The sequence below is a fragment of the Stenotrophomonas sp. PS02300 genome (genome assembly GCF_029959395.1).
In the GTDB taxonomy this organism is placed as follows: domain Bacteria; phylum Pseudomonadota; class Gammaproteobacteria; order Xanthomonadales; family Xanthomonadaceae; genus Stenotrophomonas; species Stenotrophomonas maltophilia_AD.
In genome coordinates this window covers 1-57160 of the sequence record NZ_JASCOP010000008.1, presented here as the reverse complement: position 1 = coordinate 57160, position 57160 = coordinate 1, and the positions used below count along the sequence as shown (strand labels likewise).

Annotated in this window: 54 protein-coding genes (1 of these 54 cut by a window edge); 31 read left to right on the top strand and 23 right to left on the bottom strand. The window is 65.4% G+C overall.

Annotation, left to right across the window (positions count from 1 at the left end):
- The 3 genes from QMX79_RS03495 to QMX79_RS03485 form a co-directional block, all read left to right on the top strand.
- A protein-coding gene (locus QMX79_RS03495; RefSeq protein ID WP_282244427.1) for a winged helix-turn-helix domain-containing protein crosses the window boundary here: on the top strand, positions 1-2202 show its 3' portion. The gene continues 123 nt to the left of window position 1, outside the view; only the last 2202 of its 2325 coding nucleotides appear in the window; its start codon lies off the left edge, out of view; its stop codon occupies positions 2200-2202.
- 71 nt (positions 2203-2273) lie between these two features.
- Positions 2274-2441, top strand: coding sequence for a hypothetical protein (locus tag QMX79_RS03490; protein WP_282244425.1), 168 nt, complete (start codon positions 2274-2276; stop codon positions 2439-2441).
- A gap of 98 nt (positions 2442-2539) precedes the next feature.
- On the top strand, positions 2540-2872 hold the full coding sequence (locus QMX79_RS03485) for a hypothetical protein (RefSeq protein WP_282244423.1): 333 nt from the start codon (positions 2540-2542) through the stop codon (positions 2870-2872).
- Here the strand turns inward: QMX79_RS03485 and QMX79_RS03480 are convergent.
- Positions 2787-3914: a hypothetical protein gene (locus tag QMX79_RS03480; protein WP_282244421.1), complete on the bottom strand. Its 1128-nt coding sequence runs from the start codon at positions 3912-3914 to the stop codon at positions 2787-2789. The genes QMX79_RS03485 and QMX79_RS03480 overlap by 86 nt on opposite strands.
- A gap of 5 nt (positions 3915-3919) precedes the next feature.
- On the bottom strand, positions 3920-5341 hold the full coding sequence (locus QMX79_RS03475; RefSeq protein WP_282244419.1) for an FAD-containing oxidoreductase: 1422 nt from the start codon (positions 5339-5341) through the stop codon (positions 3920-3922).
- Positions 5342-5391: 50 nt separating this feature from the next.
- On the opposite strand from QMX79_RS03475, the gene QMX79_RS03470 reads away from it, so the two are divergent.
- Together QMX79_RS03470 and QMX79_RS03465 are read left to right on the top strand one after the other, a co-directional pair.
- Positions 5392-5844, top strand: a complete 453-nt coding sequence (locus QMX79_RS03470) for a DUF4275 family protein (RefSeq protein ID WP_282244417.1) — start codon at positions 5392-5394, stop codon at positions 5842-5844.
- Between the two features lie 83 nt (positions 5845-5927).
- Complete coding sequence (locus QMX79_RS03465; RefSeq protein WP_282244415.1) at positions 5928-6854, top strand: alpha/beta hydrolase-fold protein; 927 nt, start codon at positions 5928-5930, stop codon at positions 6852-6854.
- A gap of 6 nt (positions 6855-6860) precedes the next feature.
- On the opposite strand, the gene QMX79_RS03460 is transcribed toward QMX79_RS03465, so the two are convergent.
- From QMX79_RS03460 to QMX79_RS03450, 3 genes are all read right to left on the bottom strand, one after another.
- Positions 6861-7190 (bottom strand): YegP family protein, encoded by a 330-nt coding sequence (locus QMX79_RS03460; RefSeq protein WP_282244413.1) that lies wholly within the window; start codon positions 7188-7190, stop codon positions 6861-6863.
- A gap of 89 nt (positions 7191-7279) precedes the next feature.
- Complete coding sequence (locus QMX79_RS03455; protein ID WP_282244411.1) at positions 7280-7726, bottom strand: hypothetical protein; 447 nt, start codon at positions 7724-7726, stop codon at positions 7280-7282.
- Between the two features lie 154 nt (positions 7727-7880).
- Positions 7881-8510: a hypothetical protein gene (locus QMX79_RS03450; protein ID WP_282244409.1), complete on the bottom strand. Its 630-nt coding sequence runs from the start codon at positions 8508-8510 to the stop codon at positions 7881-7883.
- 55 nt (positions 8511-8565) lie between these two features.
- On the opposite strand from QMX79_RS03450, the gene QMX79_RS03445 reads away from it, so the two are divergent.
- The gene (locus QMX79_RS03445) at positions 8566-10317 is read left to right on the top strand and encodes a CocE/NonD family hydrolase (RefSeq protein WP_282244407.1); all 1752 of its coding nucleotides are present in this window, start codon (positions 8566-8568) and stop codon (positions 10315-10317) included.
- 8 nt (positions 10318-10325) lie between these two features.
- On the opposite strand, the gene QMX79_RS03440 is transcribed toward QMX79_RS03445, so the two are convergent.
- From QMX79_RS03440 to QMX79_RS03390, 11 genes are all read right to left on the bottom strand, one after another.
- The gene (locus QMX79_RS03440) at positions 10326-11372 is read right to left on the bottom strand and encodes a sialidase family protein (RefSeq protein WP_282244405.1); all 1047 of its coding nucleotides are present in this window, start codon (positions 11370-11372) and stop codon (positions 10326-10328) included.
- A 5-nt stretch (positions 11373-11377) separates the two neighbouring features.
- A complete protein-coding gene (locus QMX79_RS03435; protein WP_282244403.1) occupies positions 11378-12937 on the bottom strand; it encodes a sodium/sugar symporter in 1560 nt (519 codons plus the stop codon).
- Positions 12934-13875, bottom strand: coding sequence for an SMP-30/gluconolactonase/LRE family protein (locus QMX79_RS03430; protein ID WP_282244401.1), 942 nt, complete (start codon positions 13873-13875; stop codon positions 12934-12936). The genes QMX79_RS03435 and QMX79_RS03430 overlap by 4 nt, the downstream gene beginning before the upstream one ends.
- Positions 13872-14633, bottom strand: a complete 762-nt coding sequence (locus QMX79_RS03425; RefSeq protein WP_282244399.1) for an SDR family oxidoreductase — start codon at positions 14631-14633, stop codon at positions 13872-13874. The genes QMX79_RS03430 and QMX79_RS03425 overlap by 4 nt, the downstream gene beginning before the upstream one ends.
- 8 nt (positions 14634-14641) lie before the next feature.
- Complete coding sequence (gene dgoD, locus QMX79_RS03420) at positions 14642-15790, bottom strand: galactonate dehydratase (protein WP_282244397.1); 1149 nt, start codon at positions 15788-15790, stop codon at positions 14642-14644.
- On the bottom strand, positions 15787-16422 hold the full coding sequence (locus QMX79_RS03415; protein WP_282244395.1) for a 2-dehydro-3-deoxy-6-phosphogalactonate aldolase: 636 nt from the start codon (positions 16420-16422) through the stop codon (positions 15787-15789). Before QMX79_RS03415 ends, dgoD begins: the two co-directional genes overlap by 4 nt.
- A gap of 10 nt (positions 16423-16432) precedes the next feature.
- Positions 16433-17149, bottom strand: coding sequence for a FadR/GntR family transcriptional regulator (locus QMX79_RS03410; protein ID WP_282244393.1), 717 nt, complete (start codon positions 17147-17149; stop codon positions 16433-16435).
- A gap of 102 nt (positions 17150-17251) precedes the next feature.
- On the bottom strand, positions 17252-19987 hold the full coding sequence (locus QMX79_RS03405) for a TonB-dependent receptor (RefSeq protein ID WP_282244391.1): 2736 nt from the start codon (positions 19985-19987) through the stop codon (positions 17252-17254).
- A gap of 73 nt (positions 19988-20060) precedes the next feature.
- The gene (locus tag QMX79_RS03400; protein WP_282244389.1) at positions 20061-21209 is read right to left on the bottom strand and encodes a cellulase family glycosylhydrolase; all 1149 of its coding nucleotides are present in this window, start codon (positions 21207-21209) and stop codon (positions 20061-20063) included.
- A 113-nt stretch (positions 21210-21322) separates the two neighbouring features.
- On the bottom strand, positions 21323-22468 hold the full coding sequence (locus tag QMX79_RS03395; RefSeq protein ID WP_282244387.1) for an aldose epimerase family protein: 1146 nt from the start codon (positions 22466-22468) through the stop codon (positions 21323-21325).
- Positions 22469-22562: 94 nt separating this feature from the next.
- Positions 22563-23492 (bottom strand): 2-dehydro-3-deoxygalactonokinase, encoded by a 930-nt coding sequence (locus QMX79_RS03390; protein WP_282244385.1) that lies wholly within the window; start codon positions 23490-23492, stop codon positions 22563-22565.
- A gap of 109 nt (positions 23493-23601) precedes the next feature.
- On the opposite strand from QMX79_RS03390, the gene QMX79_RS03385 reads away from it, so the two are divergent.
- The 6 genes from QMX79_RS03385 (at position 23602) to QMX79_RS03360 (ending at position 31018) form a co-directional block, all read left to right on the top strand.
- Positions 23602-24603 (top strand): glycoside hydrolase family 43 protein, encoded by a 1002-nt coding sequence (locus tag QMX79_RS03385; RefSeq protein ID WP_282244384.1) that lies wholly within the window; start codon positions 23602-23604, stop codon positions 24601-24603.
- A gap of 133 nt (positions 24604-24736) precedes the next feature.
- Positions 24737-26392 carry an acetolactate synthase large subunit gene (locus QMX79_RS03380; RefSeq protein WP_282244382.1) on the top strand — a complete coding sequence of 552 codons (1656 nt, stop codon included), beginning with the start codon at positions 24737-24739 and terminating at the stop codon, positions 26390-26392.
- A 36-nt stretch (positions 26393-26428) separates the two neighbouring features.
- The gene (locus QMX79_RS03375) at positions 26429-27811 is read left to right on the top strand and encodes an aldehyde dehydrogenase family protein (RefSeq protein WP_282244381.1); all 1383 of its coding nucleotides are present in this window, start codon (positions 26429-26431) and stop codon (positions 27809-27811) included.
- A gap of 248 nt (positions 27812-28059) precedes the next feature.
- Positions 28060-28554, top strand: a complete 495-nt coding sequence (locus QMX79_RS03370; protein ID WP_282244379.1) for a hypothetical protein — start codon at positions 28060-28062, stop codon at positions 28552-28554.
- A 117-nt stretch (positions 28555-28671) separates the two neighbouring features.
- Positions 28672-28962 (top strand): hypothetical protein, encoded by a 291-nt coding sequence (locus QMX79_RS03365; RefSeq protein ID WP_282244377.1) that lies wholly within the window; start codon positions 28672-28674, stop codon positions 28960-28962.
- Between the two features lie 1810 nt (positions 28963-30772).
- On the top strand, positions 30773-31018 hold the full coding sequence (locus QMX79_RS03360) for a hypothetical protein (protein ID WP_282244375.1): 246 nt from the start codon (positions 30773-30775) through the stop codon (positions 31016-31018).
- A 98-nt stretch (positions 31019-31116) separates the two neighbouring features.
- On the opposite strand, the gene QMX79_RS03355 is transcribed toward QMX79_RS03360, so the two are convergent.
- The gene (locus tag QMX79_RS03355; protein WP_282244373.1) at positions 31117-31692 is read right to left on the bottom strand and encodes a metal-dependent hydrolase; all 576 of its coding nucleotides are present in this window, start codon (positions 31690-31692) and stop codon (positions 31117-31119) included.
- A 199-nt stretch (positions 31693-31891) separates the two neighbouring features.
- On the opposite strand from QMX79_RS03355, the gene QMX79_RS03350 reads away from it, so the two are divergent.
- On the top strand, positions 31892-32389 hold the full coding sequence (locus QMX79_RS03350; protein WP_282244372.1) for a hypothetical protein: 498 nt from the start codon (positions 31892-31894) through the stop codon (positions 32387-32389).
- Positions 32390-32404: 15 nt separating this feature from the next.
- On the opposite strand, the gene QMX79_RS03345 is transcribed toward QMX79_RS03350, so the two are convergent.
- Together QMX79_RS03345 and QMX79_RS03340 are read right to left on the bottom strand one after the other, a co-directional pair.
- On the bottom strand, positions 32405-32719 hold the full coding sequence (locus QMX79_RS03345) for an antibiotic biosynthesis monooxygenase (RefSeq protein ID WP_282244370.1): 315 nt from the start codon (positions 32717-32719) through the stop codon (positions 32405-32407).
- A complete protein-coding gene (locus QMX79_RS03340) occupies positions 32716-33756 on the bottom strand; it encodes a zinc-dependent alcohol dehydrogenase family protein (protein WP_282244368.1) in 1041 nt (346 codons plus the stop codon). Before QMX79_RS03340 ends, QMX79_RS03345 begins: the two co-directional genes overlap by 4 nt.
- Before the next feature lie 211 nt (positions 33757-33967).
- On the opposite strand from QMX79_RS03340, the gene QMX79_RS03335 reads away from it, so the two are divergent.
- From QMX79_RS03335 to QMX79_RS03320, 4 genes are all read left to right on the top strand, one after another.
- Entirely contained in the window at positions 33968-34876 is a 909-nt protein-coding gene (locus tag QMX79_RS03335; protein WP_282244366.1) for a LysR family transcriptional regulator, read from the top strand.
- A 175-nt stretch (positions 34877-35051) separates the two neighbouring features.
- The gene (locus QMX79_RS03330; protein WP_282244364.1) at positions 35052-35387 is read left to right on the top strand and encodes a hypothetical protein; all 336 of its coding nucleotides are present in this window, start codon (positions 35052-35054) and stop codon (positions 35385-35387) included.
- A 45-nt stretch (positions 35388-35432) separates the two neighbouring features.
- Positions 35433-35846 carry a hypothetical protein gene (locus tag QMX79_RS03325; RefSeq protein ID WP_282244362.1) on the top strand — a complete coding sequence of 138 codons (414 nt, stop codon included), beginning with the start codon at positions 35433-35435 and terminating at the stop codon, positions 35844-35846.
- A gap of 76 nt (positions 35847-35922) precedes the next feature.
- Positions 35923-37584, top strand: a complete 1662-nt coding sequence (locus tag QMX79_RS03320) for a serine hydrolase domain-containing protein (RefSeq protein ID WP_282244360.1) — start codon at positions 35923-35925, stop codon at positions 37582-37584.
- A 7-nt stretch (positions 37585-37591) separates the two neighbouring features.
- On the opposite strand, the gene QMX79_RS03315 is transcribed toward QMX79_RS03320, so the two are convergent.
- Together QMX79_RS03315 and QMX79_RS03310 are read right to left on the bottom strand one after the other, a co-directional pair.
- Entirely contained in the window at positions 37592-37852 is a 261-nt protein-coding gene (locus QMX79_RS03315) for a hypothetical protein (protein ID WP_282244358.1), read from the bottom strand.
- Complete coding sequence (locus QMX79_RS03310; RefSeq protein WP_282244356.1) at positions 37849-46560, bottom strand: glycoside hydrolase family 94 protein; 8712 nt, start codon at positions 46558-46560, stop codon at positions 37849-37851. Before QMX79_RS03310 ends, QMX79_RS03315 begins: the two co-directional genes overlap by 4 nt.
- Positions 46561-46687: 127 nt before the next feature.
- Between QMX79_RS03310 and QMX79_RS03305 the strand changes: the two genes are divergently transcribed.
- The 3 genes from QMX79_RS03305 (at position 46688) to QMX79_RS03295 (ending at position 47884) form a co-directional block, all read left to right on the top strand.
- Positions 46688-46828: a hypothetical protein gene (locus QMX79_RS03305; RefSeq protein ID WP_282244354.1), complete on the top strand. Its 141-nt coding sequence runs from the start codon at positions 46688-46690 to the stop codon at positions 46826-46828.
- 71 nt (positions 46829-46899) lie between these two features.
- Complete coding sequence (locus QMX79_RS03300) at positions 46900-47337, top strand: hypothetical protein (protein ID WP_282244351.1); 438 nt, start codon at positions 46900-46902, stop codon at positions 47335-47337.
- 148 nt (positions 47338-47485) lie between these two features.
- Positions 47486-47884, top strand: a complete 399-nt coding sequence (locus QMX79_RS03295) for a hypothetical protein (RefSeq protein ID WP_282244349.1) — start codon at positions 47486-47488, stop codon at positions 47882-47884.
- Here the strand turns inward: QMX79_RS03295 and gcvA are convergent.
- Complete coding sequence (gene gcvA / locus QMX79_RS03290; RefSeq protein WP_282244346.1) at positions 47864-48793, bottom strand: transcriptional regulator GcvA; 930 nt, start codon at positions 48791-48793, stop codon at positions 47864-47866. The genes QMX79_RS03295 and gcvA overlap by 21 nt on opposite strands.
- Positions 48794-48923: 130 nt before the next feature.
- Between gcvA and QMX79_RS03285 the strand changes: the two genes are divergently transcribed.
- The 5 genes from QMX79_RS03285 to QMX79_RS03265 are packed head-to-tail and all read left to right on the top strand — an operon-like array spanning position 48924 to position 52708.
- Positions 48924-49745 (top strand): MBL fold metallo-hydrolase, encoded by an 822-nt coding sequence (locus QMX79_RS03285; RefSeq protein WP_282244344.1) that lies wholly within the window; start codon positions 48924-48926, stop codon positions 49743-49745.
- Positions 49742-50596 carry an MBL fold metallo-hydrolase gene (locus QMX79_RS03280; RefSeq protein ID WP_282244343.1) on the top strand — a complete coding sequence of 285 codons (855 nt, stop codon included), beginning with the start codon at positions 49742-49744 and terminating at the stop codon, positions 50594-50596. Before QMX79_RS03285 ends, QMX79_RS03280 begins: the two co-directional genes overlap by 4 nt.
- Positions 50593-51279 carry a hypothetical protein gene (locus QMX79_RS03275; protein WP_282244341.1) on the top strand — a complete coding sequence of 229 codons (687 nt, stop codon included), beginning with the start codon at positions 50593-50595 and terminating at the stop codon, positions 51277-51279. Before QMX79_RS03280 ends, QMX79_RS03275 begins: the two co-directional genes overlap by 4 nt.
- 25 nt (positions 51280-51304) lie before the next feature.
- The gene (locus QMX79_RS03270; protein WP_282244339.1) at positions 51305-51673 is read left to right on the top strand and encodes a nuclear transport factor 2 family protein; all 369 of its coding nucleotides are present in this window, start codon (positions 51305-51307) and stop codon (positions 51671-51673) included.
- A 21-nt stretch (positions 51674-51694) separates the two neighbouring features.
- A complete protein-coding gene (locus QMX79_RS03265) occupies positions 51695-52708 on the top strand; it encodes a L,D-transpeptidase (protein ID WP_282244337.1) in 1014 nt (337 codons plus the stop codon).
- 19 nt (positions 52709-52727) lie between these two features.
- On the opposite strand, the gene QMX79_RS03260 is transcribed toward QMX79_RS03265, so the two are convergent.
- Positions 52728-52970 (bottom strand): hypothetical protein, encoded by a 243-nt coding sequence (locus QMX79_RS03260; RefSeq protein ID WP_282244335.1) that lies wholly within the window; start codon positions 52968-52970, stop codon positions 52728-52730.
- Between the two features lie 173 nt (positions 52971-53143).
- Between QMX79_RS03260 and QMX79_RS03255 the strand changes: the two genes are divergently transcribed.
- From QMX79_RS03255 to QMX79_RS03230, 6 genes are all read left to right on the top strand, one after another.
- Positions 53144-53647: a hypothetical protein gene (locus QMX79_RS03255; RefSeq protein ID WP_282244333.1), complete on the top strand. Its 504-nt coding sequence runs from the start codon at positions 53144-53146 to the stop codon at positions 53645-53647.
- 140 nt (positions 53648-53787) lie between these two features.
- Positions 53788-54060, top strand: coding sequence for a hypothetical protein (locus QMX79_RS03250; protein WP_210132571.1), 273 nt, complete (start codon positions 53788-53790; stop codon positions 54058-54060).
- Between the two features lie 153 nt (positions 54061-54213).
- Positions 54214-54912, top strand: a complete 699-nt coding sequence (locus QMX79_RS03245; RefSeq protein ID WP_282244437.1) for a hypothetical protein — start codon at positions 54214-54216, stop codon at positions 54910-54912.
- 72 nt (positions 54913-54984) lie between these two features.
- Positions 54985-55641: a hypothetical protein gene (locus tag QMX79_RS03240; RefSeq protein ID WP_282244323.1), complete on the top strand. Its 657-nt coding sequence runs from the start codon at positions 54985-54987 to the stop codon at positions 55639-55641.
- Positions 55638-55973 carry a transcriptional regulator gene (locus QMX79_RS03235; protein WP_282244321.1) on the top strand — a complete coding sequence of 112 codons (336 nt, stop codon included), beginning with the start codon at positions 55638-55640 and terminating at the stop codon, positions 55971-55973. The genes QMX79_RS03240 and QMX79_RS03235 overlap by 4 nt, the downstream gene beginning before the upstream one ends.
- A gap of 1 nt (position 55974) precedes the next feature.
- Entirely contained in the window at positions 55975-56991 is a 1017-nt protein-coding gene (locus QMX79_RS03230; protein ID WP_282244319.1) for a peptidoglycan DD-metalloendopeptidase family protein, read from the top strand.
- The last annotated feature ends 169 nt before the right edge of the window (positions 56992-57160 follow it).

The following is a 57160-nucleotide window of genomic DNA, read 5'->3' as shown; positions in this document are numbered from 1 at the left end:
GTGAACCGTGAGCGTGCGGTGGGCCGCGATGAGCTGGTATCGGCGGTATGGGGCCGGGCCGATGTCAGCGATACCGTCATCACCCAGACCATGCGACGTGCCCGCAAGGCCTTGGATGATGCCGGCGACCGCCAGGCGATGATCCGCACGGTGGCCGGGTTTGGCTACCGGTGGGTGGCCGACGTGGAAGAAGTCGGCGGCGCTGGGCCTTCCGTTGAACCTGCAGCGCTGGTCGAGGCACAGGCACCGGCAGCGGCACCGGAACCGGCACCTGCACCGGAACCAGCGCCCGAACACAGCCGATCCTCCCGATCACGCTTGGCGATTGCGATTCTCATCGTAGTGGCATGCGGGATCATCGCGGGCGCCGCGTGGTGGGTTGCCCAACAGCGAACCGCGCCGGCGCAGACCCAAGCCGTGAACGATGGACAGGCCATGGTGTTGCCGGTGACCGTGCAACCCCCGGTTGCCGAATTCAGTTGGGTGCGATTGGGTGCGATGGAGTACGCGGCTGACCGCCTGCGCAGCGCCAGCCTGAAGGTGGTGCCTACCGAACAGACCCTCCACCTCAGCAATGCTCCTACCGGCGACGCACAGGCCTTGCAGGCACTGCGTGCGCGCAGCGGGGCGCAATGGTTGATCGTTCCGTCTGCCGAACATGTGGACCGCCGGTGGCGGGTCAGGCTGCAGGTGCTCGATGGCACCTCGGATACCAGTGTCGAAGCGCTTGGCGACACACCGTTGCAGGCGATGGCTGCGGCTACCGATACCTGGCTTCGCCGCGTCCACCGTTCCCCGTCCAACGCCGCCATACCCACGGCGATGCAGGAGCGGCTGCAGCGGATCGATGCGCAGCTCGATGCCGGCCAGCTGGAAGCCGCGCGCGAGCAGATCCATGCGCTTCCGCCAGCGCAGCGCAACGCGCCTGCGGTGATGGTGCGCGAAGGGCAGCTGGAATACCGGGCAGGGCAGATGGCGTCCGCGCAGGCCCTGTTCCAGCGTGCCCTGGCGAACGGGCTCGATACCGATGCCGCAACCCGTGCGAAGGGGCTGATGGGCCTGGGTTCGGTGGCGCTGCGCCAGCGCCACGCCGAGCAGGCCCAGCGCTATTACACCGACGCCCTGGCGTTGCTCGGCAGCTCCGGCAGCGACGAGAAGTACACCACGTTGCTGGGCAATGCCTACAACGGGCGTGGCGTGTCGCGGGTACGCCAGGACGATCTTGCTGGTGCCGTCAGTGATTTCGGCATGGCGCGCGTGGCGATGCGCGAAAGCGGCGACGTGGTCTCCGCCGCCATGGTGGGCTCCAACCTCGGGCGGATCGAAGGCACCCGCAATCACTGGCCGCAGGCCATCCAGGAGTTCGACGACGCCATCGCCGTGTTCGAGCGCTTCCAGGTCAACGACTATCTGGCAGCCACGTTGGCGGCCAGGTCGCTGGGCGAGCTGGAGATCGTGCAACCGGCGCTTGCCGGACGCAGCATCGCGCGGGCCTCGGTGCTGGCGGACAGCATCGAGGATGAAACCCTCGTCGGCGTGATTCTGTCCGCACGCGCGGCGGTAGCGACCGCCAACGGTACTCTGCAGGACGCCTCCACGGCGCTCAAGAGCACGTCGGCCGCAACGATCGACAGCGAGGTAATGGCGCAGCTGCGCATGGGCCTGGCCATTGCACGCGGGGATCGTGCCACGGCCGCACGGCTTGCCGGCGAGTTGCCCGGTTCGCTGAAGGGCGTCAGTGCAGACACCCTTGCGATCGCCACCCAGGCGGCGGGCAGCGTGGACGTGGCCAGGCGCTGGCTTGCCCTCGATGCCTCGGCATCCCTTCCCTCCGCGCCGCCAGCCCGGCGCCCCGCCGCCTTGTTCGCGGTGGCAGTGGTCGGCCATCGGTTTGACAAGCCCGAAGTGGCACTGGACCTGGCCGTTGCTGCCGTGGAGGCAGCCAACCGCGATGGAAGCCCCAATGACCGGGTCCGCGCCAATGTGCTGCGTGCCCTGGTGCTGGCCGGGCAGGGCAATCTGCAGGAGGCCAGCGCGGTGCTGGGCGAACTGGATGCCTACGCACAGGACGACTACCGGGTCGCCTGGCTCAATTGGCGCATCTACACCCTCCGGGGGGAAGTAGAGCTGGCCCAGCGTGCGCGTCTTCAGGCGGAGTCGTTGCGCAAAGAGCGTTCGCTGGACCAACAGCCACTGCTCTAGCGCAGATGCGGCTCCGCAGCACTTCACGTACGCCTTGCTAGAGTCGGGCAATACCCCACGGAAGCGCGACCATGCCACTGACCGACAAGCAACTAGCCATTCTGCGGGCCATCGAGGCGACCGATCCCGTGTCAGCGGACGATGCCACCTGGGCCGTCGCCGAAGGTCTGGCGGTGCAGGCCGAAGACAGCGATATCGACCTGACGCCTGCCGGCAAGGACGCATTGGGCGAGGGGTAATACTGGCACGCCTTTCGCGTGCACTGCATGCAGGCTGCACGCGCGCTCCACACCGCGCTGCCTACAGTGGCTGCCATTCCCCCGACGGCGCCCATAGCGTGAACCTGCAGACCTCCTTGCCCCTTCCGCTTCCGCGCCGCCCGTTGCCGGACAGCTGCCAGTTCGAACTGCTGGATGTGAACGCGCTGCAGGACCCGTGCAGCGGGCGCATCGTGCACCTGTACTCGATGGTGGCGCGCTGCCTGTCCTGCGAGGCGGTATTCAAGGCGCAGGAAGGCGAGGGCTTCGTCAGTACCTCGGCCGCACGCGTGCTGCGCTGCCCCTCGGGGTGCGGCCAGCAGTCGCTCAGGGGCGCCGCGCTTCGCCAGTGGGGCGCGCAGGCAACGACCGGCTCTGGATCGACACCGCTTCAACAATCTGTTCCGGCGTAAACGCGCAATGTCCTTCGCCGGTGGGCGGTAGCGTCCTCGGCGGGGGCGTCGCGCCTGACTTGGCGGCAAGCGCCGGGTAGATCGGCTCGAAGCGGGGCGTCACGGAAGGGTCATTGAGGTTGTACTGCAGCAGCAGCGGCCGGCGCAGCGCGCCGGTCAGGCGCAGGTCGCGATCAAGCTTCGCCTTCGCCTGGGGATCCGCGGCAATGCGCCGTACGCCGGCGTTGAATGCCTTGTCGTCGCCGAAGCCGGCATACACCGTGTCCTTGTTGCTGACCGGAATGCCGCCGCTGATCTTGACCAGCTGCTGGAACACCAAGGCATGCAGGCTGATGGTGCCCGCCAGCTCATCCCCCTTCAGCTCCAGGCGCTTTGCCAGCACGTCGGCTGCCTCCGGGCGGGACTGCACGGCAGCGGCGATGGCATCCACCATCTCCCCCTGCGGCAACGTCGCAGCGGCAGGTGAGCTCAACCCGCCCTCGGGCAGGCCTTTCGCGCCTGGGAAGAAATACTCGAACGCCACCAGCGAGGTGAGCACTTTGGCGGCCAGCGCATCGCCGGGCAGGTTGGCGCCGCACATCGAGATGCCACCGGTGTAGTGCTCCGGCATCCGCTCCAACGTTCCGATCGCTACCGCGCCCCCCATCGAGAAGCCCAGGATCCAGCTGCGTTTCGTGTCTGGATGCTGGGTCACGAACTGAGCGCGCAGCCGCTCCAGGTCATCGATGGCCCCGCGCACGGCCCAGCCTTGGTCGGCGTACCCACTCTGCGCCACCGCATAGCCGGCCTTCACCAGCGCCTCGCTCCACGCGTTGCCCGGCCACGGGTCCGGGCGCGGCGTGCCGACGGGCTCGAAACCATGGGCGTACATCACCAGTTCGCCGTTCCAGTGGGCCGGCATGTCGATGCGCCAAGGCGCGCCCTGCAGCGTGCCCGTTTCGCTGTGGGTTTCCGGGGTCACCGGCGCCTTTGCCCAGCCCGGCGGAAGCAGCAGGGCGGTACACAGCCCCAGGCACAGCGAGACGGTCGCAGCAGTACGCATCCAGATCATCCTCGGTCAGGTGCCGGCGCAAGGTCGACCAGCAGCGTGGGAATCAATTCGGAAACCGTGGGGTGGATCGGCACCGCCCAGCGCAGTTCATCCAGCGGCCGGTCGGCACTGATCATGTCGAGGATGCCGTGGATCGCCTCGTCGCCGCCAGTGCCCAGGATCGCCGCGCCGAGAATCTTCCGGGTTTCGGCATCGGCCACCACCTTCATGAACCCCTTGGTCTCGCCTTTCTCTACGGCACGGCCGACACGGGTCATGGGTCGCTTGGAGAAGAGCAGCGGCCGGCCGGACTTCACCGCCTCTGCCTCGGACATCCCGGCCCGACCCAGCGGCGGGTCGATGAACAGCGCGTACCCCGGCACCCGCCTGCTCACCCGGCGGTCCTCCCCATCCAGCAGGTTGGCGGCCACGATCTCGAAGTCGTTGTAGGCGGTGTGGGTGAAGGCACCACGGCCATTGCAGTCACCCAGTGCCCATACGCCGGGAACCGATGCCTGCAGGTGGTCGTCCACCTTGATGTAACCGCGCTCATCCCGGTCGATCCCTGCGCTGTCCAGCCCGAGGTCGTCCGTGTTGGGGCGGCGGCCAATGGCGATCAGGACGTGGCTTCCGGCAACCTCCGCGGGGCCGGTGGTGGTCTCGAAGGCCACCTCGATCCCGCCGTCGATCTTCCTGAAGGCGATCTTGTCGGCGCCGGTACGCACCTCGATGCCCTCATCTTCCAGGATGCCCCGCACCGCCTCGGAGACGTCCGGGTCCTCGCGTGTGATCAGCCGGTCGGCCCGCTCGATGACGGTCACCTGCGCGCCGAACCGCCGGTACATCTGTGCGAACTCCAGCCCGATATAGCTGCCGCCCACCACCACCAGGTGGTGGGGGAGGGTGTCCAGCGCCACGATGCTGCTGTTGGTCAGGTAGGGAACATCGCCCAGGCCCGGCATGTCCGGCACCGCCGCGCGGCCGCCCACGTTGACGAAGATGCGGGGGGCAGCAAGGCGCTCCCCGTTGACCGTGATGCTGCCCGGTCCATCGAAGCGGGCGTGGCCGCGAATCAGTTCGACATTGGGCATGCCTGCCAGCCAGTCCTCATTCCCTTTGCGCGAATCCATGATCACCTTGCGTGCGCGGGCCTCCACCACCTTCATGTCCACGCTCACCGTGCCCGTGGAAATCCCGTACTCGGCACCCCGGCGGGCCATCTGCGCGGCATAGGCGCTGGCAACCAGGGTCTTGGTCGGCTTGCAGCCGGTGTTCACGCAGGTGCCGCCCACCAGGTGGCGTTCGATGATGGCCACGCGCATCCCGGCCGCGTCCAGCCGCCCGGCCAGTGACGGCCCGGCCTGGCCGGTGCCGATGATGATGGCGTCGAAGCTGCGGGTGGGACCCGACGGGCCCGGCGACTGGGGGGCATTGGACATTGGGATACCCTGGTTGTGTGGGCCAAGGGCCATTCAATACACTCGTCCGCGTGAGCGCCACGCAGATCATTCGCCGGTATACCGAAGAAGAGGCCAGGAAGCTGGCCAGCGAATGGCTTTCGGTGTTCGGTCGTGACCGGTTGGGGCTGAACACCAAGGCCTTCATGTGGCACGTCTTCAGCGCCGGGCGCTCCGCCAGTATCGGCGGCGACCCGGCCGAGGCGGAGTACCGGTTGCAGACCGGCGTGGAGTTCGTCGTGTTGTCCAACGACCGCAATGCCGCGTTCCTCACCGACGTTCGTCCGGACACGCCGGAGTGGTCCGACTGTTATGTGTTCCCACCCAACTTTGCCTGGACCATGGCATTCACCCATGAGGCCGGTTGGCTGGGGCCTTACTTCGCCCGCCACCGCGATTTCGCGAGGCTGGATGCGGAGAACCAGGCAAAGCTGCGGAAGGTGCAGGAGCGGGCAGAGGCGCGTGCCAAGGGGTGGTGTGAATAGCGGCATCTTGTATGCTCCTGTGTCGGAACCACCATGGAGCGGTAGCGTTGAACAAACAGGTTGCGGTTGTACTGCTTGCACTGATGATGACCAGTTGTGTCGAGACGCCCAGCGCGGCGGTCTCCAATGCGGTCACTGACACGGCGCCGCCGACCGAACAGGCACCGCGCAAGGCGTCTGCCCTGGGCGGCCAACGGGGCGAGGGCGCACCCTACGAGGTAGTCGGTAGCGAGGTGTGGAATGTACCGGACCCTGTGTCCGGGCGGATGTACCAGGTATTCGTTGCGCTGCCGCCGTCTTACGACGAAAGCCCCGACCGCAGATACCCGGTTCTTTACGTGACCGACGCCGACTACGCATTTCCGTTGGCGCGGCAGATCGGCCGGCGCCTGAATGTGGAAGGCCCCAAGCTGGAAGAGTTCATCCTGGTGGGCCTGTCCTATTCGGTGGGTGACGATGGCATGACCAGCCGCCGGCGTGACTACACCCCGACACCCAACGGCCCCAGTAGCGCACCAAAAGACGCCGTGCACGGCGGCGCTGCACCCTACATCGCCTATATGCGCGACCAAGTGCTGCCGTTCGTCGCCGGCCGCTACCGCACGGACGAAAGCCGGCGCCTGTTGCTGGGCCATTCCTACGGCGCGTTGCTGGGCAGCCAGATCCTCTTCACCGATCCGGACATGTTTTCCGGTTACATCGTGGGCAGCCCGTCGTTCTGGTACGACCGCAATGTGATGTCGCGGTTCGAGAAGGATTACGGCGCCGGGCACAACGATCTGAAGGCATCGGTGTACATGTATGTCGGCGAGCGTGAATCGCCGGCCTTCGGCAACGACGCGGACATGGTGGCCGATGCGAAGAACATGCAGGCCGCGCTGCGCGCGCACAACTATCCATCGCTTCGCCTGAAGCTGGACGTGCTCAACGACGAGGACCACCTGAGCGTGGCCCCGCGCGGATTGACCCACGGGCTCAAGTACCTGCTCGGGAAAGACAAGGGCGGCTGACCACCGTCAGGTCTGATCGTCCACCGTGGCGATCGGGCCATTGGTCTTCACCGACTCGATGCCGCCGTCCCGCGCGGACGTCGAGGAGTAGCGCTCGCTGGTGCCGATGACCTCGCCGTTGCCGGCCTTCAGGTTGAACATCGGCTCGCCATTACTGGCGTCCTTGCGCTCGTAGCGGGCGTCGAAGGGTGCGTTTTTCTTGACGGACTCGATGCCGTTCTGCGCGCTCTGTTTGGTGGTGTAGCGCTCGCTGTGCAGGATGGGCTCGCCATTGCCTGCCTTGAGAACGAACAGGAACTGGGGGCCGGAACGGGTCAACAGGAATTTCGCAGCCATGGGACCTCCACATGTCGCGCCGGGACTGGCGGGGGAAATGTGGTGGAAGCTGGGTAGGGTGTCTATCCTGAATCCGACATCCGGCGGCCTTATTCGCGGCGCAGCTTGATATCCACGTCACGAGCCGTGTTGCCGATCAACTGCAATCCGAAATCGCCCGTGCCGCGCCGGGCCTTCACCAGCACATCCTCACCGTCGTCGACCTCGACATGGAAGCCTTTGCCGAGCCCCACCTTCAGTGCATCACGTGCTGAGGAGGCAATGTGGTTTTCGGACTGGCCGTCGACCACGGGCACATCGATCTGCAGCGGTTGGCCATCCTTGGGCCAGATCCGGAAGCTGATGGTGCCGTCCGACTTGGCGCGCTCGTCGAACACGATCCGCCACTTGTTGGAACCCCGCGGGCGCTCGGTCCCGGGTACAGCTGTCGATGCTTGAGCGCCGGTGGGCGCCTGGGCATTGGTGGTGAAGGGCAGGAGCAGCGGGAGGCCAGCCAGGGCGAGCAGGAACGCCATACGGTGAAGAGTGATGCTCATCGCAAAGCTCCATGGGTGGAATGGCTTTGGCGCCAGTTGAGCAGATTCTCCATCCGGCAGGCGCCCGGCGCATGCGTGGCAATGCGGAGCGGCGCCCAGTAAATCTACGGTTTTCCACGCCCTTCCGTGGGTGCCAACATGGATTCGACCTGACTCATGCGCGAATCGTCCTTCGTCGCGCAGCAGACAGGCACAGCCCCACGCAGACGCCCCACATCGCGACCAGCAGCAGGATCATGCCCAGCGCGTAGTCGCTGCCGCGGTAGCCCACCACAATGCTCATGTCCCACGCCATGAGGCCGGCGACAACCATGCTCAGCAACAGCAGCACACGCGGAATCCATACCGCCAGCCCGCCACGCGGCTCCCGCCAGACCCGGCGTGATGCCAGCACGAAGAGCAGTGTCACCACTGGAATGCCCAGCCAGACGAACTGCTGCAGGAACACACAGAGGAATGCCAGCTGTGCCCACGCGGGTACCAGTAGCAGGAATGGCGCATAGCGCGCCATGGGGTTCCTGGGCGCGGTATGGCGGCGCAGCAGAATGAAGCCCGACACCAAGCCTGTGAAGATCAGGAATGGGGTGGCCATGAACATGGAGAAGAAACCGCGAAAGTCGGAGGCAGCGGCGGGTCCTGCAGCGGTGGCCAGCACGAGGGCAAGAAGTGCTTGTTTGGTTCTATCCATGAAGATGTTGCTCCCTGTTGTTTCCTGACTGGGGCAGGACGATAGCAGATCGGCCAAGGGAGGCCCCCGGCCGCGCACCGGCTTGATCTGCGTCAAGACGCGCCTTGTCCTCCGGATCAAACTGGCCCGACCTACCCAACGGCATCGCTCCATGAACACGCCCGCTTCAGGAATCGAACCCGGCCAACGCCAACTCAATGGACCGCAGACCACCGGTCGCCAGTACCGCAACCTGTCGGCGCCCACGCACGACATGGTGCGCGATGACGACGTTCCAGCCCCCACGCGCGACGGCACCGAACTCATGGTCGATGTGTACCGGCCCAGCACTCCGGGCCGCTACCCCGTGCTCATCGCCGCTTCGCCCTATGCCCGGCAGGTGCAGAACAGCGGCGCGCCGCTTGGCTTCATCGAAGCAGGGCAGTCGGACTTCTTCGTGCCCCGCGGCTATGTGCACGTCATTGCCAACCTGCGCGGCACCGGGGGCTCGGGCGGGGTCTACACGTTCTCCGACAGCCAGGAGCGCCGCGATCTGTACGACCTGGTGGAATGGGCCGCCGCGCAGCCGTGGTCGGACGGTAACGTCGGCATGCTGGGCATCAGCTACTTTGCCGGCTCGCAGCTGGCCGCTGCCGTCGAGCAGCCCCCGCACCTGAAGGCCATCATGCCCATCGCCGGCACCTACGATTTCTACCGGTCATGCACCCACAACGGCCTGGGGTCCACCGGCTTCCTCACCCCGTTCCTGGCCATGATCGGGATGACTTCCAGCAAGGGCGACAAGGTCTTCCGCTCCAAACTGGTGCAGGCCGCCAGCAAGGCACTGCATATCCCGTTGGTGCACAAGCGCTTCGAGCACTTCAATGGCGAGGCGATGATTGCCGGGCTCAAGGTGCTGCTCAACCTTCCGCACCCGTCGTACCCATGGGACGACCTCTGGCGCTCGGCGCTCGTCGAGCACCCCTTCAAGGATGCCTGGTGGGATGACCGGGACATCCTGCCGCTGCTGGACAGGGTGACCATTCCCACCTACCTCGGTTGCGACTGGCGCAATGTGTCGCTGCATCTCCCCCACACGTTCTGGGCGCTGGACAGGTTGAAAAACAGCCGGCACGTGCAGGTGGGCATGCTGGGCGAGTACGGCCTGTCCTGGCCGTGGGAAAGCCTGCACATCGAGGCATTGGCCTGGTTCGACCACTGGCTGAAGGGCCACGACACCGGGATTCTGGAAGGGCCGCGGGTGCGGTACATCGTGGAGGGCGATGCCACCTGGCACGGGTCCGAGACCTGGCCGCCACCCCAGGCCGTGCACCACGCCTATGCGCTGGGCGGCGATGGCGTGCTGGGCGGGCAGGGCGGTGAGGGCGGTGAGGGCTCGCGGCGCATGATGGTGCTGGGCACCGGCATGAACCGGGCACGCCCAAGCGAAACCGACCCGCCCGACACGCTGGTATGGGACACCCCGCCGCTGGCGCAGGACCTGGCCATGGCAGGCGATATCGAGCTCAAGCTGGATGCCGTGTGCAGTGCGCCTGACCTGGCGTGGATCGTGTGCCTGCAGGACATTGATCCGGCAGGGAAGGCGACCGACGTCACCCAAGGCTACCTGCGCGCAGGATTGCGCGAGGTCGACGAGGCAGCGTCACGAACCGGTGCACCTTGGTTGCCGTGCCGCAATTTCCAGGCCGTGCCTGTGGGCGAGAAGATTACGTATCGCATCCCGATCGTCCCCAATGCGTATCGCTTCAACGCCGGTCACAGGGTCCGACTGTTCCTGACCAACGACGACCAGGACAAGCGGAAGCCGGCAATCGCGCAGTTCCGCCATGACGGCATCGGGTTGAACTGCATCAGCGACATCTTCGCCTCATCGGAGCTTCTCATTCCTCTCCTGCCGGCATGAGCACGAGCTCAGCGGCGAACGGCCGGCGCATAGGTTCCGAACCGGATCTGCACGCTGCCATCGACCACGTTCACCACGCCGATCTCCTGCGGCCCGAACTGCACCACGGCCGGCCAGGAATGGCGGAAGCCCAGCGGCCAGGCGGGTGGCTTGACCGTTGTCCAGGTGTTACCGCCGTCCTCGCTTGCACTGACTTCATTGAAGCAGGACGTCACGAACATCGTGCCACCGGTGGTGCTCATGACGTGGGGCCCACAGCGCTGATCCGCCATCGGCGTGCCCAGTCCCGCTGGCCAGCTGCGGCCGTCCGCCGAAGTCTTGTAGGACACGGGGCACTGCGGGTCATCCCCGCAGGTCTCCAGCACCATCAGGAACCCGCCATCCGGGCGCCGCGTCATCACCGGCATGCCCGGGCGCAGCTTGCCGCCGCCGGGCTGGCTGGCGATCGTCACTGCCGGGCTCCAGGTCCTGCCGCCGTCGTTGGACAGCTGTTGCGATACCACCTGGTTGAACGAGGGGGTCTCGTCAGCCCGGGTTTCATCGGCGTAGACCAACGACAGGGTGCCGTCATCGAGCCGCGTGAACACCGGTTCCCATACGCCACGGTCCTTGCGGCCGGCGGGGTTTTCGTTACGGGTGATGGTGCTCAGGAAGCTCCAGCTGGCGCCCTGGTCATCACTGGCATACACGTTCAACCGGTACGAGACCCCATCAATCAGCGAGCGCATCGCAAGCAGCACGCGGCCATCGGGCAGCACGAACAGTTCGCCGTTGTCGAGCTTGCGCTTGGGCTCTGCCACGCGCGACAGCGGCTTCCAGGTGCGGGCGTTGTCGCTGCTGACAGACAGCTGCAGGGTCGTGGTCTCGCCGCCCGGGTAGCGCGTGGTCACCGCCAGCCAGCGGCCGTCCGGCAGGCGTGCCAGGCGGCCCCAGCCGGCCTTCTCGGCATCCACGGTCGCGGTGCCGGTCCACGTGACCTCGGTGGCGAAGGCGGGAACCGCAGCGGCGACCAGAAAGGCCAGTGTCGTTGCGCGCAGGGGAAGGGTCAGCAGCATGGCCATCACCAGTAGGTTGCGTACAGGGCTACCAGGATCGCCAGCACGGCCAGCGAGGCGGCGTTGAACGACGGGGCAGTGGCATAAACCACATCGTCGGTACGGATGCGGTCACGGTCACCGGTAGCGCGGGTGGCCAGCGAAATGCCCACCGCCAGCGCCAGCGTCGCCAGGAACACCACGCCCATGCGGTCCATGAACGGCAGCGTTGGCCACAACACCTTGAAGGCCAGCGAGAGCACGAACGACCCCACTGCAGCCGCCAGGGCGCCCGCTTCGTTGGAGCGCTTCCAGAACAGGCCCAGCAGGAAGATCACCACGATGCCCGGGGTGAAGAAGCCGGTGAATTCCTGGATGTACTGGAAGCCCTGGTCGAAGCCACCCAGCAGCGGGCGGGCGGTGAGCACCGCCACGATGATGGCCACCGAAGCCGCGATCCGGCCCACCCGCACCAGCTTGGCCTGCGACGCATCGGGGGCGCGCTTGGCGTAGAAGTCCAGGGTGAAGATGGTGGCCACCGAATTGATCTTCGAGGCCAGCGACGCCACGATGGCCGCCACCAATGCCGCGAACACCAGGCCCAGGATGCCGCTGGGCAGCAGCGCCAGCATGGTCGGGTAGGCCGCATCGGGCCGCTCCAGCCCCGGTGCCAGCATCACCGCGGCAATGCCGGGCAGCACCACGATGGCGGGGATCAGCAGCTTCAGGAACGCCGCGAACACCACGCCCTTCTGCGCTTCGCGCAGGTTCTTGGCGGCCAGTGCGCGCTGGATGATGTACTGGTTGAAGCCCCAGTAGCTGAGGTTGGCGATCCACATGCCGCCCAGCAGCACCGACAGGCCCGGCAGGTCCTTGTAGAACGGGTTGTCCTTGCTCAGGATCATCTCGAACCGCTCCGGATGCTGCTGCCAGAGCTGCATGAAGCCATCGCTGACGCTGCCGTCGCCGATTTTGCTCAGGGTGATCACGGTGACCAGCAGGCCGCCGAGTACCAGCAGGCACACCTGCACGATATCGGTCAGCGCCACCGCCTTCAGCCCGCCATACAGCTGGTAGGCCAGCGCGAACGCGCCCAGCAGCACCAGCGCCACGTCCTGGTTGAGGCCGGCGACACCGGCAATGGCAATCGAGCCCAGCCACAGGATCGAGGTGAGGTTGACGAACACGTACAGCCCCAGCCAGAACACGGCCATCACCGTGCGGATGCGGTTGCCGTACCGCTCCTGCAGGAACTGCGGCATGGTGGTGATGCCGTTGCGCAGGAAGATCGGCAGGAACCACTTGCCCACGATCAACAGGGTGATCGCCGCCATCCACTCATACGAGGCGATGGCCAGGCCGATGGCGTAGCCCGAGCCCGACATGCCGATGATCTGTTCGGCCGAGATGTTGGCCGCGATCAGGGATGCGCCGATGGCCCACCACGGCAGGCTGCGGCTGGCCAGGAAGTAATCCTGCGCCGATTTCTGCTGGCCGGCCTTCTCGCGCGACACCCACTGCGCAAGGATGAAGATGCCTGCCAGGTAGGCCAGCACGATGCTGATATCAAGGGTGGAAAGGCTCATGGAATCTCCGCGGAAGTCCCACGCGGTGCGCGGGGCGGCAAGCTGTTGGGGTCGCCGGCGAACCGGGCTTCGGGAAAGCCGGCGATACCGGCGTCATCGAGGGAAAGCAGGTGGCCTGCAAGCGGGTCTTGGGCACGGGCCGCGGTATCCATGCCGTCATGCGCGCTGGTGATGAACAGCGTGCGGTGGGCGGGGCCGCCGAAGGCAGGGCGGGTGGGCTGGCTGACCGGCGTGGCAATCGCGCGGTCCTCTGTGCCGTCCGGCAGGTAACGCACTACCCGCGCATCGCCCCAGCGGGCGTTCCAGAGGCCGCCGTCAGCGTCGACCGCGCTGCCGTCGGGCTCGCCGGGTTCGGCCTGCAGGTCAACGAACAACTGCGCGGGCCCGAGCGTGTCGCCGTAATCGCAGCGCAGGATCTGCTTCTGCACCGAGTCACAGAAGTACATCGTGTCGCCAGAGGGGCTGAAGGCAATGCTGTTGGAAATGGCCACGGTGGGTAGCGGCAGGACTTCCAGAGAGAGGTCGGCGTTGAGGCGAAGGAAGGGCGCTACTGCCTGCTTCGGGCCTTCAGCAGGCTCATGCAGCAAGCCGAACACAAATCGGCCCTGGCGGTCACACGCACCATCATTGGCGCGCGTATCGAGCGGTGCCAACCCATGCAGCCCTTGCAGGTCGCGGAATTCGTTGTGCTCGGGATGGAAGAATGCCAGCCGGGAAGCCAGAGCGAGCAGCAGCCAGCCGTCCGCTTCGCACAGCGCCATCGCGGCCAACCGCTCCGGCATCGGCCAGCGCGCAATGGCCCCATCCTGCGGGCGGTAGCGCCACAGCTGCGATTGCTGGATGTCGGTCCAGTACACCACCTGCTCGCGGTCGCACCACAGCACGCCTTCGCCCAGTGTGTTGCCCGCCGGTACCGCAACCCGCACCGGGCCGGTCACACCCAGCCCCCGTCCACGATGAAGTCCTGGCCGGTGCACATGCGGCTGTCGTCGGCGGCCAGGAACAGGGCAGCGCGGGCAAGGTCGTCCGCGCGCAGGTAGCCGGGCAGGCACTGCGAGCGGCGCAGCTGCGCTTCGCCCTCGGCATCCAGCCACAGCCGCTGCTGCTTCTCGGTGATCACCCAGCCAGGCACCAGTGCGTTGATGCGGATGCGGTCGTGCCCCAGTTCGCGGGCCAGCCCGTTGACCAGCCCATGCACTGCGGATTTGGCCATGGCATACAGCGGGTAGCCGCTGTTCTTGATCATCCAGCCGGTCGACCCCAGGCAGATGATCGAGCCGCCACCCAGCGCCTTCATGTCCGGCGCTACAGCCTGGATCGCGAAGTACTGGTGGCGCAGGTTGACCGCCACGCTGCGCTCGAAATCGGCCACGCCGGTATCGGCAAGCGCATGGCGCGCATCGTTGGCCGCGTTGTTGACCAGCACCGAGAACGGCCCGACCAGTTCGCGTGCTGCAACGATGGTGGCCTGGAACGCGGCGATATCCGTGATGTCGCAGCGCAGATAGCGCGGCGCCGGTTCAACGTCGTGCAGGCTGCCCAGCAATGCCTGCGCACCCCCGTCGTCGATATCCAGGAACACCACCTTCGCGCCCTGCCGGGCGAAGTGCTCTACGAAGGCGGCGCCGATGCCGGTGGCACCGCCGGTGATCAGCACCGCGCGGCCGTTCAAACTGGGGTAACGGGTCATGGGCATCACCGGGCTCACCACTCGGCCACGCTGCCATCGGCATGGCGCCAGATGGGGTTGCGCCAGCGGTGGCCCTCGGCGGCACGTTCGTCCACATAGGCTTGGTTGATTTCGATGCCCAGGCCGGGACCATCAGGAATCTTGACGAAGCCTTCCTTGTAATCGAACGGCGAGCGGTCGACCAGGTAATCCAGCAGGTCGTTGCTGGCGTTGTAGTGGATGCCCAGGCTCTGCTCCTGGATGAAGGCGTTGTAGCAGACCGCATCCAGCTGCAGGTTGGCAGCCAGGGCAATCGGGCCCAGCGGGCAGTGCAGGGCGATGGCTACGTCGTAGGCCTCGGCCATGGCCGCGATCTTGCGGGTTTCGGTGATGCCACCGGAATGCGAAGGATCGGGCTGCAGGATGTCCACGCCGCCTGTCTGCAGTACCCGCTTGAAATCGAACCGGGAATACAGGCGTTCACCCAGCGCGATCGGGGCGGGGGAGAGGGCCGCCAGTTCCGGAATCGCTTCAAGGTGTTCGGACAACACCGGTTCTTCAATGAACATCAACCCGAACGGGGTGAGCTCACGCATCAACACCTTCGCCATCGGCTTGTGCACGCGGCCGTGGAAATCCACGGCCAAGCCGATATCCGGGCCCACCGCATCGCGCACGGCCTGTACGTTTTCCAGCACCCGCGTGACCTTGTCGTGGGTGTCCACGATCTGCATCTCTTCGGTGCCATTCATCTTCACCGCAGTGAAGCCACGTGCCACCGCTTCGCTGGCTGCGCGTGCGGTATCGGCCGGGCGGTCACCGCCGATCCACGAATAGACGCGGATGCGGTCACGCACCGGGCCGCCCAGCAGGGCATGCACGGGAACGCCGAGCGCCTTGCCGTGGATGTCCCACAGGGCCTGGTCGATACCGGCCAGCGCGCTCATCAGGATCGGGCCGCCACGGTAGAAACCGCCGCGATACAGCACGTTCCAGTGATCTTCAATGTGCCGGGGATCCTTGCCGATCAGGTAATCGGAAAGCTCTTCCACCGCAGCGGCCACGGTATGCGCGCGGCCCTCCACGATGGGCTCGCCCCAGCCGATGATGCCGGCATCGGTTTCGATCCGGACAAACAGCCAGCGCGGGGGCACCAGGTAGGTGGTGATGGCGGTGATTTTCATGCGTAGGGGTCCGTGTTGGTGCTGTTCCAGGCGTCGATGAACGCCCGCGCGCGGCGCGCCACTTCTGCTGGCGGGGTCTTGGGGGCGTACAGGGCCGAACCGATGCCGAACCCGGCCGCGCCTGCGTGGCGGTAGGCCGCCATGCGTTCGGGAGTAATGCCGCCCACGGGCAGCAGCGCGGTGCCTGCGGGCAGCACGCTGGACCAGGCTTTCAGGACTGGTGGCGGCAGCTGCTCGGCGGGGAAGAGCTTCAGTGCATCGGCACCGGCGCGCAGCGCGGCGAACGCCTCGGTGGGCGTGGCCACGCCGGGGGTGCAGCGCATGCCCTTGGCGTGCGCGGCGGCGATGACCTCGACATCGGCGTGCGGCATCACGATGATGCGGCCGCCTGCGTTGGCCACCTCATCCACCTGGGCGGTGGTGAGCACGGTGCCCGCGCCGATCAGGCAGCGGTCGCCCAGCTGTCTGGCCAGAAGCTCGATGCTCTCCAGAGGCTGCGGAGAGTTCAGCGGCACTTCCAGGATATGGAAACCGGCATCGGCCAATGCGGCACCGATGGCGGGTGCCTCCTGCGGGGTGAGCCCGCGCAGGATGGCAACCAATGGGAGGGGTTGCATCCAGGCGGTGCTCATGGGAATTCCTTCAGCGAGGGGGTTTGCGTGGGGCGCGGATTCCCTTCAGGTTGGCCCGGGAATCGGCAATCATGTCCAGCATGGCCGCGCGCGCCGCGTCCGGCTGCTTCAGCCGGATCGCGTCGTACACGTCGAAGTGCCGTGGGAGGGAGTACTTGAAGTCCTTGGCGGTCTGCGCCGAGAGCAGGAAGAAGGTGCCCAGCGCGGCGTCGATCACCGAGAACAGCGACCCCAGCAGCTCGTTGTTGGTGGCTTCCAGCACGCTCTCGTGGAAGGACAGATCCGCCTTGGCCCACGCGTCCTGGTCGGGCGCATCGGCCATCGCCTGGTACGCCGCCTTGATCCTGGCCAGCTGCGCGGGCGAACGCCGCTGCGCGGCCGAGGCGGCCGCCGCAGGTTCGATCACTTCGCGCATTTCCACCAGCTTGTCCACGAAGTCCTGGGTGGGCATCAGCGCGCAGCGCCACGCCAGGATGTCGCTGTCCAGCTGCTTCCAGAACCGCGGCTCGCGCACCCGCGAACCGGTTTTCTGCTTGGTTTCGATCAGCCCCTTGGAGCCGAGTACCTTCAGCCCCTCGCGAAGCGCGGAGCGGCTTACCGACAAGGTCTGCGCCAACAGCTCTTCCTTGGGCAGGTACTCGCCCGGCTTGATCGTGCCGCTGATGATGCGCTGCCCGATCTCCCGGGTGACTTGGTCGTGAAGGTTGCGTACCTCGATCCGTTTCACAGGCGCCCCTTTGGCTTGGTGCTCCGCAGACTGCGGTCACTCCTATTATCCGACAAAAGGGTGGCATAAAGGGGGCGTGCATTGACATGGGGGAGGTCATCATCAGAGCTTGAACCGGAAGCCCATGCCCACGGTCTTGTCCTGGTAACGGATGTCACGCGGGCGGGTATCGCCACTGCCCCAGAACTGGTGCAGGTTGTTGCCCAGCAGGTTGGTGGCCGAGAACACCACGGTGGCGCGCGGGGTCACGTCGTAGCTGATGGAGAAGTCCAGCGAGCTGGCCGGTTCCACCTGGTCTTCGGTACCGGCCACGGTGGGTTGGGTGAAGAAGTCGATGTAGCGGCTGCGGTAGCCGTAGGCCAGGCGCGCGGACAGGCCGAAGTTCTCGTAGAACAGCACCGCGTTGTAGTTGTTCTTGGACACGTTCTGCAGCGGGCGCGAAATGATGGGGCCGCCGATGAACTCCGGCGATTTCGTGTCACCGTCGATGTAGGTGTAGTTCAACTGCGCACCCAGGCCGCCCCACGCACCGGGCAGGAAATCGAAGGTCTGCTGGTAGGCCAGCTCCACGCCCTGCAGGTGGCCGCTGCCGGCGCTCTGCGGCGAGGACAGCTCGTAGTCTTCCCCGGCGATGACCACGTTGGTGATGTAGTTCTGGATGTAGCCGTCGATATCGCGGTAGAACACACCGGCGCTGGCGTAGCCCACCGGCGAGAAGTACCACTCCAGGGACAGGTCGTAGTTGGTCGACTCGATCGGGCTCAGGTCCGGGTTGCCGCTGCTGGCCACGCCGGCCCGGTTCACCGTGCCCGGGTTGAGCGAGATCGACGGGTTCAACGCGCCGAAGTCCGGGTAGCTCAACGTCTTGGCGGCCAGCAGGCGCAGCTGCCATTCGTCGTTGAAGTGCAGGTTCATGCTCGCATTGGGCAGGGTGTTGGTGTCCTGCGTGTTGCGGGTGATGGCGCTGTACACGCCGGTGCTGGCATCGAAGGAGAAGGCGTTGAGCTCACGCTTGATCTTCTCCGCGCGCACGCCCACCAGGCCGTCCACGCGCAGGCCGAACACATCGAAATCGTACTTGGCCTGCAGGTAACCGGCCGACTTGCGCTCCTGGATGTCGAAGAAGCGGCCCGGGTTTTCCGCCGCCAGCCCGTCGGGCAGGCCGTAGAAGTTGCGCAGCGCGTCGGCGTTGTCGATCAGGTAGTCGTAGCACGGGGTGAGGAAGGACTGGCTCAGCGCCGAGTTGCCGCGCTTGCTGCAGAAGAAGCTGTTGGCCGGGAACAGGCCCACCACCTGGTTGTCCGGGTTCGGGTTGGCGGTGATGTTGCCGGTGCCGGCGCCGCCCGGGGGCGGGGTGCTGATTTCCACGCTGCCCTTGGCGCTGGCATTGCGGTCGGCGTAGCGCAGCCCGAACTGCAGGAACGCGATGGGGCCATCGAGGAAATCGAACTTGCCATCGCCGCGCCAGCTGTTCTCTTCACCGCGCGATTCGCCCCAGGTCTGGAACAGGCCGTTGAGGTAGAAGCGCGACGGATCCATGGCCGGGTTGCCGGCCAGGTACCAGTTCTGGTGCTTGCCGGCAGTGCCATCCCACACGGTGGTGATCGGCCCGTTCATGAAGGTATCGATGATGAAGTTCTCATCCCGATAGTAGCCGGAGGTGCGTGTGACCTCGGTGGAGAGGTGCAGCTGGTCGCCGTTCCACTTGAAGCCCAGCGCGTTCTGGATGTCCTGGCCGCGCTGCTTGTGCGCTTGGGTGCTGCTGGCGGCATAGGTGTCACCGGTCCACGAGCCGCTGCTGGCGTCGCAGATGGTCTGCCCGGCCAGCGGGCCCTCCAGCTGGTTGGCGTAGCAGTTGTTGCCTACCTGCAGCCCCGTGGGCGGAACCACTCCGACCGGGAAGCTGAAGAGGAAGGCCTGGTCGTAGTCGTCGCGGACATAGTCGTACAGGCCTTCGACGTAGACCTCGGTGTTTTCGGTCGGCTTCCACTGCAGCGCGTAGTTGAACGAGCTGCGCTTGCGGTCGCCGTGGTTGTAGTTGGTGCCCCAGCCGTTCGGCGCGGCAATCAGGTTGCCGTCGTCGGTGCGCATCGGCGTACCGTCCGGGTTTTCCAGCACCTTCGGGAAATCGCCCCACACCGCATCGTAGGCGTAGCGCTTGCCGATGTAGCCGAAGTTGACCATCGCGCCGATCTCGCCGGCGTCGGTATCCCAGCGGTTGCTCAGCAGCAGGCTGGCGTTGGGATCGATATCGCCGGTGTACTTGCTGTGCGTGCCGGTTACGGTGCCGGCAATCTCGGCGCCTTCGAAATCCAGCGGGCGGCGCAGCTGGATGTCCACCAGGCCGGCGATGCCGCCCAGCGGCAGGCTGGCCTCGCTGCTCTTGTACACGTTCAAGCTCTTGATCGCGGTGGCCGGCAGGTTCTGGAACGCATAGCCACGGCCGGAGCTGCTGAAGATCTCGCGGCCGTTGAGCGTGCTGATCACGTTGGGCAGGCCGCGGATCACCACCCCGGTGGTTTCGCCCTGGTTGCCCTGGGCGATCTGCACGCCGGTGACGCGCTGCAGCGCATCGGCCACGCTGTTGTCGGGCAGCTTGCCGATATCCTCGGCCACGACAGAATCCACCACCATCGCCGCTTCCTGCTTGATCGTCTGTGCGGTCTGCAGGCTCTGGCGCAGGGCGGTTACGGTAACCGTGTCCAGGTCAACGGCGGTCGGCTGCGCCGCCGGGTCGGGGGTGGCCGCACCGGCATCCTGCGCCTGCACCAGTGCGGGCAGGGCTAGGGCGGACAGGATGGCCAGGGAAAGCAGGGTGCGGGAAGAACGACGGTTCATGGCGGTATCTCCGGATTCCGGAAAGCGAGCGCGGTAGGTGGCCCGCCATCAGGCGATGGCGGGCGGATGGGTGTCAGAAAGCGGGAACGGACTTGCGCGGGGTCTTGGCGAGCTTGCGGAACAGCTCCGCCTCGCGGGCCCGGTAGGGGGTGCCATCGGCCTTGAGCAGGTCGTGGAACCACACGGTCGGCGGCTCCATCGTGTACGGGCGCTGCCAGCTGTCCCACGGGAAGCGTGTCTGGATCGCACCGTCAACGAAGCCCCAGTTGATCATGCCGATGTTCTCGCGGCGGGCGATCGGCAGGATGGTGTCCACGTTGGAACCGGCGCCACGTGCCAGCCACTCGGTGCAGATCAGCGGGCGTCCATACTTCTTCAACTGCGCCACGCGCGAAACGAAGGCTTCGGGCTGCTCGTAGTTGTGGAAGGTGATCACGTCCGAGCGCTCCAGCTGGGTGCGCTGGATCGAGGTGAGCGAGGCGGCACCCGGCGACCAGTCATCGCCGATCCACACGCCGCTGGTGAGCGGCTGGGTCGGCTTCTTCGCGCGGGCCCAATCGAAGATCTGCGGCAGCAGTTCGGCAATGCGTTCCTGCTCGCCCTTCAGCTGCTTGTCCATGTAGTTGCCGCCACCGGGGTTGTCCGGCTCGTTCCACAGGTCCCAGGCCAGCACGCGCTTGTCGTTGGCGAATGCGCCCACCACGCCTTCCACGTACTCGCGGAAGTGCTTGTCGTTGGCCGGGTCCACCAGCATGTGGCGGCTCGGGCTCTGCACCCAGCCGGAGTTGTGCACGCCGGGAATGGGGCGGTGCTGCGGGCCCAGCTTCGGGTCCGGGTCCCAGCAGCTGTCGAACAACACCAGCATCGGGCGGATGCCATGCTTTTCAGCAATGCTCAGGAAGGTATCCACGCGCTTGATGAAGCCCTGCGGGTCCTGCTGCCACAGCAGGTCGTGCAGGTACACGCGCATGGTGTTCATGCCGAACTGTTCGTGCGCCCAGCCCAGCTCGCGGTCGATCGCTTCCGGGTCGAAGGTGTCGGCCTGGAACATCTCCAGCTGGTTGATCGCGTTGGAGGTGGTGTAGTTGGCGCCGACCAGCCATTCCTGCTTCGCATACCATGCGTCGGCTTCGGCCGGTGTCCAGCGCGCACCATCGTTCGCATGCGCCATCGGCGCCACGGCGAGCAACGTCGCCAGCAAGGGGGAAAGCCACTTTCGCATGGGATGCATCTCCTTGGGTCATGAGCTGCCCGTCCTGGCGTGAACCGGGAGGCGGGCATTACGTGGTGGTAGCGGTGCCGGTGCGGTGACCGGCGGGTGCGCGGTGCGCGGGATCAGCGGCGCGGTGTTGCGTCGCGGTCCGTAGAGAAGTCGTAGACGATCCGGTTCAGATAGGTCTCACCCGGTGCCAGCCGCGCCGAGCCGAACGCCGGCTGGTTGGGCGTATCCGGGAACAGCTGCGGTTCCAGCGCGATGGCATCGCCCTGGCGGTACACGCGACCACTCTTGCCCACCGTGCTGCCATCCAGGAAGTTGCCCGAATAGAACTGCAGGCCCGGCTGGGTGGAAAGCAGGGTCATCACCCGGCCGGAGCGCGGATCGTGCACGCGTGCCACTTCGCGCAGGTCACGCACCGGTGCCTTGCTGATCACCCAGTTGTGGTCGTAGCCCTGGCCGATCAACAGCTGCGGCTCATCGCCCCGGCGCAGGTCGCGGCCGATCGGCTTGGCCTTGCGGAAATCGAACACGGTGCCTTCCACCGGCTGCAGGACGCCGGTTGGAATCAACGTCTTGTCCACCGGCGTATACGCGCTGGCCGGAATGGTCAGCTCATGCTCCATCGCCGAGCCGGAGCCTTCACCGGAAAGGTTCCAGTACGCGTGGTTGCTCAGGTTGACGATGGTGGGCGCATCGGTGGTGGCGCGGTAGTCGATCTCAAGTCGGCCATTGCCCTTCAGTGCATAAGTGGCGGTAACGGTCAGCGTGCCCGGGAAGCCCATCTCGCCATCCGGGCTCACGTGCTGCAGCGTGGCGTGGTCGGGCGTGGCTTCCACGATCTTCCAGACCACCTTGTCGAAGCCGCGGGTGCCGCCGTGCAGGCTGTTGACGCCGTTGTTGACCGGCACCTGGTAGGTCTTGCCATCCAGGGTGAAGCGGCCCTTGGCGATGCGGTTGGCGAAGCGCCCCACGATGGTGCCGAAGTACTGCGGGTTGTCCAGCGTGGCCTGCAGGTTGCCGTCACCCAGCAGCACATCGGCGAACTTGCCGTCGCGGTCAGGCACTTCGAGCGAATGCAGCGCCGCACCCAGCGTGAGCACCCGCGCCTGCATGCCGCTGCCATCGTGCAGCAGGATCGATTCCACCTGCGTGCCGTCGGCGGTCTTGCCCACCACGGTGCGTTCCTGGGCGCCTGCGGCCCCCACCACGGACAGCGCCAATGCGCCGATCAATCCTGCAGTCTTCCCCTTGCCAGCACGCATTGCCCAAGACCCCTCTCGATGTCGTGGAGCGTACAAAAACATATAATCAGACAATAGGCACGTTGCGACGCAGCAAGCGTTTTGGGCCAGTGCCTCAGCGCGGGGTGTTGGCGATGGCGTGGATGGCGGAAAACCCGCGTACAACCGCCTCGGCAGACGCAACGGTGTGCGCTGCGATGCCCAGTTCTGCCAGCGCCGCCTGGTAGAGGCGGGTCACCGGACCCGAGCCCACCAGCGGCACCGACGCGCTTCCCAGCGCCGGGAACAGCGCCAGCGCATCGGCGATTTCCGCGCCGGCCAGCAGGCCGCGCAGGTACGAACTGGTCTGGTCACGGGGTAGGGCGCCACGGATCATCCGGGCGCGTACGCCGAACAGCAGGGCACCCAGACCAAGCGTTCCGTTTGCCGCAGCGCGCACGCCTTCGGCGAAGGCCGGCCCTGGCTCGCCCGGGCCTTCAAGCACCGACGCCAGCAGGCCACCACTGGCCAGCCGGTCAAACAGTTCGCCCGACATGGAGGTCATGAAACTCTCCACACGGCCATCGCTGAGCTGGATCCATTTCGTGTGCGTCCCGGGCAGCGCCACGATGGCATCGGGGTCCACGTTGCCGCCGCGCAGCAGGCCCAGCAGTTCGGTCTCTTCGCCGCGCATCACGTCCGGCGCGCCATCGATCGGGCGCACGCAGGCCATGCCCGGCACGATGCTGAGTGACAGCCCGCCGATCTGCGTACGCACCAGGCTCTGCGCGACCGTGGCCGCGCCCGCCGGACATTCCACGTACCCGGCATCGACCCAGCCCACGTTGGAGCCGATCATGCCGGCGGCGTAAGCTTGGCCTGCGTGCGGCCAGCGCGCACGGATCGCATCGGCGGCGGCGGCCATGCCGTCCCGATCAAGCGTTGCAACGCCGGCCGGCGCCTCGTACGCATCGAGGATCTGCCCATCGGCACCAATCAGATACGCGCGCAGATTGGAGCTGCCCCAGTTGATGCCAATGATGCTGTCGGTGTCCTGCTGCTGCATGGCGGGTCCTTGGATGGAGGGGGTGCGGTTGCCTATTGTCTGATTATATGGTTTGGTTGCGCGGCACTGGCAAGCCTGCCAGCGCGGCATCCCACGGGAGGGGAACATGGTGAACGGCACGCTTCGTGCGCTGGTGGTTGCGGCGCTCCTGCAGGCATCGGCAGGCGCCTCCGCGCTCGATCCGGCAAAGGACAATCCGCTGCTGGATTCGGGCCCGGATCCTTGGGTCACCCAGGAAGGGCAGGTCTTCTACTACATGGGTACGCACGGCGACCGGCTGGCGATCCGCGCCACCACCGATCTGTCGAAACTCGCCGAGGCCAAGGAAGTCACCGTGTGGCGTCCACCGGCAACCGGACCGAATGCCAAGTCGATCTGGGCGCCGGAACTGCATCGCATCGATGGCAAGTGGTACATCTACTACACCGCCGCCGCCAGCGCCGCAGCCGAAGGGCAGGAAGACGCGCATCGCAGCGTGTTCGTGCTGGAGAACAGCAGCGCCGATCCCACCGAGGGCGAATGGCGTGACCGCGGCCGCCTGGCCACCGCGCACCCCGGCATCGATGGCACCACGTTCGCCACCCACGGCAAGCGCTACTTCGTCTACTCGCCGTACGTCGGCCCGGACAGCGTGCTGTCCATCGTCGCGATGTCCAACCCGTGGACGCTCACCGGCGACGAAACCATCATCGCGCGTCCCGATCAAGCGTGGGAGCGCCAGGGCGGCCGCCAGATCCTCGAAGGCCCGGAATTCCTGCAGGGCCCCAAGGGCGATCTGTTCCTGACCTACTCAGGCAGCGCCTGCTGGTCCGACGGCTACGCGATCGGCCTGCTGCACGCCAAGGCAGGTGCCAACCCGCTTGATGCAAAGGCGTGGACCAAGGCCAAGCAACCCATCCTGGCCAAGAATCCGGCAGGCAACGTATACGCACCCGGCCACAACGGTTTCTTCCATATGAGCGACGGCACGCCGTGGATCATCTACCACGCCAACCCGGGCCCCGACATGGGCTGCACCGCGAAGCGCTCGCCGCGCGTGCAGCCGGTGCATTGGGACGGGCAGGGCAGGCCTGTGCTGGATCTGCCGGTGGGTCGCACAAGCCCCCACTGATAGACCGCACCATCCTGCGCGGTGAGGCCGTCATTCAGACGGCCGTACACAGCCCCGGGCGTATAGTCGATCCACACTACGTTTCCCCATGGCACCGAACTCCCCCGAGTTCATCACCGCAAGGATCGACGCAATGCCCAAGGGCTCAGACCTGTTGGTCGCCGCACTCGAAAACGAGGGCGTGGACCGCATATTCGGCGTTCCGGGCGAGGAAAACCTCGACTTCCTGGAATCGCTTCGCAACTCCAGCATCGAGCTGGTCCTCACCCGCCACGAACAGGCGGCCGCCTTCATGGCCGCCACCCACGGCCGCCTTACCGGCAGGCCCGGCGTCTGCCTGGCGACGCTCGGCCCCGGCGCGCTGAACTTCTCCACGGGCGCGGCCTACGCCCACCTGGGGGCCTGGCCGATGATCCTCATCACCGGCCAGAAGGCGGTGATGAGCGCCAAGCAGGCCCGGTTCCAGATCGTGGACATCGTGGCCTCGATGAAGCCGCTCACGAAAATGACCCGTCAGATCGTCAGTGCCGCGGCCATCCCGGCCACCGTGCGCGATGCCTTCCGCGTGGCCATGGAAGAGCGGCCCGGCCCGGTCCACCTGGAACTGCCGGAGGATATTGCCGGTGAGGAAGTGCCCGACGTCCCGGTCATTCCCGTCCACCCGCTGGAGCGCCCGATAGCCCACGCCTCCGCGCTGGACCGGGCAGAGGCGGCCATCCTCGCCGCCAAGCGTCCGCTGGTGATGATCGGCGCGGCCTGCAGCCGCCCGTGGCTGACCGAATCGCTCTCCACGTTCGTGGCGCGCACCCGCCTGCCGTTCTTCAACACCCAGATGGGCAAGGGCGCCGTCACCGGCGGCTCCAACCTGTACATGGGCACCGCTGCGCTTTCCGAAGGCGACTACGTCCACGAGGCGGTCGCCCGCGCCGACCTGATCATCGCCATCGGCCATGACACTGTTGAGAAGCCGCCGTTCCTGATGAAGAGCAGCGGGGGCCCCAAGGTCATCCACGTGAGCTTCCAATCCGCCACGGTCGAGCAGGTCTACCACCCGGATATCGAAGTGATCGGTGACATCGGCCCCAGCGTGGATGCGTTGGCCGAGCGGCTGGAAGGCAAGTTGTCCGAAGACCAGGGCATGATCGAGCTGCGCCAGAAGATCCTGTCGCGCCTCAACGACCGTGCCGATGAGGACCGCTTCCCGGTCACCCCGCAGCGGTTGGTACACGACGTGCGCGAGGCCATGCCCGAAGACGGCATCGTCTGCCTCGACAACGGCATGTACAAGATCTGGTTTGCCCGCAATTACCGCACCCACGTCGCCAACACGCTGCTGCTGGATAACGCCCTGGCCACCATGGGCGCAGGCCTGCCGTCGGCGATGATGGCCTCGATGCTGTACCCCAAGCGGCGCGTGCTGGCCGTGTGCGGCGATGGCGGCTTCATGATGAACTCGCAGGAGATGGAAACCGCCGTGCGGCTGGGCCTGAACCTGGTGGTGATCATCCTCAATGACAGCGCCTACGGCATGATCCGCTGGAAGCAGGCCGTGGATGGCTTTGAAGATTTCGGTATGCGCTTTGGCAACCCGGATTTCGTGCGCTACGCCGAAGCCTATGGCGCCAAGGGCACTCGCGTAACGTCCGTGGAAGAACTGGTGCCCACGATCGAAGCTGCCTTTGCCGGCGGCGGCGTGCACCTGCTGGACGTGCCGATCGACTATTCCGAAAACACCCGCGTTCTGGTTGACGAGCTGCGCAACCGCACCCCCGATGTGGGCTGTGCGTAAGCGCCACCGTTGACCGCTGAATACAAGGAACCCCACATGTTGACCGTAGTACAAGCCTTCGACCGCGCCCCCATCCAGGACGTCCCGTTCGATGACGCTGCCGCGCTGGAGCGCAAGCTCGGCAATGCCGAACGCGTTTTCAAGGACCGCGACGGCTGGCTCAAGCCGCACCAGCGCATTGCCATCCTGCGCAAGCTGGCGACCCTGATGGAAGCCAAGCGCGACCACCTGGCCCTGCAGATCGCGCGCGAAGGCGGCAAGCCGCTGCCCGATGCCATTGTCGAAACCAACCGCGCCATCGATGGCGTGCACAACGCCGCCGATGAACTGCGCAACTTCGCCGGCCGCGAAATCCCGATGGGCCTGTCGGCCGCGGCAGAGAACCGCTGGGCGTTCACGACCAAGGAGCCGCTCGGCATCGTGGCCGCCATCTCCGCGTTCAACCACCCGTTGAACCTCATCGTCCACCAGGTTGCCCCGGCAATCGCAGTGGGGTGCCCGGTCATCATCAAGCCGGCGTCCACCACGCCGCTGTCGTGCTTGGAGTTCGTGGCGATGGTCCACGAGGCCGGTCTGCCGGAGCCGTGGTGCCAGAGCTTCATTCCGGAAGGCAATGAATTGGCCGAAGCGCTGGCCACCGACAAGCGCGTGGCCTTCCTCAGCTTCATCGGCTCGGCGCGGGTGGGCTGGTCATTGCATTCCAAGCTCGCCCACGGCGCGCGCTCGGCGCTGGAGCATGGCGGCGTGGCGCCGGCCATTGTGGACCGCAGCGCGGACCTGGCCAAGATCATCGAGCCCATCGTGAAGGGCGGTTACTACCACGCCGGGCAGGTGTGCGTGTCCACCCAGCGCATCTTCGTGCACAACGACATTGCCGAGGACTTCACCGAAGCCCTCATCGCGCGCGTGGAGAAGCTGCGCACCGGCGACCCCACCCTGAAGGACACCGAAGTAGGCCCGCTGATCCAGCCGCGCGAAGCCGACCGGGTGGCCGAATGGATCGACGAGGCAGTGAAGGGTGGGGCCACGCTCGCCACCGGCGGCAAGCGCCTCTCCGAAACCACGTTGCAGCCCACCGTGCTGCTCAACCCAGCCGCTGATGCACGGGTGACCACGCAGGAGATCTTCGGGCCGGTGGTGGCGGTGTATCGCTACAGCGAACTGGACGAGGCCATCGCACGCGCCAATTCGCTGCCCACCGCCTTCCAGGCCAGCATCTTCGCCCAGGACATCGACGTGGCCATGCGCGCCGCCAATCGCCTGGATGCCTCGGCCGTGATGATCAACGACCCCACTGCGTTCCGCACCGACTGGATGCCGTTCGCCGGCCGCCGGGAATCGGGCTACGGCACGGGCGGCATTCCGTACACCATGCGGGACATGTCGCAGGAAAAGATGATCCTGATGCGCAGGAGCTGAGCCCAGGCCCGGAAACGGTATGTTTTCTGGGTGGGGCACAGTAGTTGTACGGGCGCGCAGGGGTAGGGCAGCTGATGCAATAGCAAGGCATCCGCCGCCCGGCCCCCGTTCTGGAGATTTCCATGCGCGTCCTCGCCTTGTCGTCCTCTGTCACGCTGCTTGTCGCCGCCCTCGCCATGGGCGGGTGCCAAACCACGCCGCAACCCGCTGAAGCTTCAGCGCCTGCGCCCCGATCAATGCCAGGGCCCGTGACTGCCGCCGCTGCCGGGGTGACATTGCAGGGCCAGATCACCGCCCTGGACAAGAGCAGCCGCGCAGTGACGGTCACCGGCGCCGACGGCGGCAGCCTGTCCTTCGTGGCCGGGCCCGATGTGCGCAACTTCAACCAACTGAAGGTGGGCGACAACGTAACGCTCGATTACCGCGCCGCCGTCGCACTGGACCTGCAGCCGGCAGGCAGCGGCGAGGTAGGCGTGACCACCTCGCAGGCCGGCACCGTCCCGGTAAGGGGTGCCATCCCGGGTGGGGCACGGTCCAACACCGTCAATATCGTCACCGAAGTCGTGGCCGTGGACCCGGTGGCCAACACCATCGCCCTGCGCGGGCCGAGCGGCAACACCCAGCTCATCGCCGTCGAACGCGAAGACCTGCGTGCCAAGCTACCCAACGTGAAGCGGGGCGACCTGCTGCGAATCTCCTATACCGAAGCCGTCGCGCTGGGCATTCGCCGCGACAGCCCCTGAACAACGGCGGGGGAGGCCCGGGGCAGGTGGGCGCACGCCTGCCCCGGTGGGGCACTTGACGGGCCAGTGGGTAGCCTTGAAGATCGGCGCATTCAGCCTGCCGTCCAAGGATTGACCATGTCTGGCTTCATCGGTGACCTGTTGGAAGGCATTGTCGATTTCGTGACCGACATCTGGCTGCTGCGCCGGCAGCGCGCCGCAAATGGCAGGTCGGCGAATTCGTGGGGTGAAGATGCGGCGGATACGGCCGTGTTCAATGCGTGGGTGATTGGCCTTTCGATCCTGGCCCTCGCTGCAGGCATGATCATGCTCTTCGTACTGAAGCTGCCGCTGTGGATGAGCTTGGCGCCGGTCGTCGCGGGCGGGGTGTACGTGGGCTACCGTTGGATTGCGCTGACCCGCGCCTGATCGCGCACCGTGCGTCGAATGCGTCATGCGTTCCGAAACGCCGAGTCGAATACTTCTAGAGCGGCGAACGCCTCACTCGTGACCGGGTTCCACCAGAAACACGCCGCACCGCACGAAATTGCACGCAAACGGCCCATTCCACGCCACGTATAGATGGCGTCGATTAAACGCGGCTGATCGAAAGATCAAAACAACTTCCGGTATGCTCACGTTCGCGACATGGTTGAGCCTGGGAGCGTAAGAACTCCCGTAAGACGATGCAATCGAGACGTGCCATGTCGGGAGGGTGACGAAATAAAACACCTTCGCGGAAATACGTTGCGCCGGCTTACGCGGTTCTTAACCTCCCGACTCCCTCGCCATCCCGGCGAGGGAAGCTCCCCAACGGAGGTTCCACCATGTCCAGCCATTCCACCGACGCATCTTCCAGCGCAGTCGCCAGTCAAAAGCTCTGGTGGCGCAAGCCCAAGAGCGTAATGACCAACGCGCTCCATCACGACGGCCTGGTGACGTTTCCCGGCTGCCCACCCATTCCTTGCCTCAAGCTGCGAGGGCTGTGGATCCACGCCCTTGGGATTGAGCCAGGCACTCGCCTATATGTAGAGACTATGCCAGGCGTCATCGTTCTTTCGGTGGACTCACCAGCGGCAGCCAGCGCAACTGCAGTTGCATATCGAAACCAGAGGAGCGGCCCCATCAAGCTCGACGTGCAATAAGACGGCAAATAAACCCTCTCGGACCCGGACGGCTTCACGGTGAGCACACGTTAGGATAACGTCGCACAACCGGGCCCAGAGGTCCGGCTGCGAATCAATTGGACCTTGAAGGACGGAGTATGAAGTTTCCGATAGCCGCGGCCATTGGTGCTTTGCTGTTGGCTGGCTGCACGGGGCCATCTACAGCTGGATCAGCCTCAGCTGAGGACTTGGCGGGCACTTACGTGAGCCCGCTACCGAGTGGGAAGAATTATCTCCTCCTTTCAACGGACAGGCGCGGCGTGATCGTTACTGAGGAGTCGAACGGCAGCTTTCGCATGTTGATGACGTTTGACTGGAGCGTGGATGGAGATGAGTTCCATCAAACCCGCGTCAGGTGGACCACCGATGGGCGGACATCTCATCTATCGCACGACGACAGCACTACTTACCGGCTCATTGGGCACGCTTTGGAGACGCGTGCAACTTCAACCGGGAACTGGATCCGATGGGAGCGAACGAACCCAGATGTGTTCAAGGACGTCACTGATGCGGTTTCAGCAAAATTCACCCGAAAAGACGGCGACTGACTGTGTCGGCTCAATCAAGCCGGACAGCTTCGAGGCCCGGGAATCATAAGCTCAAGTCCGTACTCGACTGAAGACAAGAAACTGACTTCTGGCAAGTCAGCATCAGGAAATGAGCCGCGAATGCACTTTGAGCGGAACAGCTCAAGCCAGTGATCCTGCGGCCCATCAGGAGGGCCGTGGCTTATTTGAATGAGCAAGGATCCATCCGCGCCCTCCCAGACGAGGCGTAGTTGGGCATTTCCTCTTCTTATCGAACTAATGCAGCCAGCCGAGTTAACAAACGAAGACTCTTGCCACACGTCAAAGCCGCTTGCCTTGGCAAGCTCGCGGAACAGCGAAAGGGCATCTTCCACGTTGAGTATAATCACCGGCCTGCTCTTATCGGTCCGATTGTGGTCGTGGTTGTCAGTCGGTTCCGACCGACCTAAGATCGAGAAGCGTCAAAAGGGGAGCCTACCATGCGGGAGGCTTTACACAGGCGGTGTTGCCGGGCCAGGTGCCTGGCTATTGGATGATTGAGTACTAATGTCCGTATTCGAGTTCAGTGGCAGGTGGAAAGAGGAGTTGGTCTGCACGGGGCCAGGTGGCTCGTTCGTGCTGGAGTTGCCGATGGGCATCCTCACCGCTTACCTTCCAACCGAGGATGCGTTCAAGAGAACGGCGCCGACCTGGGCTGAAGACCTTTGGCCGCAGTTGCGGGACGAGCTTGAGCAGTGGTGTGTCGCCAACAAGGCGCAACTGGTCATAGACCCAACTGCTGGGGTTTATTAGGCATGGCCTGAACAACCAGCGTTGAGCCCTGAGTTCGCCGGTCCGGCTCGATTTGCGACTGACTGACACCTGATTCGAAATGGTCGGAGCTGGCCAGCCTACCTCCCCAGCGCAATCGACCACGTCAGAAAAGCGGCCCACATCGGCAGGATTAACAACGTCCGCCCGGCAAGTTCCCGGAACCTGCGACGGCCGGACACAGCGACCAGGAGCGCGAATACGGGACCCAGAATGCCCATCTCGATCAGCAGGTTCCGCCAGAGATAAAAATTGTCGAACGCCAGTGATCCTGCACTTGGAAGCACGCCGACGGGATTGGCAGCTCCGCCATGGATGGGCCAGAACAGCGGAACAGGGTGAGCTCCCACCAGGAAGTCGAGGAGCGGGTGGGAAATCCCGGCAGCCAGCAACCAGCTGAGCTTGAGGTTCGCGGCTGGGAACCGCGACATGGTGAGCTTGACGAAGAACGCGGCAGCTATTGCGAACAGCAGGCTATGACTGAACCGAGGGTCTGCCCCGTAGTCGGAGAACCAGACAGCGAAGTAGTCCAAATCCGGCCCTACAGCCAAGGCAACGAACGGAACCGCCGCCCAGCGCGACGAGCCACGTCGCTGCGCGTTGCAGTACAGGTACATTGTGAGTCCTGCCGAGGCATGGGCCGCGATGGAAGACATCGGTTCGATTATTGGTGATCAGCGACGAGCGTGACCCGCCCGCGTGGGCGGCTGATGGCGCCTGTGTGTGGTGTGAGTGAAGCGAGACGCAGAAGCCAGCTCCCACTAGCTTGATGACCGGCCATCAGCCGCCTAAGATCCGTCCAGTTCGTGAAGTGCGGCATCCCGGTGGCGGCAGTTGGACCTGAGGAGCTACGACGTGGCACTTGAGACTGTGGCAGAAGCACCCGTCGACTTTGCATTTGCCGTCGGCGACTGGCACGTAAGGCACCGCCGCCTGCGCGATAGGCTGGTGGGCTGCACCGACTGGGTTGAGTTTCCAGGCGAGATGTCCACCCGGTCGGTGCTGGGTGGCTTCGGGAATGTCGAGGACAACCTCCTGCATCTGCCCGAAGGCCCGTACCGGGCAGTTGCTTTGCGCTCCTTCAATCCGCAGACACTGCAATGGTCTATCTGGTGGCTTGATGGGCGGGCCCCGGGGCAGCTCGATGTTCCCGTCGTGGGCTCGTTTACGGATGGCGTTGGCCTCTTCTACGCAGATGACACGCTGAATGGTGCTCCCATCCGTATCCGGTTCACCTGGCTAACTTCAAACCCGGAGAACCCCAGATGGGAGCAGGCATTTTCCTCGGACAATGGCGCGAGCTGGGAGACCAACTGGACCATGGATTTCACTCGCGCGCCGTCTCGGCCTTAGGCCAAGGAACGTGTGTCAGCCAGATCCGCTGCAGCTTGGGACATGGATGACAAACGGCTCGGCAGCCAGGAAGGGCTCCAGTGACGCCATGAAACGTGCGTGCGCGGAACTGGGCTCGAATCCTTCCACGTGCGCTGCAAGATCCGTCCAGTCCACCTCAAGGAGGTAGACATCTGCCCGATCAATTGACGGCACGAGTCGGTGGCGGATGTGACCCTCCGCGCTGGCCACAAGGCCGGCGACGCTCGCAAACGCCGCTTCGAAAGCGGCGCCTTGTCCGGGCTGGATGCTCAACACCGCCAGTTCCGTTACGTGATTGCGCGTGCTCACAGGGCGGCTGCCTTCAGGGAGGCCTTCCGCTCCCGGAACCGCTCAGGTACCTCAAGTGTCTGTCCCACCACATCAATGGCCACCTTGCCGCGAAGCGCGTAGACGCCTCCGTTCTCAAGCAACTCATGCGCCTCGGCCATCCGCGCAAGGGGCAGGGTAGCGCCAAGGATTGGTTTCACCAGCCCGCGTTCCACAAGGTGGGTCAGCGCATCCAGCTTCCCTCTATTCTGGCGGGTGAACACGAAGTGGTAGCTGGCGTTCCGGCCCCATGCTTCGATGAGGTTCTGCGGCTGCGCGATGTCCACCAGGCTGACCACGCGACCGGCGTCTGCCAGCACCAAGGGGCTGCGGGTCAGCGTATCGCCCCCGATCGTATCGAAAACGACGTTGACGCCCCGGCCTCGCGTCATCGTGGCGATGGCCTCGACGTAGTCTTCCGAGGTGAAGTCGATCGCCTCGTCTGCACCCAGCGACTTCACGAACGCATGATCCACGGCACGTGCCGTCGTGATCACCCGTGCGCCGATGGCCTTCGCCACCTGGATCGCGAGGGTGCCCACGCCGCCTGCTCCGCCATGAATCAGCACGGTTTCGCCCACGGTGAGCTGGGCGCGCGTCACGAATGCCTCCCACACGGTGCCGCCGGCGAGTGTGAGGCTGGCGGCTTCCAGGTGGCTTATGTTCTCCGGCTTTCGGCCCACCAGCTCGACATCAGCCACGTGCTGTTCGGCATAGGAGCCTGCGCCGCCAAAGATCCTGGGCGTGTAATAAACCTCGTCGCCCACGCCGAACTCGGTCACGTGCGAGCCGACTTCCTCGATCACGCCGGAAATATCGTGTCCGATGATCGCAGGAAGCGGAACATAGTCCACGTAGTCGCCCCGGCGGATCTGATAGTCGAGCGGGTTGATGGCCGTGGCGTGGACGCGCACACGGACCTGGCGGGGGCCGACGGCCTGCACCGGAACGTCGCGCAGCTCGAAGGCTTCGGGTCCGCCGAAGCGGGCGAGAACCATGGCCTTCATGGTGTTTTTCATAATGATGCCTCCTCATGGTGGGTGCGGCCCGGATCGGCCTGCAACGCCAGTAATGGTGGGTTCCAGCGCCCAGAGGGGGTAGGGATGGCGCGTGTGAAACAGCTTCAAGGAAGTTTTGAAAGCGGCACGGCGCGTGGAGCTTCCGGTGCGCGCGTGACGAGTCGCCGCCTCTTCGGTGATGATGTATTCGGTGGACCACAAGGCGACTGCGATGGACTTCTCCGATTTGACCCTGTTCGTGCGGATCGCCCGGCTGGCCAGCATCAGCGCTGCCGCCCGTGACCTGGGCATCACGCCGGCGGCGGCCAGCGCACGCCTGGCATCGTTCGAGAAGGACCTGGGGTCGCGCCTGGTCCACCGCACGACGCGGGCGACAACCTTGACCGAGGACGGTGCCGCGTTCCTGCCCCATGCAGAGCATCTGCTGGAGTCCGCCGAGCTGGCGCGGGTCGCCCTGGGTCGTGGGAATGCCACCCCAAGCGGCGTACTGCGGATCGCCGCCCCCTCTTCGTTCGCCCGCATGCACATCGTGCCGGGTTTGCCGGAGTTCACGTCCCGCTACCCGGACCTCAGGCTGGACATGCGGATCTCTGACAGCGTCGTCGACCTCGTGGAAGGGGGATTCGACGTTGCAGTGCGCTATGCAGACCTGGGGGATTCATCATTCGTCGCCAGGCGGATCGCTCCCGACAAGCGCGTCCTGGTTGCATCGCCAGGCTACCTGGAACGCCACGGCGAGCCGCAGTCGCCGGAAGAACTGGACAGGCACGCGTGCCTGGTGGTCGGCACACTCGACCTGTGGACGTTCCAGAGGCCTGATGGCGGGGTGACCGCCAAGCGCGTTGCGCCCACTATTCGAATCAACGACGGCGGCGCCGTATGCACTGCTGCACGCGACGGTTTGGGAATCGCCTTGATGGCGACCTGGTGCGCTGCGGATGAGATTCGTGCCGGGACACTGGTCCCGATCCTGCGCGACTTCCCCCTGGTATCCACCCAGACGCTCTGGGCGATCTACCCGAGCGCGCGCGAACTCGCGCCCAAGGTGCGGGTCTTCATCGACTGGCTGGTGGAGCGTATTGGTCCAGAGCCCTATTGGGACCGGGGCTTGTTACTTTGATCTGGCCTACGTAGCAGCTTGAGAGTTTCGCTTGAAACGGGCGATCCGCGCTCGCTTGTTGGCCGGCCGCAGCTGCTCTAAGATCGCGCATCGGCCGGGGGGAATCCTGCCGTGAGAGCCGAAGCCGCGTCGCGGCTCGTCCTGTTTCAGTAACTTGACCGCGCAGGTGAATTCAATGGAATTGATCGGTTTCGCTATCGTCCTTTTCCTATGTCTGGGTATTGGCAAGGTCATCAACATCATAGCGCGCCGATTGGTGTTCAACGGCGCCGGCCTCTACCTTGCACTATTTTCGGCCTTCGCAATCTGGAACATCTACATGTCGTGGAACTCCACCCTCGATTCATTCCAGATGGGATACGCCTTCGGTCGCAACATCACACCACCGCTGATCATCGCCTTGGTTGCCACGTACTTCTTCTTCAAGTTCAGGACAGACAAGGCGCATCAGCTTCGTGTCCAGAAGGTACGCCAGAGCAGGGCGGAGGTGAGCGCGACCGCTGACAACTGAGTCAGGCAGTCGTTGCTGGTCATCTGGAGCAAGGTGCGCACCCACGTGAGCGGATACTGGTTCAGTTCCTCGCTGTTTGATATCGAGCCTGACGAGCAGGATGCGTCCAGCCCGCAGAGAAACGGACGACAGCTCGCGCTCTGGCTCGGGTCGCAACTTGAGCAGCGCGGCTATGTCATTGAAAAGGTTGTCGAAGAGGACTGGGGTTGGTGCGTCATCTGCCAGTCCAAGCCCTTCCTGCTGTGGGTGGGCTGCGGAAACATGGATGACGCGGGTGACGAGCCTGAGGCGCCGGCGTCACGGACGGACTCGATTACCTGGCACTGCTTCCCGGCAGCTGAGACCCCGTGGCTGACCCGCTTGCTTAAGCGTGTTTACACCGCACCCGCATTGGCGCGCCTGGATGCCCAGCTGCGAGTGATACTGTCGAGCGATCCCGGCATCGAGCTCACTTCATGATGCCCGGCCATTAGCCGCCAGGGGTTTCCCGACTGCTGCAGATATGTGTACCCATTTACTGAACCAGGAAGGCGAAGTGAAACTCCTTACAAATTGGCAGTGCCGCACGAGAGCTGCTGCATGGGTAGTCGCTCTAGGCAGTTTGTCGTCGGCGGTCGCGGCCACCACCACCGCCACCACCGAGCCGTCGCCACAGCTCTTGACTGCGATCGACACGATCATGATGCAGGGAGTTACCAGCAAGACTCCTGGCTGTGTGTTGGGTCTGCACTCGAAGGGCGTGGACCTTGTGCGTGCCTACGGACAGGCGGATCTCGAACGCAATGTCGCCATGGATGTAGACAGCGTTTTCAACATCGCATCCGCCAGCAAGCAGTTCACTGCCGCCGCCGTGCTGCTGCTCGCCAATGAGAGAAAACTGTCGCTGGATGATGACATCCGCAAGTACCTGCCGGAGCTCCCGGCGCAGCAGCAGCCGATCACGGTAGACAACCTGCTCAGCCACACCAGTGGGTTGCGTGACTTCCGCTACACCGACTGGCTGCTTGGACGCGATGCGATGCCTCAGCACAACCAGGACATCCTGGATTACGCGTCGCGGCTGAAGTCGCTTAACCATGCGCCCGGCGAGTCGCATTCCTATACCAACACCGGCTACGTTCTGTTGGCGATCATCGTCGAGCGCATCACTGGCCGCAGCCTCCAGGAGTTCAGCCAGGAGCGACTGTTCGCGCCAGCTGGGATGACACACACGCAATGGGAGGTCGACAGCCAGCAGCTCGTGGATAAGCGGGCCTACGGCTATGTGATGGAAGAAGCAGCCCACGATAGCAAGCCGGCACGCTTCTCTCAGGCTCTGACGGCCCGCAACACCTATGGTCATGGCAACCTGCTTACAACTGCAGGCGACCTGCAACGCTGGAACGTAGCCTTGTCGCGCAATGTCTTTGGCCCAAGCCTGACTGCCCAGTTGGAGGAAAGAGCCACGCTACGCAATGGCGTTGTGATCAACTACGCACGTGGAGAAATGGTCGGCGAGTACCGTGGCTTCCGCGAAGTCAAACACGGGGGCTACAACGGAAACTACATGGCTTGGGTGGGGCGATATCCGGACGCGGATCTGTCAATGTCCTATGTGTGCAACAGCGATGCCGACAATGTCGACCCGTACGACATCCTCGACCTGTTCCTGCCCAAGGATGCGCCGTCGCGCCAGCCCGCGCCTGTGCAGGGTGCAGATGACCTGTCGACGCGCAGTGGCATCTATCGCCGCATTGATACTGGGCAGCTGGCCGTATGGACGTTTCCAGGCAAGGCGAAAGTGGAAGGCGGCCGTTTCGTGATGGGGCCGTACACCTATCAGCTTGACCCCAACGACCCAGAGCGGATAACCCGGCGAAACTATGGCAACACGGCCGAATGGGTACGCGTGCGCGAGCGGGAGCCCGCAGCGTCCAGTTTTCGCGAATTCCAAGGCCGCTTCACCAGCGACGAGTTGCTCGCCAGCTACGACATCACGTTCGATGGCAAACAATTGAGGATGACCGTGCGCGGTATTTCGCACCTCACCGCCATGTTGCAGCCCCGCGCTCCGGATGCATTCGAGGCCCAGGAACTTTCCCAGCTGCAAGGCACCCTCATAGTGTTCAAACGAGACAAGCGCGGTCGCATCATTGGGATGGCGATTGCGCCCGACGGGTTGCATGAGATCCCTTTCCGAAAGGACGCCGCGAACTGATGAGCCGTCACTGGTCCGCCTTCCCCGGCGGCATCCCCTCATCACGCTCGTGCCACGGCGGAAGCTCCAGCGCATGACCCTTGAGCATGGCGTTGATGCGCGCGCGCACCTGGCTCCTCTCGGCGTCCGCGCATTCGTCCAGAATCTCCGCAGCCAGCAGCTCAAACTGCGGCCAGAACTGCGCTGGATGGCGCGTGTGCGCCAACCAGTGCGCCAGCATCTCGTCCAGCGCGTCCAGCCGTGCCTGTATGTCGGGGCGCACGGTCATCCCGGCGGCGCCTCCAGGTCGAGTGCCACACGGTAGTGATGTCCGTCGTCGTTGAGCTGGACGGTGAGGTCCGGCTGCAGTACGTCATCCACATGCAGCGTGGGCTGGCCGCGCGCGGTACGGGTCACCACGAACTCATAGCGGCTCCGGCCGAAGCGGTAGCTCAGTTCGAACGACGGCCAGTGATCGGGCAGGCACGGTGCAAGCGACAGCCGGTCGCCCTGGCGGCGGATGCCGAGCAGGGATTCAACCAAGAGGCGATACATCCAGCCGGCCGAACCGGTGTACCAGGTCCAGCCGCCTCGGCCCACGTGCGGTGATACCGCGTAGACATCGGCCGCCAACACATAGGGTTCAACCCGGTAGGTCTGGACTGCCTCCGGGTCCAGCGCGTGGTTGAGGGGGTTGATCATGCCGGCCAGCTCCCAGGCGCGCGTCGCATCGCCCTGGTGTGCAAAGGCCATCGCTGCCCATACCGCCGCGTGGGTGTACTGGCCACCATTCTCGCGCACGCCCGGTACGTAGCCCCGAATGTAGCCGGGGTCTTCCGAGGTCTTGTCGAACGGCGGATCGAGCAGCTGGATCAGCTGGGCGTCTTTTCGCACCAGATGCGTGTACAGCGAATCCAGCGCCTGCTGGGCACGCTCGGGCGCGGCAACGCCGGACAGTACCGACCAGCTCTGCGAGATCGAATCGATGCGGCATTCCTCGCTCTGTTTCGATCCCAACGGGGTGCCGTTGTCGAACCACGCGCGGCGATACCATTCCCCGTCCCAGGCATGCTGTTCCAGGTTGTGCCGCAGGGTGTCGGCCTGCTCCTGGCACCAGTGCGCACGGTGTTCATCGCCACGCGCGTTGGCCAGCGCGATGAAGCGGCGCAGCGTGTCATGCAGGAAGAAGCCCAGCCACACGCTTTCACCGCGCTGCTGGTCGCCGACGCGGTTCATGCCGTCGTTCCAGTCGCCGCTGCCCATCAACGGAATACCGCGCTCGCCGAGCAGCCGGCAGCCGCGCTCGAGCGCAAGGACACAGTGCGCATAGAGGGTGCCGCGCAATGCCGAAGGGGTGGGCATGTCGTAGTAGCTTTCCTCCTCCAACGTCACCGCGCGCCCTTCTATGAAGCCGACCATTTCGTCCAGCACGGTGGCGTCGCCGGTGACTTCCAGGTAGCGGCATGCCCCCTGTGGCAACCAGAGGTAGTCGTCCGAGCAGCGGGTGCGCACGCCGCGACCCTGCGGCGGGTGCCACCAGTGCATCACATCGCCTTCGGCGAATTGGTGGGCGGCGCACAGCAGCAGGTGCTCGCGGGCCAGGTCCGGACGGGCGTGGATGAGCGCGAGCACATCCTGCAGCTGGTCACGGAAGCCGAACGCGCCGCCGGACTGGTAGTAGCCACTGCGTGCCAGATAGCGGCTGCCCAGCGTCTGGTAGACCAGCCAGCCATTGGCCAGCGCGTCCAGCGCCGGGTCCGGGGTGCGCACCTGCACGCTGGCCAGCACGTGGCGCCAGTGGATGCGCACGGCATCCAGCGCATCGTTGGCCTCGTGCGCGCCCTGGCGGCCTCGCACCAACGCCAGCGTTTCGTCGCGGTCGCGGCCCGCGCCCAGGCGGAACGTGGTTTCGCTGCGCTCGCCCGGTGCCAGCTCCAGCGGCACCTGCAGCGCCGCGCAGGGATCCAGGCCGGCGCCGGAGCGCCCACCCAGCCGCTCTCGACGCAGCGCCGCCGGTGCATGCAGGCCGCCGTTGCGGCCGATGAACTCCAGCCGGTCGCAGGTCCAGCCGCAGCCCTCGGCATCGGTATCGAAGAAGGCCATGCGGCCGCCGAAATCGGTGCTGTAGGTGTTGCGCGCCAGCAGCGCGCCGGTCTGCGGGTCGCGTTCGGTGACCACGTGCATGCGCGACTTCGCGCGCAGGTCACCCATCACCCATTCCACATAACCGACGGCCGACAGCCGCCGTGGCCGGCCCGACAGGTTGTGCAGGCGCAGGACCGAGTACTTCAGCGGCGCGGCGACGTCGACGAACACCCACAGCTCGCTGACGATGCCGTCCTCGAAGTGCTCGTACACCGTGTAGCCGAATCCGTGACGCGTGCGGTAGGCACCGGTACCCCGGCGCGGCAGCGGCATCGGCGACCAGACCCGGCCGGTGTCCTCGTCGCGCACGTAGAAGGCCTCGCCGCCGGTGTCGGACACCGGGTCATTGAGCCACGGCGTCAAGCGGAATTCATGCGCGTTCTCGAACCAGGTATAGCCGGGCGCACTCTCGCTGACCACCGTGCCCAGGCGGGCATTGGCGATCACGTTGGCCCACGGCGCCGGTGTCGGCGCACCTTCGCGCAGCAGCACCACGTACTCGCGGCCGTCGTCGCTGAAGCTGCCGGTCCCGTTATCGAACTGGCCGGCGCCACGGTAGGGCAGGAACGGCCACGGGTCGTCCACGTCCTCGTCGTGTGCGGGCGCCGGGGGCAGGCCGGGCTCGAAGTTCGGGTCGGCGAGGATGGGCAGCCCCGGCGTCTCGTCCATCGAGAGTTCCAGTTCTTCCTGCACCGCCTGCGGCACGAACGCCGGAATCCGTTTCGCGGGGGAAGCTTGGCGTCCCACCTGCGCAATCAGCGTGCCGTCTTCGTCGCTGATCACCGCGCGGGCCACCGCCTGCAGCAGGATGCGGTCCTCGTGGGTCATGTTCTGCACCGGCCGCACGAAAATGCCGCCGGGGCGGTCGAGCAGGCCCGTTTCCGAGCTGGCGGCGACCATCCCCAGGATCTGGTCCTGCAGCTCCTGCCGGTAGCCGGCCTTGCTGTCGTTCCAGATCACCAGGTCGGTGTTGAGGCCCTTCTGTCGCCAATAGGCATGCGCCTGCACCAGCTGCCTGACCAGTTCCACGTTCTCGGCGTCGGTGACCTTGAGCAGCACGATGGGCAGGTCGCCCGAGATGGCATGGCCCCACAGCCCGGATTGCCCGCGCTGGTTCTGCTGCAGCACGCTGGCGCTGGCGCGCAGCAGCGGGCTGGCATACAGCACATGGCTGGCCAGGCGCTCATAGAGCTGCGCCTCTGCCTGGGTGGCGTTGATCTGCCGGCGGACCACCTGGCTGTGGGTCCAGGCCAGGTCGAACACGCGGTCGGCCAGGCGGCGATCACGGTACTTGTCCAGCAGGGCCTCGCAACCGGGGCGGTCGGCGCCGATGCCGTAGACCATGTCCAGCTGCACGGTCTGCTCGGGTTCCAGTACCACGCGCACGCGGATAGCCACGATCGGGTCGAGCACCGAGCCGTCGCTGCCGGAGAGGTCGGTATCAGTGGTCAATGCCTGCGGGGTGCGCGGCGTATTGCCACGCCCCAGGAAGCGCGCCCGGTCGGTTTCGTAGGAAATCGCCGCCACCTCGGCGTCATGCACCGCGACAAGATGGAACATCCACGGCGGTACTTCGTCGTGCGAACGCGGCCGGCGCGTGCACAGCACGGCCTGCTTGGCGGCCAGGATCTCGCTCTGCACGAACAGGTTGCTGAAGGCCGGGTGCGCATCGTCAGCGGCCGCCGGTGCCAGCACCACTTCGGCATAGGTGGTGATTTCCACGGTGCGCGTGCGACGGCTGCGGTTGGTCAGGCGCAGGCGACGGAGTTCGATGTCGTCCTCGGCGGAGATGGCCACCTGCAGGTGGCTCTCGCAGCCATGCAGCGCGCCACGGAATTCGGCCTTGGCGTCGGAGAAGATCGCCTCGTAGTTGTCCATCGGCACGCAGGTGGGCTGGTAGGCAGCCGACCAGAACTCGCCGCTGTCCACGTCGCGCAAGTAGCAGAACGTGCCCCATGCATCGGTGGTGCCGTCCTCGCGCCAACGGGTGAGCGAGAGGTCGCCGTGGCGGCTGTAGCCACCGCCGGCATGGGTGAGCATGCCGTGGTAGCGGCCGTTGGAGAGCAGCTGCACTTCCGGGCGCGGGCCGCCCGGCTTGCGCAGCACGCGCAGGGACGTTTCGTCCTGCGCCGTGGCGGCGTGCTCGCCCAGCGATTCGACCTCGTGCGGATGGAACACGCCAATGCGCGGAATGCGCTCCTGCAGCAGCAACAGGGTGGCCTGGAATTCGACATCGGCCACGAAGCGGCGCTGCATCGGCTGGTCGCGCAACAGGTAATCCAGCGACAGCAGGCCCATGCCCTGGTGGTGGGCCATGAACGAACGCAGCAGCACGTGGTCGTGCCCCGGCGGCACGCGGGCAGGGGTGTAGTCGATCGCCTCGTACATGCCGAAGCGTCCGGCAAACCCAAGACTCTCAAGCGCCTGAAGGTTCTGGCAGGCCGCTTCCGGCGCCACCATCAGCGCCATCATGCTGGCATAGGGCGCGATGACCCGATCCTGCCCCAGGCCACGCTTCAGCCCCAAGCCCGGCACGCCGAACGCGCGGTACTGGTAGTTCAGGCGCGCATCGACCGCGTTGTAACCGGACTCGGACACGCCCCATGGCAGGTTCAGGCTGCGGCCGTAGACGATCTGCGCTTCCACCGCATGCCGTGCGGTCTGGTCGAGCAGGGTGTCCGGGTAGCTGGGCATCACCAGCTGCGGCATGAGGTACTCGAACATCGAGCCACTCCACGACAGCAGCGTCGGCGTGCCGTTGACCTCGGTAAGCAGGCGGCCGAGCGCGAACCAGCTCTCCTGCGTGAGCTCGCCCTGGGCGATGGCCACGAAGGCGCACAACCGCGCTTCGGAGGCGAGCAGGTCGTAGAAGCTGTTGTCGAGGCGGTGGTCGTCGACGTTGTAGCCGATGGAGAGCAGGTTGCGGGAGCGGTAGAACAGGAACCCGTATTCCATCAGCGAGAACTGCCCGGCGCGGTGCGCCAGGTCCTCCAGCTGCGCGATGCGCGTGCGTGCGTCGGCACCGGCGGTACCGGGCAGGGCGGCGAGCTGGCGCAGGGTGGGTACCGGCGCATCCGCATCCGCGTTGGCATCGACCGGGATGTCCGCGAGCGCCGCACACGCGGCATGGCATTCGGCAGCGAACAGGGCCGGCCAGTGCAGGTCACCGTCCTCAGGCGATGCCGGTGCCGGCCACTGTGCCAGCACGGCGTCGGCCAGGCCGGCCAGCTCCTGCAGGCGGGCCAGCGCTTCGGCGGCACCGCGCGGCAGGTCGGCCCGCGTTGCCACCAGCCGCTGGCGCAGGTGGTCGAGCGCTTCGCCGAGTGGCGCGTCGCCGGGGCGAAGGCGCTGCCGTTCCTCCTCTAGCACGCCGAGGGTATCGGCCAGGCCATCGAAGGTGTGCGGCGCCAGCACCGGTGCGTCCACCAGTGCGAGCAGCCCCTGGCGCAGCGTAAGCAGGTGGCCGGCGAGGTTGCCGCTGTCCACGGTGGAGACGTAGCGCGGCGGCAGCGGCGCCAGGGTTTCGGTGTCGTACCAGTTCAGGAAGTGGCCGCGGTGGCGCGGCAGCTGGTCCAGCGTGCCGAACGCGAGTGCGGTGCGTTCAGCGACCGCGCCCTGCTGCAGATAGCCGAAGTCCCACGCAGACAGATTGGCCAGCAGGGACAGCCCGATGTTGGTCGGCGAGGTGCGTCGCGCCACCACCAGTGCCGGGTGCTCCTGGATATTGTCCGGCGGCAACCAGTGATCCTGCTCGCGCACCCAGGCCTGGAAGAACGACCAGGTGCGCCGCGCGAGGCGGCCAAGGAACGCCCGCTGGGTATCGGAAAGCTCGGCCACGATCGCGGCCGGTGGCCGGCCGAGCCACGCCATCAAACCAGGCGCAAACGTCCACGCCAACAGGAAGGGCAGGGCAAGCGGCAGCGCCTGCGGGCGCACGACGGCGACCACCGCCACCAGCGCGAGCGCCAGCAGCGATCCCGGCGCCATCACCCGCCATTCCGCGCCCCGGTCGCCGCCCAGGCGGCGCTCGACTTCGCTGGAGGGGTTCCACTGCAGCAGGTGGCGGCGCGTGATGGCCATGCGCCAGAGCGTGCGCAGCACCGCGCCACCGGCCAGCAGGGCTTCGTAGGGCAGGCAGGCAATCTGCGTGGCGGCGCGCAGCAGCGACTGCAGCGTGCCGCGCCCGACCTTGATGTAATGCGCTTCCAGCGGGGTATCGTCCGGCACGCTCAGCGCATCGCGCAGCATGCCGATCAGCGGCGGTGCGAACCACAGCGCCAGTACCCACGCGGTCCATGCAGCGGGGTTGTCGGCGTACAGCCAGCCTGCCACCAGCAGGACCAGCGCGGCGATGGGCACCAGGCTGCGGCGCAGGTTGTCCAGCAGCTTGCCACGCGACAGCAGGCTGAGCCGGTTGCGTTCCCAGCCTGTGCCCGGGCGTGGGGTCCACGGCAACAACCAGGGCAACAGCTGCCAGTCGCCACGGATCCAGCGCGCACGGCGCTTGGCGTCGGCGGCGTAGCGTTCGGGGTAGTCCTCGTACAGGCGCACATCGCTGACCAGGCCCGCGCGGGCATAGCAGCCTTCCAGCAGGTCGTGGCTCAGGATGCGGTTTTCGGGCAGGCGGCCCTCGAGCGCATGCTCGAAGGCTTCCACGTCATAGATGCCCTTGCCCACGAAAGAGCCTTCATCGAACAGGTCCTGGTAGACGTCCGAGACCATGCGCGTATACGGATCGATGCCGGGTTCGCTGCCGAACATCCGCGCAAAGCGCGAGGTACGGCGCCGGCCCAGGCTGGTGCCCACGCTGGGCTGCAGGATGCCGTAGCCCTCCACCACGCGCTGCATAGCAGGATCGAAGCGCGGCCGGTTGAGCGGGTGGGCCAGGGTGGCGACGAACGCACGCGCCGCATCGCGCGGCAGCTGCGTGTCCGAATCCAGGGTGATGACATAGCGCACACCGAGCAGGACCGCCGCGTCACCCACGATGCGCATGAACGCGCTTCCATCGCCATGGCGGAGCAGGGCATTGAGCGCGGCCAGCTTGCCGCGCTTGCGCTCGTGCCCCATCCACACGCCTTCACTGGGGTTCCACTGCCTGGGGCGGTGCAGCAGGTAGAAGCGGTCGCCGCGCTCGGACGCGTAGCGCTGGTTCAATCCCTCGATGCGCTGCGCGGCGTGCGCAAGCAGGGCATCGTCCGTCGGCAACTGCGCTTCTGCGGCGTCGAGGAAGTCGGTCAGCAGCACGAAGCGCAGCTGGGGATCGCGGTTGGCCAGGAAGCGGACCTCCAGCGCTTCGACCAGTACGTCGATGCCGTCGGTGCTGGACAGCATCGACGGTACCGCCACCACGGTGGCGCAGGCTTCCGGAATACCTTCGCTGAAATCCAGCTTGGGCAGCGGCTTGGGGGCGACCAGCACGGTCGCGGTCCAGTTGACCAGCACGATGCCCAGCTCACTGAACACCAGCAGCCCGAGCAGGGCAGCCAGCCAGATGGGAACCTCGCCACTGCCGGTCGCCAGCAGGCCCCAGGTGGCCAGCACCGCCAGCAGGGTGATCGGCAGCAGGTACAGCGCAAGCGGCACGCGGTGGGCCAGTCGCCGTGCCTTGCGGTGGCGTGGCGCCGCCTCGGCCACGGCGTCAACGGTGGTGTGCAGGCCTTCGCCGACCAGCCAGTAGCCCACATGCGTGCGTGGGCCGTCGGGCGGGGTAGCGGCCCGGGCCAGGTCCAGCGCGATGGTGGCAACGCGTTCCTCGGCGATGCGGCTGCCGCGCGCGATCTTCTCCACCACGTGGCGATAGGCGTCGCGGGTGCCGAAATCCATCTGCGGATAGACCGCCATGGGGTCTTCGCGTAGCCGCTGCTCGACCACACTCATGTCTTCGACGAAGGTGCGCCAATCCATGGTGGAGAGAAAGCGCAGGCTGCCGATGCTGTTGCTGATGGACACCTGGTCGGACGCCTGCTGCTGCCCCTCGGCCGCAACCAGTTCCTCGATACGCTGCCCGGACGCCGCAGCCCATTGTTCCAGCCAGGCGATGGGCATGGCCCACGCGCCGCCGCGACCCTGCAGTGAACGGGTCAGCTCGGCGATGAATGCGCCGGTCAACGGCGGCTCGGAGCGCGCCATGTCGGCCACCACCAGCACCACGTCCGTAGGCGTATCGGACGCCGCGAGATTCAGGTTGTCCGCCCATTGCGAGGCCAGGCGCCGGTCTTCCCCATCGCGCATGACCCGCGCGGCCATGCGCCGCAGGTTCTCCAGCAGCGCCAGGCGCAGCATGATCGGAACCGCCCACAGCTCGCCCAGGCTCAGCGGCGCCAGCGACTGGTAGGAGGCGATGAAGCGGCCCAGCGTATCGCCGTCAATACGGCCGTCGCCGTGCGCGATGGCCTGCATCGACAGTTCATACACGCGCGGCAGCCCGGCCGAGGGGCCGGTGGCCAGCGAGGGCAACTGCCGGCTGTAGCCGCGCGGCAGGTGGCGTCGTGCGGTCTGGATCTGTTCTTCGACCAGGTAGTAGTTGTCGAGCAGCCATTCCCCGGCCGGGGTGACCGGGCGCTGTTCGCGCACCACGCTGCTGAGCAGGGTATTGGCGTCCTGCAGGACACGTTCGTTGGCCTGCAGGCGCTCGAGCAGACGCTCCGGGCTGGGCCGCATCCGCACGCGATGCTGGCGCGCGAGCGCGCGGCCGTAGACCTCCATCTGTTCAACACTGTACAGCGCGGCCCGCAGCGGGCCCTCGGTGGCTTCGATGGCCGGGGCAGATGCCTGCCGCTCACGCCAGCGCCAACGAACAAGCCGCCGCAGGCGAAGCCAACGGCCGAAAAGACGACGAAGGTGGGGCATAGGGTACCGAGGGGGAGGCAGGTTGCGCCTTGCATCGTTGCATTTAGGGGGCCGAGGACACCGTGAAGGTCATATATACCTCCCATGCATTAGTCATTTGCCGCTCCTGCGATATGCTGGTCGAAGCATGGTCGAGTCCACGCTGAAGCCGGTGGCGGACGAGCAGATGTGGTTCAACCAGTTCCGCATTGGCCTGTGGCCGGAGTACTTCCGGGACAGCCAGTCCCGAAGGGCGAGGGCGCGCTCGACCGGCCCGACGCTGCATTGAAGATCACGGGTAGGTAGGCGGGTGCCTCTCTGGCATGATGCCGGAAGGCAGGACCAGGGAGTGGGCAGGCAATGGAGTTCGATTCGATTCGCCCCGCCATCAGCGGGGTGATTGGCGGGATCATCGCGACCTGGTTGACCAGCCGATGGGCCCGGAATCTACCGTCGCATTACCAAGGTTGGTCACGGGCATACCTGCTGCGTCGGCACCGCCCGGCAATCTGGACGGCCAACGCACTGTTCTTCATCGGTCTCTGCTGCGGAATCGCGCTTTACCCCATGGGTGGCTTCGCGAACACAGACTGGCGACCGTTGCTCTTGGGGTTCGGACTGGCATCGGTGCTGCCGCTCCTTGCGCTCGCCGTCGTTTCCCTTCTTTCTGGCCGCAACGTCAAAGAAGCCTATGTTGCATTCGCGCTTGGTCAAGGCAGCCCCCTGTGGGTGACCTACGGGATTCTCGGTGCGGGTGCCGTGTCGTTTTTCTTTGCCTTGGCCATCTTGACTGGCTGATCAAACGCACCCCGCCAAGCATCATGCAGAATTCTTCTCGGGTCCTGAAGCGGCAGGCTGTCCCGCTTGTAGCCGGAACCGGGCCACCCTATGATCACCGCGTAGCCTGGGCCCGGAATCTGGAAATCCCACACAACGGAGGTGAATGATGAAGGCTGTAGCCGCTGTCCTCTCGCTTTGCTGTGCATCTTTTTCCGTATCAGCTTCCACACCCGCATCCGTGCAGTTCACGGGCGTAGTGCAGCAGGACGCCTTGCCGCCTGTTGCACTGGATCTGCAACTGCCATCCCAGCAGGCCGCAACCGTTCAACTCTCCAGCGGCTTCAACCTGGAGCTGACTACCCCCGGCAACTCCGCCAGTCCAGATGGGGCCCGCATCAGGCTGCTGTCGTCCAAGGGGGAGGTCATGCACACGGCACGCGTACCGGATGCTGGCCTTGCCAGCGTCTCCTTCGCGTACCAGGTCTGCGCGGGTAATGTCACTTACATGAGCCCGGCGCCAGCCGTCGTGCCTGCCTGCAGAGTTTCAGCCCAACAGAGCCGCTGAAGCGGGGTGCCGCTGTTCCGCCCGAAGCCACTGGCAGAACGCCTCGGCATGCGGATGTTGCTCTGGCGATGGCCGACGGATCATCCAGAACGCATAGGCATTTTCCAGTTCCGTCAGCAGAGGCTTGACCAGGCGACCTTGTCGAAGGTCGTCCTCCACAAGCGGCGCGAGGCCCAACGCAACACCGTGGCCTGAAACTGCGGCTTCCTGGGCAAGATAGATGCTGGCGAAGACAGGGCCCGAAGCGGGGTTCACGTTCGTGGCACCTGCTGCCGCCAACCAATCCGACCACGCAGGAACCCCTGGGCGGCCTGTCGCGCCCTCATCGTGCAGCAGTGTGTAGCGGCACAGGTCGTCAGGGTGTTCCAGTCCGTGCGGGTTGGCGCCCAGCAGCGTGGGCGAGCACACGGGGAAGGCAGGCGCCTGCATCAGCAGATCTGCACGGACGCCAGCGTAGTTGCCCGGTCCATAGCGGATGCCCACATCAAACCCTCCACGCAGAAAGTCCGCATGCTCGTCGCTGGTGTCGATCCGCACCCGTACATCCGGAAAGGCCTGCTGGAAACGGTGCAGGCGTGGCACCAGCCACTTGGCTGCGAACGATTCCATGGTGGTCACCCGCAGCACGGCCGGCGCCCGGTTGCGTGCACGGTCCAACGCCAGGTCCAGCTGCCCCAACAGCTCGCCGACCGTTGCAGCCAGTTCGGCGCCTTCCGGCGTCAACGTCACCGAACGGTGGTTGCGCTGGAACAGGCTTACGCCAAGGTGCTCCTCCAGATGCTTCACCTGGTGGCTGACAGCCGCCGGGGTGACAAACAACTCGTTGGCCGCCGCGTTGAAGCTCAGGTGGCGTGCCGCCGCTTCAAACGTACGCAGGGCATTGAGCGGGGCGGAGGGGCGGGCTTTCACGGGCGCCTTGGGGAGCGGGGTCGTCCGCATCGTATCGCATTAGATTTTCTAACGCGACGTGCAAAACAACTCGTTTGTCGCGCCCCGGCGGGTTGGCCACGATGCCCATCCTGCCAACGGGGTGTCCCTAATGCGAATCCAGGAACTGGCTCCAGATGTGGTGATGTTCGTGGGCGATGAGGTCGAATCGGTTGCCACCGCCTTTGTGGATGGCGACCGGGTGCTGCTGGTCGACGCAATGGGCAGCGAGGCCGATGCCGCCCGGCTGAGGGAAGTCCTGTGCGGAGAGATGGAAAAGACGGTGCATCTGATCGCCGCCACCCATTTCATGAGCGACCACATTGCTGGCATGTCGCTGTTTCCCGATGCACTTACCCTGGCACACCGGCATCACCGCCAGGCGTTTCTTTCCCAGAACCGGCCCGTGCGCGCGCTCTACCGGGAGCCGGACATCGTGTTCGACAACATGGCACTGCGCTGGGGCCGCCACCAGCTGCGCTTCCTGCACAACCCCGGCAAGACCATGGACCACTTCAGCGTGGATGTGCCCACCGCCAATCTTGTCTGCGTGGGTGACAACATCGTGGGCAACATCGTCTACCTCTCCCGCGCAGACCCGGCGCTGCAGCGAGCCGCCATTGGCCGCATCCAGCAGTTCGGGCGGAGCCGGGTGGTAGGTGGGCACATGGGCGTGTTCGACGCGCCGGTACTCGACAACGCGCTCCATTACCTGCGGCGCATGCAGGACATCGTGGTGGACATCCGGTTGACCGCCACACCGGTGGAAGTGGCGGCGCTGATATCGAACATCCGGCTGGATGACTGCGTTGCGCCAGGCGTGGTGCCGACCGCGTTCGAACGGGAATGGCATGGCCACAATCTCGATGTGATCGAGAGCCAATCTATCTTCGCGCTGGATGCTGTGCTGGCGGCAAGGGAGCAGGCTGCATGAATGGCTTCAATCACCGCAGGCGCTTCCTTGCGGGCTGCGCGGGCGCGGCAGCGGCGACGCTGCTTCCTTTCGGGGTGCTGGCAGCTGCCGCAGTACCGCGAACACTGCGCGCCCAGCGGCTGGCATGGGCGGGAGTCCGCCTGCAGCTTCCCGACAGCACGCTGTTCATCGATCCGCTGGTCAGTCCGGAGGCATGGGGCAGGGCGCTACCCGACCGGTTGGTGCCGGTGGACGACACCGTGGGCGAAACCCACGTACTGCTCACCCACACCCATTCGGACCACTTCGATGGGACCGCAGTAGCGGCCGCACTCAAGAACGGCGGTGTACTGGCGTACCCCGCAGGCCTGCAGCCCTCACCGTGGCCGCAGGGCGCGCGTGCCCGCCCCAGTGCGCTGTGGGAGCCGCAGCTGCTGGGCGACTTCACCGCCACGCCGGTGCCCGCTTCGGATGGTTACGGGGATACGCAGGTTTCGTGGGTGGTCTCGGCCGGCGGGCGGCGCATTTTCCACGGCGGCGATACCCAGTGGCATGGCAACTGGTGGCGCATCGGCCGCCAGTTCAGCCCGTTCGATGCCGCGTTCCTTCCCATCAATGGCGCGCGCTTCGGCTGGCGCGAGCCGGTCAGCGGGCAGCCGGGCGTGCTTACGCCCGAGCAGGCGGTGGCCGCTGCGGTTATCCTCGGCGCTCGGGTGCTGGTGCCGATTCACTACGGCATCAGCGGAATGGACAAGTATGTCGAAGTGGACGATCCGCTTGGCAGGGTTCGCCAGGCCGCACGCGAGCGGCATGTCCCTTTGCAGATCATGGAACCGGCCACGTGGCTGCAGTGGCCGGAAGGGAGCCTATGAAAACGCTGGACTGCATCATCATTGCCTTCGCCGCATCGTCCCTGGCCCTCCATGCACACGCGGTGGAGCCGGCCAGCCCCAAGCGCCCCTCCGTCGAGCAGCTGCAGAAGGTCATCGTCAGCAGGGCGCCGCAGACCCGTGTGGAGGCTCCGGACAGCGAGCGCATCACCGCACGCCGCATCGATATCGTCGACGAGAAGGGCGTGATCCGCATGACCCTTTCGGGCCAGACGCCTGCGCCCATCATCGATGGCATCCAGTACAAGCGCGCCTTCAATGTGGCGGGCATGGTGCTGTACGACGACAAGGGCAGTGAGCGCGGCGGCTTCGGTACTGCGGACGTGGAGGGTGGCATGGCCGTGCTCGCGTTGGACCACCCTGCCATGGATGCGATCGGCTGGCGCGTCTCGCCGGATGGCGAGGTGCGGTTTTCGATCAACCAGGCGCCGCCGTTGATCCGCGAACCCCGCCTGGACAATCGCCTGATTCCGGGCGTGCAGACGCCCACGCGGATCCAGATGGTGGTGGGTGCCGATGGCACGCCGGCCATCGCGCTGAACGATAAGCAGGACCGTGCCAGGCTGCGCCTGACCGTTACCCCGGAAGGCTACGGGGCCATCGAGTTCCTGGATGCACAGGGCAAGGTGATCCATACACTGGCGCCGGAAGCAGCGCAGCAGTAACGCCATCCCCCTTCATGGAGTTCGCATGGACACTGAAATCCGGCAGCACGAGGAAGCCCTGCGCGTTGCGATGCTCACCAGCAATGTAGAGGCCCTTGATTCCCTGATCGCAGATGACCTGATTTTCGTGGGTTCTGCGGGCGAGGTGTTCAGCAAACAGGATGACCTGGCGCTGCATCGCTCGGGACGGCAAAAGCTGACCAGCGCGGAGTGGCGCTCAATAGAGGTTTCCCTGCGCGACCACGCCGCCGTAACCTCGGTGACGGCTGCGCTGGCCGGTACATTTTATGGGGCCGCGTTCTCCGGCCATTTCAGGTACTGCCGCCTCTGGGTGAAAACAGCGACCGGCTGGCAGGTACTGGGAGGTTCCGTTATCGCGCTACCATCGGGTTGAGCCCACCGCTGGACACACCTCATGACGAAGCTTGGCCTGCTCCTGATCGCGCTGATGACATCATCCGGGCAGGCCCACGCAGTACCTTCTTGGGGAGCACCTACGTCCAGCCCCGCCGACACCTCACCGGCCGCGCTCAAGCCGGGCCAGTGGGTGTGGGGCGGAGACTCCAAAGCGATGGGCCCGATGGCAGTGGTGGTCAGCATCACCGAGCAGCGTGCCTACGTGTACCGCAACGGCCTGCTGGAAGCCGTATCCACGGTGAGCACCGGCAAGCCCGGTCACGAAACGCCCACGGGTGTGTTCACCATCCTGCAGAAGGACAAGGACCACCACTCCAGCAAGTACAACGACGCCGCCATGCCGTACCAGGAGCGCCTCACCTGGGATGGCATCGCGCTGCATGCGGGCGGGTTGCCCGGCTATCCCGAATCGCACGGCTGTGTGCACCTGCCCACCGAGTTTGCGCGCCTGCTGTTCGGCGCCACCAACATGGGCATGGTAGTGGTGATCGCCAAAGACGGCGTGTCGGATCCTGGGCTGGTGCACCCGCTGGTCGCCAGCCCGATCGATCCGGGCACGGGCAAGGAAGTGCTGGATGTGCCGCTGGGCACGCAGGAGCAGTACCGCTGGCAGCCGGAGGTGGCGCCCACTGGCGTGGTGTCGCTGCTGCTCAGCACCAGCGACCGCCGGCTGTTCGCTTACCGTGACGGCAAGGAGATCGGGCGTTCGCGGGTGGATTTCCGCAACGGCGCTGCGCCGGCCGGAACCCGCGCCTACATGGTCGCCAACACCAAAGTGGCTGCCGGTGAGCCGTCATGGGTTGAGGTGGGCATTCCGGGGGAGGAGGCAGCAGGGGGAACGACGCTCAGCCAGGCGGACGAGCAGCGGGTACTGCTGCCAGATGGCTTCCGCGCCGCGCTCAAGCCGATCCTGCAGCCGGGCGTGGTGTTGCTGGTGACTGACAAGCACGTGCTCCCCGAAACCACCGGGCCGGCGCTGCAGGTACTCAACGCAGAGCAGCCCGCGCTGTGAGCGGGCTGCCCGCCATTCCCTAGAGCGACGGATTCGGAAGGAAGTGGGCGACCGTTCTCACGACAGCGGCGATGGGCAGTGCAATGGCTACCGCATGCGTGAATCGGTTGCTGGGACCGCGCTGGAAGGGGATCCACCCTGTCAGTGCAATCGTGCAGAGTGAAAAGACCACCACTGCGGTTCCCGTTGCCATCATCGCCAGGCAGAAGCTGATGAACGCAAAGAGGTTTGCCACGAGTTCGATGTAGGTGCGCTGTTTCATCAGACTTCAATCCATTGGCCGTCAGGTCTTCCGTGGCCGCACATGATGCGACCCGACAATGCTATCACGACGCATTCGCATTACGGCGTCCTGCGCACCTTGACGTTTTCCAGGGCTGGCGGAACACTCCGGCAGTTGGCAGTACCCGACTTCCCGGGGGGAAAGCAGTGATCTTGATCGCCCCAGTTACCACCTCGATGTTCCCGCGCGCAGCGCTGATCCTCGCACTCGTCCTGCTGCTTGCCACGTCAGGATGCGCGCAGGACGTATCGCCGATCCCCAATCCTGGCAACGCGTATCCGGGCGACCCAGGGCGACGTTTCCTTCTCAGGGACGAGCAGATTCGATTGAATGAAAGGCTGGCAGCACAAGGCGACACGGCCGCCGTTACCCGGCTCATCAATCATTACCAGTGGTGGGCCTCAGACCCGGTCAGGGCGCGTTTCTGGCTGCGTCGTGGAGCGGAGCTGGGGGACCACATGGCGATGCTCAACCTTGCATTGCAGATTCACGCCCTTGACGATGAGGCCAACTGCAAAGAGGCCGCATCGCTTCTAATGAGCATTCTGGAGACCTCCCCATCGAAGCGTCTCGAAGCAGAAGCAGCGGACTTTCTTGAATCATTGAGAACCGATGTGTCCGGGACCAGCCAATGCTACCGGTGGATTGGGCAGTGAAAACCCGCCTTGTTCTCAGCCGCATTCAGCTACCTGTTTCAGACATTCAGCTTCTTCACAATCCATGTACGTAGTTCAGCGCAATGATTGATCCGGCAGAGGGGGCGCTATTTACCCAAGACCCAAGAAGGAGTGCTGGAATGATCATGAACAAGAAGAGTGTGGTGTTGACGCGTACGCTGGGCGTGGCGCTCGTCGCCGCCCTGGGCCTTGGCGGTTGCGCCACGTATAAGGATGAGTTCGCGACGATCAACTCGCGCCTCGATTCCCTTGATACCAAGGTGAACAGCGCAGCGCAAAGTGCTGAATCGGCCAACCAGTCGGCTCAGCAGGCTAACCAGCGCCTGGATCAGATTGAAAGCCGTGTGCAGCGTCTGGAAACGGTCCCGCCGAAGCGTCAGCCGCGCGGTTAATCGCTTCGTCGCACATGCAGTACCGAAGTTTGTAAACCAGGACCCGGTGGCCGTTGATGGCCACCGGTTTCTTTGCTTTAGTCTGTCGTAGCTCCAAGGAATTCCCCCTACACCATGCACATGCACCCCGCTATCCGAGCCACGTGTGGCGCACTGGCGCTGACGCTGGCGTTCGCCGGCCCCGCCCTGGCCCGTGCACAGGACCCGGCCGAGCAGCAGCCCGCTGAACAGCCGGCTTCCTCCAACGATCAATTGCCGCCGGATCAGCCGGTGTCCGACACGGTGGTTCAGATCGCCGGGTGGGTGAAGGCGAGCAGGGACGCAGAAGGTTATCCGTTCGCGGTGATGGACAAAGCCGCAGCGCAGATTTTCGTGTTCGACGGCAATGGCAAGCTGCTTGGCGCAGCGCCGGGGCTGTTCGGCTCCGCTGTCGGCGATCATGTGGCGCCGGGCATTGCTGGTCTTGCGCTCAAGGAAATTCCAGGCCGCGATCGCACCACCCCTGCTGGTCGCTTCATTGGCGGTTATGGTGATTCACTCGACGCCGGCCGCGTGCTCTGGGTGGATTACGACAGCGCCATTTCCATCCATCCCACGGCGACCGGCGTTCCGGCCGAACGACGCGTCGAACGCCTGGCGTCCCCGTCGCCGGACGACAACCGCGTCACGCACGGCTGCATCAACGTCAATCCGGATTTCTACACCAGGATCATCCAGCCCACCTTCCAGAAAGGCGGCCTGTTCTACATCCTGCCGGACCAGCAGTCCCTGGCTGAGACGTTCCCGGACTTCGCGCAGAGCAGGGCAACGGCTCAGCACGACGAGGGTGGCGGTAAAGGCGCCTCCAAGTAGGATTTCGCCTGACGGTTGACGCAAACACGTTTGCACTGCAAACTGCTCCAAGGCGACCCCTTGGAGCACGTCATGCAGCTGCCGTCCGTCACCGACCCCTACAGCCGTTTCCAGGCCATGACCCGCGAGTACTCACGGTACTCGCGAAGCGCGGGCGGCATGTCCGCGATCGCCGGCGGCATTGCCTGCCTGGCCTCCTTCCTTGCCGGCGTCCTCTTGCCCGCCACCATTGAGCTGCGGGCGGTGCTCATCGCCGTGCCCGTGTTGTGGCTCGCGGGCAAGCAGTGGATGGTGCACCGTTACTACCAGCGCTTCGGCAAGGTCGAGGAGCAGGTAACGCCGACGGAGCGCAACTTCCAGCGCTTTTTCATCGCATTTACTGCGGTCATCAGCGCAGCAATCGTGGGGTTCGTGCTGACCCGGATGGTCCCGATGGGCAAGCTTCCGTGGGATCCGCGCGCAATTGGGTATCTCGCGGTTGTGGCGCTGCTGCCGCTCATTGTCTGGCGCTGGCTGCGCACGCCACTGGAGTTCATCGTGGGCGTGTTCCTGCTGTGCCAGGCCGCGGTGGCATTCACCGGCCAGACCTATGCGCTAGGCCCGACCACCGTGATGTTTCCGCTGGCGGCCATTGCATTGGTGGTGGTGGGCTGGCGCGACCACCAGCGGTTCCTGCGACTGCAAACGGAAATGCGCGCGTTCGTGGCCGCGCGGAAGCCGCTGCCATGACCCAGCTTCCCGACCCCCGCAGCCTGCTGCAGCTGGATCGCCTGATCCACGAACCGGCGCGCCTGCTGATCCTGTCGATCCTGGCAGGCGCTGAATCGGCCGAATTCGGTTTCGTCGAACATCTCAGCGGGCTGAGCAAGGGCAACCTGTCCAGCCACCTGAGCAAGCTCGAAGCGGCCGGGCTGGTCGCCATCGATAAATCGTTCCGCGGCAAACGCCCGTTGACCACCCTGCAGCTCACGCCTGCAGGTCGGCAGGGGCTGGCCGAGTACCGCACGCAGCTTGCGGCTGTCGTCGCAGGCATTCCCGATCCGCACAGCACGGACTCCTGATATGACATTGTTCGCGAAATTGACGGCAACGCTGGTTCTATCGCTGATGGCGTTCAGTGGCATTGCCGCTACCCAGGACACACGCCAGGACGGCGCCAACATGACCTCGCAGTTCTACCAGGGCCATGTCGATGCGCTGTGGGAGCGCATGACGCCGCAGATGCAGGCCGCATTGCAATCGAAACAGAACCTGACGGCACTGAGGGAACAGGTGCTCGCCGCAGGTGGCGAGGAAACCGACGTAGTCAGCGAAACGGTCAGCACCGATGGTGGGTATGACATCTATGTGCGCCAGGTACGGTTCGCGAAGAACCCGGCCATCATCCAGATCACCTGGGCATTCGATGCCCAAGGCATGATTGCAGGCTTCAACATCCGTCCACACCGGGCCGGTCCATCGCCGCCCGCGGCAAGCCAGCGCCTTGACTACAAAAACCGCACGCCGTTGCAGTTGCCGTTCTCCGACGAGTTCTACGTGTTCTGGGGCGGGCGCAGCGTCGAGCAGAACTACCATGCGGCGCATGCAAGCCAGCGTTTCGCCATGGACCTGCTGGTCCTGCAGGATGGCAGTTCACACCGTGCGGAAGGCAGCCGCAACGAGGACTACTTCTGCTTCGGCAAGCCCATCCTGGCCCCCGCAGACGGCAGGGTAGTGGAGGTGATCGAAGGCGTGGCCGACAACGTGCCCGGTGAGATGAACCCCGGCCAGCCCACCGGCAACCGCGTCGTCCTCGATCATGGCAACGACGAATACTCGGTCCTTGCCCATCTACGCCAGGGCAGTGTGCGGGTCACGAAAGGGCAGGTGGTGCGCACCGGCACGCAGCTGGCCGACTGCGGCAACAGCGGAAACTCGTCCGAAGCCCACCTGCATTACCAGTTGCAGGCCGGGCCCGAGTTCGGCAAAGCCACCGCATTGCCCGCGCAGTTCTCCAACTACCTGGCCGATGACAAGCCGGTCGCGCTGGGTGAGCCGGTGAAAGGCCAGCGCATCCGGCAGGCAACCGTCGCACCGTAGGGTGTGAGGCTAGGGGAGCTGCACCGGCCCTGATACGGAATCGCGGGTGATCAGCTGATGCGCAAGCACCTGGTTGACGGTAGCGGGCGCCCCCGCGGGCGCGCGCCCGGCCCCCCCCCGCAGGGTGTGGATGGCGGGGTGGGGCCCGTGCGCCCCCCGCGCGTGGGTT

Coding starts and splice junctions, on each gene's coding strand:
- QMX79_RS03270 (WP_282244339.1), top strand. CDS start 51,305: ATGGACACTGAAATCCGGCAGCACGAGGAAGCCCTGCGCGTTGCGATG.
- QMX79_RS03445 (WP_282244407.1), top strand. CDS start 8,566: ATGAACACGCCCGCTTCAGGAATCGAACCCGGCCAACGCCAACTCAAT.
- QMX79_RS03235 (WP_282244321.1), top strand. CDS start 55,638: ATGACCCAGCTTCCCGACCCCCGCAGCCTGCTGCAGCTGGATCGCCTG.
- QMX79_RS03240 (WP_282244323.1), top strand. CDS start 54,985: ATGCAGCTGCCGTCCGTCACCGACCCCTACAGCCGTTTCCAGGCCATG.
- QMX79_RS03250 (WP_210132571.1), top strand. CDS start 53,788: ATGATCATGAACAAGAAGAGTGTGGTGTTGACGCGTACGCTGGGCGTG.
- QMX79_RS03475 (WP_282244419.1), bottom strand. CDS start 5,341: ATGTCCAATGCCCCCCAGTCGCCGGGCCCGTCGGGTCCCACCCGCAGC.
- QMX79_RS03315 (WP_282244358.1), bottom strand. CDS start 37,852: ATGACCGTGCGCCCCGACATACAGGCACGGCTGGACGCGCTGGACGAG.
- QMX79_RS03360 (WP_282244375.1), top strand. CDS start 30,773: ATGTCCGTATTCGAGTTCAGTGGCAGGTGGAAAGAGGAGTTGGTCTGC.
- QMX79_RS03465 (WP_282244415.1), top strand. CDS start 5,928: ATGATGACCAGTTGTGTCGAGACGCCCAGCGCGGCGGTCTCCAATGCG.
- QMX79_RS03355 (WP_282244373.1), bottom strand. CDS start 31,692: ATGTCTTCCATCGCGGCCCATGCCTCGGCAGGACTCACAATGTACCTG.
- QMX79_RS03335 (WP_282244366.1), top strand. CDS start 33,968: ATGGACTTCTCCGATTTGACCCTGTTCGTGCGGATCGCCCGGCTGGCC.
- QMX79_RS03380 (WP_282244382.1), top strand. CDS start 24,737: ATGCCCAAGGGCTCAGACCTGTTGGTCGCCGCACTCGAAAACGAGGGC.
- QMX79_RS03425 (WP_282244399.1), bottom strand. CDS start 14,633: ATGCCCATGACCCGTTACCCCAGTTTGAACGGCCGCGCGGTGCTGATC.
- QMX79_RS03375 (WP_282244381.1), top strand. CDS start 26,429: ATGTTGACCGTAGTACAAGCCTTCGACCGCGCCCCCATCCAGGACGTC.
- QMX79_RS03415 (WP_282244395.1), bottom strand. CDS start 16,422: ATGAGCACCGCCTGGATGCAACCCCTCCCATTGGTTGCCATCCTGCGC.
- QMX79_RS03435 (WP_282244403.1), bottom strand. CDS start 12,937: ATGAGCCTTTCCACCCTTGATATCAGCATCGTGCTGGCCTACCTGGCA.
- QMX79_RS03490 (WP_282244425.1), top strand. CDS start 2,274: ATGCCACTGACCGACAAGCAACTAGCCATTCTGCGGGCCATCGAGGCG.
- QMX79_RS03300 (WP_282244351.1), top strand. CDS start 46,900: ATGGAGTTCGATTCGATTCGCCCCGCCATCAGCGGGGTGATTGGCGGG.
- QMX79_RS03395 (WP_282244387.1), bottom strand. CDS start 22,468: ATGCGTGCTGGCAAGGGGAAGACTGCAGGATTGATCGGCGCATTGGCG.
- QMX79_RS03455 (WP_282244411.1), bottom strand. CDS start 7,726: ATGAGCATCACTCTTCACCGTATGGCGTTCCTGCTCGCCCTGGCTGGC.
- QMX79_RS03305 (WP_282244354.1), top strand. CDS start 46,688: ATGGTCGAGTCCACGCTGAAGCCGGTGGCGGACGAGCAGATGTGGTTC.
- QMX79_RS03340 (WP_282244368.1), bottom strand. CDS start 33,756: ATGAAAAACACCATGAAGGCCATGGTTCTCGCCCGCTTCGGCGGACCC.
- QMX79_RS03260 (WP_282244335.1), bottom strand. CDS start 52,970: ATGAAACAGCGCACCTACATCGAACTCGTGGCAAACCTCTTTGCGTTC.
- QMX79_RS03460 (WP_282244413.1), bottom strand. CDS start 7,190: ATGGCTGCGAAATTCCTGTTGACCCGTTCCGGCCCCCAGTTCCTGTTC.
- QMX79_RS03405 (WP_282244391.1), bottom strand. CDS start 19,987: ATGAACCGTCGTTCTTCCCGCACCCTGCTTTCCCTGGCCATCCTGTCC.
- QMX79_RS03330 (WP_282244364.1), top strand. CDS start 35,052: ATGGAATTGATCGGTTTCGCTATCGTCCTTTTCCTATGTCTGGGTATT.
- QMX79_RS03295 (WP_282244349.1), top strand. CDS start 47,486: ATGAAGGCTGTAGCCGCTGTCCTCTCGCTTTGCTGTGCATCTTTTTCC.
- QMX79_RS03230 (WP_282244319.1), top strand. CDS start 55,975: ATGACATTGTTCGCGAAATTGACGGCAACGCTGGTTCTATCGCTGATG.
- QMX79_RS03440 (WP_282244405.1), bottom strand. CDS start 11,372: ATGCTGCTGACCCTTCCCCTGCGCGCAACGACACTGGCCTTTCTGGTC.
- QMX79_RS03275 (WP_282244341.1), top strand. CDS start 50,593: ATGAAAACGCTGGACTGCATCATCATTGCCTTCGCCGCATCGTCCCTG.
- QMX79_RS03265 (WP_282244337.1), top strand. CDS start 51,695: ATGACGAAGCTTGGCCTGCTCCTGATCGCGCTGATGACATCATCCGGG.
- QMX79_RS03480 (WP_282244421.1), bottom strand. CDS start 3,914: ATGCGTACTGCTGCGACCGTCTCGCTGTGCCTGGGGCTGTGTACCGCC.
- QMX79_RS03285 (WP_282244344.1), top strand. CDS start 48,924: ATGCGAATCCAGGAACTGGCTCCAGATGTGGTGATGTTCGTGGGCGAT.
- QMX79_RS03310 (WP_282244356.1), bottom strand. CDS start 46,560: ATGCCCCACCTTCGTCGTCTTTTCGGCCGTTGGCTTCGCCTGCGGCGG.
- QMX79_RS03390 (WP_282244385.1), bottom strand. CDS start 23,492: ATGCAGCAGCAGGACACCGACAGCATCATTGGCATCAACTGGGGCAGC.
- QMX79_RS03365 (WP_282244377.1), top strand. CDS start 28,672: ATGTCTGGCTTCATCGGTGACCTGTTGGAAGGCATTGTCGATTTCGTG.
- dgoD (WP_282244397.1), bottom strand. CDS start 15,790: ATGAAAATCACCGCCATCACCACCTACCTGGTGCCCCCGCGCTGGCTG.
- QMX79_RS03280 (WP_282244343.1), top strand. CDS start 49,742: ATGAATGGCTTCAATCACCGCAGGCGCTTCCTTGCGGGCTGCGCGGGC.
- QMX79_RS03400 (WP_282244389.1), bottom strand. CDS start 21,209: ATGCGAAAGTGGCTTTCCCCCTTGCTGGCGACGTTGCTCGCCGTGGCG.